We start from the raw sequence: 56,311 nt of genomic DNA on the forward strand, positions 1-56,311 counted from the left end.
GGTTTATGCCCATGCTGCCGAGAAGGGCAGTCGCGGCGCCGGCGGTCGCCGCCGCCTGAAGAAGATCGCGCCTCGTCGTCGAGAAATCTTTCGTCCCGGACATCGCTCGCTCCCATAAAATTTTCGTCGGCGCGTCATTGATTGCGCGACCGATGTCCGAAAGTCTCTCACAAGAGTTCCTGCCACTCAATCTGCAATCGATCGCGAGATCGCCGCAGCTCGTGTTGGTGCAGCGCAAAGCGTCAGGCCGGAATGGTGGCGAAGGCGTCGATCTCGACGAGCAGCTGGTCCCAGGCCTGTGCGATTTCCGGCGACCATTCGTCGCCGAGGAGGTCGCGCAGCGCATCCCTGATGACGACGAAGAACGCGATGAACAGCTCGCGCGGAGTGCCGTAGCCATCGTGCGAGGCGACCTCGCAGGCGATCAGCCTGAAATGGCCCCGACGCTCACCGGCGAAGTCGAGGATCGCCTCGATCGTCAGCGCAAGCATCGACCCCATCACCGGCTCGCTGCCCTGCGAGCGGAACATGGTCCGCGTTTCGGGATGCTGTTCGAACAGCCGTTGGTAAACGAGTGGCGTGAGATCCGCGCAACGCGAGGCTGCGAGTTCGAAGCTGTTTTCGATTGAATTAACGGGAGCGCTCATCGGCATCGAAGCCATGCGGGCAAAAAAGAGCGGGGCCCTGGCCCCGCTCGAAAATTGTGTCGACCCTATTATCCCCGATTCTAAGATTTGCTCTTGATTGACGGGGCGACGCTGCGTTTTGCGCGCCAGGGGCTCCTCCCGAGACTTGGACCACCAGACTTCGACCTCTCGGCCAGCCTGAGCAAGAGGGATGCTAGATCAACTTTTCTCACTTGTCATCATTTTCGGCAACGATTGTTCAAAATTAGAGCAGCTGACGAAATGATCGGGCTGTTTGCCATGTAAGCATATGACAAATATAAGAAATCTGTGGATAGGGAGGGTTGCCGGACTGCCTCAAATGCCGGACGTCCCAGCCCGTGGGGCGGCGGGACCACAGTTTTCGAGAACTTTGCGCCGGGCCAGGAAGCCCGTGGAACTGACCTCGACTCAGGTCTCGGCGAGGTGTTTAGTTTAGGCGAACGAATGGTTCGGCGGATGCGCGCACGGCTGCAAAAATTCCTACCCCTGGTCCTGCTCGCTTTGGCGATGCAGGTGCTGGCGCCGATTGCCGCCTGTCTGGCGGCCGGTCAGGCCGTGGCCGATCCGTTGTCTGTCGGCGTCATCTGCCACAGCGCGAGCGAGCAGGGCGGTCTGAACGACCAGACCGGCGCGCCGACCGCACATGGCGCTGCGTGTGCGCTGTGTTGCCTGGCGCAGGCGGGCGCATCGCTCGATTCGCCGCCGCACGTTGCGCTCGCCATTCCCTTCCGCCACGTCGCGCGCGTGGTGTGGCATGCGGCGGATGTATCCGCCGTCGCGATCCATAAGGGCACAAGCGCCCAGGCGCGCGCACCACCTCATTTTTCCTGACGACCCTCGTGATTGCCGCGGTCCGTCCGCTGGCGATCGATGCTGTCGAATGGCCGGAGAGAAAGCCGGCGTCAGGAATGCCCCATGTTACGTTGTCATGCCCGCCGTGGCGTGAGCGCCGTCGCGGTCCAGGCCGCGCTGCTCGCGTCGTCGAGCGGAGTCTTTGCCCAAAGTACGAACTCGGAGCTGCCGGCGGTGACAGTTGAGGCGCCGCAGACTGGCCGTGCCAAACCAGCCACCCGGCCCTCGCGGCCGCGATCCGCTTCGGCCGGCCGCGCGGCGAGGCCCGTTACGCCGAGTGCGGGCGTCAGCGCATCGACCCCAAACCGGGCCGTGACGGCCAGCGCGGCGCGAGACGGTCTCAATCAGGCGCCAACCGGCCAGACCGAGACGACCATCTATCGCAGCCAGTTCGACAACCGGCCGGCGGTTACCGTGGCCGACGTGCTGCGCGAGAGCCCCGGCATATCGGTGAAGCAGGGCAACGGACCCCGCGATATCGGCATCTCGATCCGCGGCTCCAACGCCCGCAACGGCTTCGGCATCCGCAATCTCGTTATCTTCGATGACGGCTTCCCGGTCACGCAACCGGACGGGCTGTCCCGCAGTGACCTGATCGATCCGCGGGCCTACAGTGCGATAGATGTGATCCGCGGCCCGTCGTCGGCGCTCTACGGCAACTATGCCACCGGCGGCGCGCTCAATTTCCGCACCCGCCCGGGCGGCTCGATCGATGGCGCCGAATATGGCGTCGATGGCGGGAGTTTCGGCTACCTCAACAATTATTTTACCTACGGCAAGAAGGTCGGCAATTTCGAGGGCTCGCTGTTTGCGAGTGACGCCCGCGGCGACGGCTTCATCGGCAATAGCTGGTACAATACCCAAACGGTCAATTTTCTCGGCACGCTGCAGGCCACGCCTGATGATCGCTTTACCGTCAAGTTCATCAACAACAATCTTGATACCCGCCTTCCGGTCCGCTCCTCGCTGAACCAGTTCTATCGAAACCCTTTCCAGCAGGGCTGCGCGACCGGGGCTACCGCCGCACCGGGATGCGCGACGGTTCTGCTCAATAATAACGGCTTCAACACAGTCGCGGGGACCGACAGGGAAACGGCGCTGCAAGCAGGGCTTGGTCGCAACGACCGCCGGACCATCGTCGGCGGGCGATGGGAGCACGATTTCGACAATACGACGACATGGCGAAATCAGTTCGTTTTCGACGACCGCAACATCAGTCAGCCCACGGGTGGCACCAGCGCCATCGGCGACTTTCCATCGTACAATTACATGAGCGACATCACCAAGCGCGGTGAAATCTTCGGGATGGATTCGACCACCTATTTCGGTGGCTTTTACAATACTCTGACGGCATCGAGCGACACGAGATTCGTGATGCCGGGTGGTAACGCGACGCTGGGCAGACTCCAGAGCAATACGTTCAGCGACACCTCGAATTACGGCGTGCGTGCGCGCGAGGAACTCAAGCTGACGCCGCAACTGACCGCTGTTGCCGGGATCGGATGGGAAACCACCATTCTGAAGGGACTAAATACGGCATACACCTACACGGGAGCCGCGGGCATAACGACGACGAATCTCACCGCGACTGACCGGCAATTTCAGAATACGGCTCCCGAACTGGCGCTGGTCTACAAATTGAACCCCGAGTGGCAGTTTCGCGGCCGCGTCGCTACGGGCTACGGAACGCCGCAGGTCACCAACCTGTTCATCGTTTCGGACGGCACAGCCGGCAATAACACCCAGCTCCAGACGCAAAAGAATCTCGGCTACGATCTTGGCTTCGATTGGACTCCAAACACCGCGCTCAAATTCAGTGCGACCGGCTTCTACGAGTTTTTCCGTAACGAACTGGTGAGCCAGGCGACACAGGTGGCCGGCGTCAGCTTCATGTTCAACGCGCCACGATCCGAGCATCGCGGTGTCGAGCTTGCCGCTGACTGGAAGTTCCTTCCAGGCTGGCGATTCACGGCGGCGTATACCTATCTCGATCAATTCTACACCGAATACACGGAAAACCTCAGAAGCCCCGGCGTCGGTGGAACGGTCTTCAGCTTCAATCGTGCGAGCAACAAGATTCCCGGAATCTCGCCGAACGAGTTAACCGCGCGACTTGGCTATGACGAGTTTTCGGGGTCGCTTGCCGGCCTCGGCGCGTTCGTCGAAGTGCAGTGGAAGGATTCCTTCTGGATGGACAACGCCAATCTCTTGAAGGCGCCCGGTTACGAACTGGTCAATCTCAACGTGCACTACAAGACGGACCTCCAGTCCGACCACTTCAAGTCACTGAACGTCTATTTTGAAGTCAGGAACGTGTTTGACCGGACCTATGTGGCTTCGGCGAACAATATTGCGAATACGGTGCAAGGCACGGGCATCCAGGACGGAGCGATCGCTTTGGCGAATACGACCAATTCGATCTACGCCGGCTCGCCGCGCGCGTTCTTCGCCGGAATGAAGCTGGCGTTCAAATGATCGAGCAACACTGCAGGAGGAGGAAAGCCATGCTACGAATGAGCCTGCTCGCGACGCTCGTCCTTTTGCTTTGCCAAGACGCAGCGCATGCGCAAATGAGCCATCATCAGCATGCCTCCGAAGCGGCGTGCGAGGAGCCGACATTGCGCTGCGCAACCAAGGTGACGCCCGCATTCGGACCGGATGGAACGCTGTGGCTCGTCTGGATGGCGGGCGGGCAAGTGTCGGTTGCGAGCTCGCCGGATGCGGGGCGGAGTTTCTCGACCCCCACTCAGGTCACGACGACGCGGCTGAATCTCGACTGGGGCCCGGATGCCCGGCCAAAGATCGTGGTCGATCGCAAGGGTGGCATCGCGCTCGCATTCTCGATCTTCAGGGATGAGGCCTTCAACGGTCAGGTGCTCTACACGCGCTCGGCCGATGGCGGAAAGAGCTTTGCTGATCTGAAGCCGATCACCGCCAGCAACGAGAGCCAGCGTTTCGAGGCGCTGGCGCTCGATCAGGATGGAACGGTGTTTGCGGCGTGGCTGGACAAGCGCAATCGCGTTTTTGCGAAGGAGGCGGGACAGAAGTACGAGGGAGCGGGGCTGTTCTTCACCTCGTCCAGCGACGGCGGCACCACCTACCCAGAAGCAAAGCTGGCGCGCGAAGGCACCTGCGAATGCTGCCGGTTGGGACTGACATTCGCGGCGCCCGGGCGGCCGGCCGTGATCTTCAGAAACATTTTTGACGGCGGCGTACGTGACCACGCGGTCATGACCTTCGCCGACGTCTCGACGCCGGGTGAGATCCGTCGGGTCAGCAATGACGACTGGCAGATCAACGCCTGTCCGCATCACGGACCGAGCCTCACCGTTGCGCCGAACGGGACCTATCACGTCGCGTGGTACACGAACGGCAAGGCGCGCAAGGGACTGTTCTACGCCCACTCGCGCGACGAAGGCCGCACCTTCTCCGCGCCCATGGCGCTGGGGCAGCCGGGCCGCAATCCGACGCGTCCTTACGTGCTCGCTTGCGCGGCGGGAACGGTGATGGTCTGGAAGGAGTTCGACGGCGAGAAGACCTCGGTCCAGATGATGATTTCCCGCGACGACGGCGAGAGCTGGTCGCCGCCGAAGACGATATCGAGCACGACCGACACATCCGATCATCCCTTGCTCGTTTCCAATGGCCAACAGGTCTATTTGTCATGGATGACGAAAGCGGATGGCTATCGGCTCACAGCAATCGAGGACCAGCCATGAGACGTCGATTTGCAGGCATTCTGGGTCTGGGTATACTGATCGCGTCAGCGGCTACGCCGGGAGCGGCGCCGGCTCTGAAACCGTTCGAGCGCGGCAGCTGGCAAGGCGTCCTCAGGGGGCATGCGGGCCGCCCGACGCTCGTGCATTTCTGGGGCGTGACCTGCGGGCCCTGCAAGGTCGAGCTGCCGTTGCTCGGGCAGTTTGCGAAGGACCATCCCGGGATCGACGTGGTCACGATCAGCGCCGATCTCGTGCCGAACCTGCCCGCGGCAACGCAGTCGATGCTTGACAAGGCGGGGCTGTCGTCGACCGAGAACTTCATCTTCAACGATGGTTTTGTCGAACGTTTGAGGTTCGAGATCGATCCCGCCTGGCAGGGCGACATTCCCCGGACCATGCTCATCTCCCGGGACGGGACAATCACGACGATCGAGGGCTCGGCCGAGATGGCCGATCTCGAAAAATGGTCGGGCCAACAGCTCGCCACACACTGACATTCAATCTGCAAACGGGAAATACCGATATGAAGACCATGTTAAAAGATGTGCTGCTCGCTGCGTTCGCTCTCATGCTCTGCGCAGCACCAGCGGCGGCCGAGGACGTCAAGGCCGGCGATCTCGTCATCTCGCAGGCCTGGAGCCGGGCGACGCCCGGTGGCGCCAAGGTGGCCGGCGGTTATCTCACCATCGAGAACAAGGGGACAACGGCGGACAGGCTGGTCAGCGTTTCCGCCGACATCGCGGGGAAGACCGAGGTCCATGAGATGGCGATGGACAACGGTGTGATGAAGATGCGTCCGCTCGATAAGGGGCTTGTGATCGACGCCGGCAAGACGGTGAAGCTCGCGCCCGGCGGCAATCATCTGATGCTCCAGGAGCTGAAGGGTCCGTTCAAGCAGGGTGACAAGGTCCCGGTGACGCTGGAGTTCGAGAAGGCCGGCAAGGTCGCCGTCTCCCTCGACGTCCAGGGCGTCGGCGCGCAGGCGCCCGGCGACGGCGGGCACATGATGAAGAAAATGCCGGATCATTCGGGAATGAAGATGTGATGAAACAGATCAAGTCTCCGATGACCTCGCGTCGATCCCTCACAGGCCTTGTGCTCGCGATGGCTGCGTTGCTGTCGGTTGCCGCGACACCGGTTGCGGCGGCGACGGACGACGACAGCTTCTTCACGCATCTGCACACCGAGAAGGCCATGGCCAATGTCGCGGTCTCGCCGGGCCGCGCCGGCCCGGTCGAGATCGCCATCCAGCTCGAAACCACGGACGAGACGCCGCTCGCGGCGAGAGCCGTGTCGGTGACGCTCGTGGACACGCAGTCCGGCCGGAAGCTCGCGCCGGTCGAGGCTTCGCGCGACGGCGAGGACAGCTGGCACGTGAAGGTCGCGCAATTGACGCCCGGACGCTGGATGCTGGGTCTCGGAATTTCGATCTCCGAGGCCGATCATGTCAGCGTGGAATCGCCGATCCTGATTAAATGACGTTGTCGAAGGGGCCAAACATGTCGAAGAAATCCTGCCTGTTCCTGATCGCCGCGCTGGCCGCGTCGCCGGCATCGGCGCATATCACGCTCGAGACCAAGCAGGCGACGGTTGGTTCCTACTACAAGGCCGTCTTCGCCGTGCCGCACGGCTGCGCGGGTTCGCCCACGGTGAAGATCAGGGTGCAGATTCCGGAAGGCGTGATTGCGGTGAAGCCGATGCCAAAGGCGGGCTGGAGCGTCGATGTCGTCGAAGGCAAGTACGCCAATGAATACGACTATCACGGCAACAAGCTTGGCTCCGGCGTCAGGGAGGTGGCCTGGTCCGGCGGCAAGCTGCCGGATCACAACTACGACGAGTTCGTCATCAGCAGCTTCCTGACCAACAGCCTGAAGCCGGACACGACGCTGTATTTCCCTGTCGTCCAGGAGTGCGAGACCGGCGTCAGCCGCTGGATCGAGATCCCGGCGGACGGGGCGGGGCATTCGCACGAGGGCAAGTCGCCGGCGCCGGGCGTGAAGCTCCTGTCAAAGCCCTGATGCGCCTGCTCGCCGCGCTCGCGACGCTCCTCTGCGTTGTCGGCTTCGCGACCGGCGCGTCTGCGCATGCGGCGCTGGTCGCGGTCGAGCCGGCGAGCGGCAGCATGCTTGCGAGCGCGCCGAAGGCGGTGGAGTTGCGCTTCAACGAGGCGGTGACGCCGGGCGCGATCCAATTGATCGATGGCGCGGGCAGGGCGCGGGACGATGCGCGCGTCAGCGCGTCGGGCGAAACGATCTCGGTCGCGATGCCGCCAGACCTGCCGCAGGGCACTGCGGTCGTCAGCTATCGCGTGATCTCGCAGGACGGCCATCCCGTCGCGGGATCGGTGATCTTCTCAATCGGCATGCCGACGGGGACGCAACCTCCCGCCAATGCGGATCGCGGGTTGAGCGCGCTGATCTGGCTGGCGCGGGTCGGTCTGTATCTTGGGTTGTTCGTCGGTGTCGGAGGCGTGTTCTTTGCGCGCTGGGTTGCGTGGTCGACGACGGGCATGACCGTTCCACGCGTAGCGCTCGCCATCGGCATTCCGAGCGCCACTGCGTCCGTTGGCGCGTTGGGCCTCGATCTCCTCGGGCTGCCGCCGGCGGCTCTCGCGACGGCTGCCCCGTGGAAGGTCGCGTTCGCGACCAGCGCCGGCCCCGCGCTGCTGGTTGCGATTGCCGCGATGCTGCTCGCGTTGATGGCGCTGCGCAGCGGATGGTATGCGCGCGCTCTCGCGATCATCGCGCTGGTCGGCGTCGGTCTGTCGCTTGCCATGACCGGGCACGCCGCGACGGCCCCGCCAGAGGCGTTGACCCGGCCGGCGATCTTTCTGCACGGCCTCGGCGTCACCATCTGGATCGGTGCTCTCGCGCCGCTGGTCGCGCTGGTGTCGAAGCCGACGACTGCGACGCTCCCCGTCGTGAACCGCTTTTCCCGCATCGCTGCGCTGGCGGTCGGCGTGCTGGCCTTGACCGGCCTCGCGCTCGCGATCGTTCAGCTCGAAAAGCCGGTCGCGCTGGTCGAGACCCGCTACGGACTCATTCTCTCGATCAAGCTTGCATTGGTCACGGGATTGCTGGCGCTCGCCGCGCTCAATCGGTTCAGGCTTACACCGGCCCTGGCCCGGGACGAGAGTGGGACGCCCGCGCTCAAGCGCTCGATCCTGCTGGAGGGCGCGATCGCACTCGCCATCCTTGCCGTCGTCGCCGGCTGGCGCTTCACCCCGCCACCGCGGACGATCATTCCCGAGACGCCTTTGGCGATCCACATCCACAGCGACAAGGCGATGTTCCAGGTTCTAGTCTCGCCGGGCAAGGCCGGGCTCGACGATTTCGTGCTCCAGCTCATGACCGGCGAGGCCACGCCGCTGATCGCGAAGGAGGTGACGCTGACCCTGAGCCTGCCGGAGCGCGGCATCGAGCCGATGGAGCGGGGCGCCTCGCTTGGGCCGGACGGCTACTGGCACGTGCGCAAGGTCGAGCTTCCGTTTGCGGGGCGGTGGCATGTGCGGATCGACGCGCTGGTGACCGATTTCGAGAAGGTCACGCTGGAGGACGAGCTCGATCTGGGGCTGCCTTAAAGCGCGCCGGTGCAGTTCATGCTGAACCTGAAGGCAACGGAAAAATGACAGGAATTTCGCCGCCTTAGCGGCTTTTCCTCATTCCCGGTCTTGTGTTTTCGCTCCCAATCCGCTTTCACTGCAGGCGATCACTGATTCCCAGAGTATTGCCATGCGGTTGTCGCGATTCTTTCTGCCCATCCTGAAGGAAAATCCGAAAGAGGCGGAGATCGTCTCGCATCGGCTGATGCTGCGCGCCGGCATGATCCGGCAGGAGGCGGCCGGCATCTATGCCTGGCTGCCACTCGGCTTCCGCGTGCTGAAGAAGATCGAGCAGATCGTGCGCGAGGAGCAGGACCGCTCCGGCGCGCTGGAACTCTTGATGCCGACGCTCCAGCTCGCGGACCTCTGGCGCGAGAGCGGCCGTTACGACGCCTACGGCCCCGAAATGCTGCGCATCGCCGATCGCCATAAGCGCGAGCTGCTGTACGGGCCGACCAACGAGGAAATGATCACCGAGATCTTCCGCGCCTACGTCAAGTCCTACAAGAACCTGCCGCTCAACCTCTATCATATCCAATGGAAATTCCGCGACGAGCAGCGTCCGCGCTTCGGCGTGATGCGCGGTCGCGAGTTCCTGATGAAGGACGCCTATTCCTTCGACCTCAACGAGGCCGCTGCGCGCGTCGCCTACAACAAGATGTTCGTCGCCTATTTGCGCACCTTCGCGCGGATGGGCCTGAAGGCGATCCCGATGCGCGCCGAGACCGGCCCGATCGGCGGCGATCTCAGCCATGAGTTCATCGTGCTTGCGGAGACCGGTGAATCCGGTGTGTTCATCAATCGCGATGTGCTGGACCTGCCGGTGCCGGGCGAGGACGTCGACTATGACAGCGACCTGACGCCGATCATCAAGCAATGGACCTCGGTCTATGCGGCGACGGAAGACGTGCACGACGCCGCGCGCTTCGAGCAGGAAGTGCCTACCGACAAGCGGGTGAACACCCGCGGCATCGAGGTCGGGCAGATCTTCTATTTCGGCACGAAATATTCCGACGCGATGAAGGCGCTGGTTGCAGGCCCCGACGGTGTCGACGTGCCGATCCATGGCGGCTCCTACGGCGTCGGCGTCTCGCGCCTGCTGGGCGCCATCATCGAGGCCTGCCATGACGATGCCGGCATCAAATGGCCGGAGGCTGTGGCCCCGTTCCGCGTGTCGATTCTCAACCTCAAGCAGGGCGATGCCGCGGTCGATGCGGCCTGCGAGAAGCTCTACGCCGAGCTCACCGCCAAGGGCGTCGACGTGCTCTACGACGACACCGACCAGCGGGCCGGCGCCAAATTCGCCGCCGCCGACCTGATCGGCATCCCCTGGCAGATCATGATCGGGCCGAAGGGCCTCGCCGAGGGCAAGGTCGAGATCAAGAAGCGCAGTGACGGCTCGCGCGAGACGATGTCGCCTGCGGACGCGGTCGCCCGGCTGGTCGGTTGAATATTGTTCATCGCGCGATATCGCGGCCGCCAATCCGGCCACAATTGACCCCGAATCATGGGATTATCGAGCGATGGATGAGACCATGACCGAGACCAAGCAAACCGCGCCTTTTGCGCCATTCGAGTGGATGCTGTCGGCGCGCTATCTGCGGGCGCGCCGCAAGGAAGGATTCATCTCGGTCATCGCCGGGTTCTCCTTCCTTGGCATCATGCTGGGCGTCGCGACGCTGATCATCGTCATGGCGGTCATGAACGGCTTCCGCAAAGAGCTGCTCGACAAGATTTTGGGCCTCAACGGCCACATCCTGGTGCAGCCGCTGGAATCGCCGCTGACCGACTGGAAGGACGTCGCCGACCGCCTCAGCCAGGTCCAGGGTATCCGGCTCGCAGCGCCCGTGGTCGATGGCCAGGCGCTGGCGTCCTCGCCGTGGAATGCCTCGGGCGTCCTGGTGCGCGGCATCCGCTCCGACGACCTCAACAACCTCACCTCGATCGCCAAGAACATCAAGCAGGGCTCGCTCGAGGGCTTTGACGACGGGCAGGGGGTCGCGATCGGCCGCCGCCTCGCCGACCAGCTGTCGTTGCATGCCGGCGACAGCGTGACGCTGGTGGCGCCGAAGGGCGCGGTCACCCCGATGGGCACGACGCCGCGCATAAAACCCTACAAGATCGTGGCGGTGTTCGAGATCGGCATGTCCGAATACGATCTCGGCTTCGTGTTCATGCCGCTGGCTGAAGCTCAGGCCTATTTCAACCGCAGCAACGACGTTACCTCGATCGAGGTGTTCACCACCAACCCCGACAAGATCGACGCCTTCCGCAAGGCGGTGACGGAGGCCGCGGGCCGGCCGGTGTTCCTGGTCGACTGGCGGCAGCGCAACTCGACCTTCTTCAACGCGCTCCAGGTCGAGCGCAACGTGATGTTCCTGATCCTGACCATGATCGTGCTGGTCGCCGCGCTCAACATCGTCTCCGGCCTGATCATGCTGGTGAAGGACAAGGGCAGCGACATCGCGATCTTGCGCACGATGGGCGCCTCGCAAGGCTCGATCATGCGCGTCTTCCTCATCACGGGCGCCTCGATCGGCGTGGTCGGTACCCTGGTCGGCTTCTTCGTCGGCCTCGTGATCTGTCTCAACATCGAGTCCATCAGGCAATTCCTGTCCTGGCTGACCAGCACCGAGCTGTTCTCGCCGGAGCTCTACTTCCTGTCGAAACTGCCCGCCGAGATCGACGTCGGCGAGACCACGGCGGTCGTCATCATGGCGCTGACGCTGTCGTTCCTTGCGACGCTGTACCCGTCGTGGCGCGCCGCGCGCCTCGATCCTGTCGAAGCGCTGCGGTACGAGTGAGGGGCTGATGGAGAGCCACCAGGGGGCGGAAGATGTACCGGTCATTTATCTCCACGAGATAAGGCGGCAGTACTTGCAGGGCGAGGTGCCGCTGACGATCCTCGACAACGCCAAGCTCGCGCTGTGGGCCGGGCAATCGGTCGCGCTGGTCGCGCCGTCGGGCTCCGGCAAATCGACGTTGCTGCACATCGCAGGGCTGCTTGAAGCGCCCGATTCCGGCGAGGTCTACGTCAACGGCGCGCCGACCTCGCAGCTGCCCGACATCGAGCGTACCCAGCTCCGCCGCACCGATATCGGCTTCGTCTACCAGTCGCACCGGCTGCTGCCGGAGTTCTCGGCGCTCGAGAACGTGATGATGCCGCAGATGATCCGCGGCCTGAAGAAGTCGGAGAGCGTCAAGCGCGCCAAGGAGATCCTTGGCTATCTCGGCCTCGGCGACCGCATCACCCATCGGCCCGCGGAATTGTCGGGTGGCGAGCAGCAGCGCGTCGCCATCGCGCGCGCGGTCGCCAACGCGCCGCGCGTGCTGTTCGCGGACGAGCCGACCGGCAACCTCGATCCGCACACGGCCGATCACGTCTTCCAGGCCCTGATGCAGCTGGTCAAGGCGACCAAGGTCTCCATGCTGATCGCGACCCACAACATGGAGCTCGCCGGCCGCATGGACCGGCGCGTGTCGCTGTCGAACGGCCAGGTCGTCGAGCTCGAATAACAAAAATTGCGAAAACAACCCCATGCACAGTAGCCGGCCCGGGCCGGCTACGATCGGGGTGATGCCTTCCAGCCATTTGACATGTCGGGCCGATCGGCTGCGACGGCGCATCGCCGCAGCGGAGGGCCCGTTACGGCCTGATCACGGTCAATTTGAACGGTCCCGCATTGGCCGCGGCGTGTTCCACCGCCTCGTTGGCGTGGTCGAGGTCGAAGGCCGTCGCCTCGTATTCGTCCAGCCGCAACAATCCCGCGCGCACCAGCGCGATCAGGCGGCTTGCCGCATCCGGCGGATACATCCAGACGCCGTGGATGCTGATGCAGTTGCGCATGATCCAGGGGTAGGGCAGATCGAGGCCCGCGCCGCCCGCCATGCCGACGCCGCCCATCAGCACGACGCGGCCGTAAGCGCGCACCGTCATGATCGCCGCGCGTACGACGGTCGTGCTGACCGAGGGCGGCATGATGTCGAACACGCAGTCGATCGGCCCCGGTGCGGCGCGCTTCATGCTTTCGCAGTCGTCGCTCTCGTTGCCGGTGAGCTTCACCGGCTTCACCCGATCGCCGAAGCGGCGGACGAGGTCGGCCAAAATCCCATCGTTGCGACCGGGCGCGACCACGCAGGCCGCCCCCATCGCGAGCGCGACCGAGACGGCCGCGCTGCCGAAATTCCCGGTGGCGCCGCTCACCAGCACGGTCTCGCCGGGTTGAAGGTTGGCGGCGAGGAAGCCGCCATAGGGCACCAGCGCCGTCCCCAGCGCACACCATTGCGAGGCTTCCGCGGACGTGATCGCGCCAAGCCGCTTCACATTCTCGGTCGGCACGCGCATCCGCTCGGCATAGGAGCCGTGGCGAAAATGCCGTTGCAGGCGCATACCGCCGGGGCCGGCGGCCGTGAGCCCTTGCAGGGCGATATCGGGCGCCACGATGTCATCGCGCGAACGCACCGTCGGGTCGCAGAACACCCAGTCGCCAACGGCGAGCTTGGTCGCGTCCGGGCCGATCGCGCGCACCCGGCCGATGCCGCCAGGACCCGGGATGATCGGCAGGTCGAGCGCGTAGTTTCGTATCCCGTTGAAAACCTCGTTCATGTAGGACAAGACGCGCGTGGCGACGACGTCGACGATGACCTCGCCGGTGCCGAGCACCGGTTCCGGCACATTCTCGATCACCAGCGGCGATCCAAGGGATTTGAGTACGGCGGCTTTCATGTTGTTCACCTCAAAAAGTCGGGTGAACGGCATCTACGCCCGGCTTGAACGGCCAGGAAGGCCTGGTATTATCCTAGTATTACGAAGGCCCTCCATCGGAGCGCAACATCATGGCCGACCCGCGCCGCATCGAATTCGGCGACTTCCTGCGGTCCCGCCGCGAAAAGCTGACGCCGAAGACGGTCGGTCTTCCCGCGGGCAGCCGCCGGCGCACCGCGGGCCTGCGCCGCGAGGAGGTCGCACAGCTCGCCGGCATCGGTGTCGACTGGTACATCCGTCTCGAGCAGGGCCGCACCGTCAGCCCCTCGGTCACCACCGTCGATGCGCTCGCCCGTGCGCTGCGGCTGAGCAAGACCGAGCATGCGCATCTCAAGGCGCTGGCGCGCGACGGCGACAAGCGGGCGTTCACGCGCGAGATCGTGCCACCGCCGATCCTGCGGCTGATCGAGAGCCTGCCGCATCCGGCCTATATCACAGGGCGGCGCTGGGACGTGCTGGCCTGGAACGAAGCCGCCGAGCAGGTTTTTGCGTTCGGCCGGTTGCCGGAGGAGGATCGCAACACGATGCTCCTGATGATGACCAACAAGCAGACGCGCAAGGCTTACGGCGCGGGCTGGGCGGAGGTCGCCAAGCGCATGGTCGCGATGTTTCGAGCGAGCCACGACGTCTGGGCCGGCGATCCCGCCTTCGCGGAATTGCTGACGCGGCTGCGGCAGGGCAGCGCGGAATTCGTCAAATGGTGGGAAGCCCACGAGATCCGCAGCACCGCCTCGGGCCTCAAGACGATGTCTCATCCAACACTGGGCGTGCTGCATTTCGAGCACACGAGTTTTCAGGCCAATGACGATCCCGCGCTGAAACTCGTGATCTACACGCCGGTGTAGGACGTAGAACGCAGTCATCAGATCGGGAAGGCCACCGGCCTATGTCCGGCGGCCTCCGCGCTTATTGTGGTTTGCGGGGCGGCGCCCCGACTAGAGATCGATGCTGACGGCGATGTTACGGCCCTGTAGTTCGGCAATCTTCATTCCATCAGCCTGCAGCTGCGCGAACTCCGGGTCCTTTGACACGGCCTCCTGCACCTTGCCGTAGACTTCCCAATTGGCGTAGCGCGTCGTAACCAGCAACTCTCCGGCCCAGTGACCGGTGTGGAAACGGGAGAGCCGAAGAAATTCGGCACCATGTTTTTCAAAGATCTTCTTCGCCTGCCTGATGATCTGGACCGTTTCCTCGACCTTGTCGGTCTTGAAGCGAGTAAATTGAACGATCGGCATGGGCTACCTCCATAGCTGTGTAAACTGTCCAAGAGGCATGTATCGAGCGACGTTTGAGGAGCGAACCTCCAGTTCAATCTCGATAAAGGTTCGTCTTCAGCGGCCTGATCCAGGTTCAGGCTTCGCAAGTGGAAGTAGCTCTGCCCCTTCTCGGCAGATGGGCTCGCATCGTCGCTGGCGGGCGAACCGAGATCACGACCTGCCGCTGCGGGCTTGATGAAGCGCGACTGCCGCTGCCGGACGGCCGTGGCCAATGGTCGCGATGTTTCGCGCGACCATCGCCAAGCGTCAGCTTCCGAGGGCCAAGCGGGAGCGCTGCGATCCGTCAGGGCAATGCCGCTCGTGACCCAACGGCGGACGTCCTTTGATCTAGATCAACCAGAACGCGGCGCGTCGCTTCTTGGCTGTCTCACCCACCGTCGGTGCTTGCCTGGGTTGGACGGTGGGGAAAAGCCCCGCAGCGGGGCACTATTCATCCGCAGGGACCATTGGTCGCCGGTGCGGGATATTCGGGAGTACCTTCATGAAAAGGCAACTGTCGTCGCTTGCTGCGATCCTGTCGGGTCTGATCTTCATGGTGTCAACAGCGGTCCCAAGCGCGGCTCAATCGATTTCCGCGGAGGAGGCGCAAGTCATCGCTGCGGAGGCGTATGTCTACTTCTATCCGCTCGTGACGATGGACCTGACGCGCAAGCAGCTCATCAATTCCGATCCCAAAACCGCAGGCATAGGCGGTCCTCCCAACACCTTTGACAATATCCAGGCCTACCCGACTGCGGACATGAGGGCGGTGGTGCGGCCGAATTTCGATACGCTGTATTCGAGCGCCTGGCTGGACCTGACCCGCGAGCCCTTGGTCGTCTCGGCTCCTGATACCGGCGGCCGCTACTACCTGCTGCCGATGCTTGACATGTGGACCGATGTGTTTGCGTCGCCGGGATGGCGTACGACAGGCACCAAGGCGGCGAATTTCCTGGTCGTGCCGCCGGGCTGGACCGGAAGCGTGCCGGCGGATTTCGCGCGCATCGACGCGCCGACGCCTTATGTCTGGATCATCGGCCGCACCAAGACCGATGGTCCCGCCGACTATGCTGCGGTTCACGAGGTGCAGAAGGGTTACAAGATCACGCCGCTGTCTGGATGGGGCAAGCCCCCGGTTGCCGTGACACAGACCATCGATCCCAACGTTGACGTCAAGACTCCGCCGAAGCAGCAAGTCGACACGATGGCAGGCGATAAGTTCTTCGCCTATGCGGCCGAGCTGACCAAGATCCACCCGCCACACATCACCGATCAGCCGATCATCGCGCGCATGGCCCGGATAGGGCTAGAACCAGGCAAGAGCTTCGATATTTCGAAGGTCGATGCGACGGTGCGGAAAGCCGTCGAAGAGGCGCCGGCGCAGGCGCAAAAGCTGATGGCATGGAAAGTCCCGACGTTGGCGCGCGTCGCAAATCACTGGTCCATGAACACGGACACGATGGGCGTTTACGGGAACTACTATTTGAAGCGGGCTATCGTCGCGCAGGTCGGACTCGGTGCGAATCTGCCGGAAGACGCGATCTACCCGGGCAGTATTGGCGATGAAAACGGCAAGCCGCTCGACGGCGCCAACAAATACATCATCCGCTTCGCCAAGGACGCGTTGCCGCCGGTCGAGGCATTCTGGTCAATCACCCTGTATGACAATGATGGCTTCCAGGTTGCCAATCCAGTCAACCGCTTTGCGGTGAGCAGCTGGATGCCGTTCAAGCGCGATGCCGACGGATCTCTCACGCTATATTTCCAGAACGACAATCCCGGCGGCGATCGCGAAGCCAACTGGCTGCCCGCGCCCAAAGGCCCGTTCAACCTCACCATGCGCCTTTATGCGCCAAAGTCTGACGCATTGACCGGCGCGTGGAATCCACCGGGCATCAAGCGGGTCGATAGTGAAACCGTTGGCCGGCAGCAATGATGGATGCCAAGGAAGCCCGCCGAGCCAGGCAAGGGCGGCGCATTTAACGCGCCCAAGGATGGCTCGGCGAATACACTGGCGTCTACGTGCTTCCGATTGTGACCGGCATGAGGATCGTCACTTTGCCCTGTGAAAAGGCGAAGTGACGATGCAGGTGAGGGCGCGGCCGGCGGGCGCGCGACGGCGCGAGGAATGCGATCGCAGCGAAGCGCGTTGTGCACGCTGGTGGGCGGAGTTGCAGATTGAACCGTCGGACTCGTGGTGCTATTTTTCAGCGACGTCATTCCGTTTTCGGTTTGATGCGACGGGCGATCGGGCTTACGGACTGCCGCCCGTTCATTTTGAAATTGGAATAGTTGAGCCAATTGTGCCCCGCCTCCGGCCCTTTTGAGTGCGGTCGGACGATGTTTTTCATTGGCCTCCGTTCTTCCCATTGACTCGGAGGCGGGTTTTTTCAGTCGAACTTTGCAACAAGTCGATCTTCGACATGTGCATTCTGACGCGCCACGCGGATCTTGCCGCACCACATCACCATCCGATCGCGGGACGGGGCAGGCATTGCCTGATTGTTGCATTGCTCTGTGCCGCTTCCCTGTTTCAGGTCACGCCCAAGGCGTGGGGACAATGCTCGGCGCGCGACGTCTTACAGAATCAACTGAAGCTCGGCAAAGCTCGTGCAGTTGATCTGCCGCAAAAACTCATCGAGGCCGCCCGCGATGTTCCGACATGGAAGACCATTGCGGTCGGTACCTTTGGCAACTCCGTTGCGTTGCGCAATGCATTGGATGTCGTGGGTTGCAATATCGGCGGGCTGGCCGCGGAGGTTCTGGCTCGACCGGCCTTTACCGTCAGTTCCAGCAAGATGGACGTGGCGCTTGTGGCGGTGTCGGCGGTCGAACTCGGCTTTAAAACCGGTAGCGTGCCTCTGGCCGTCATTTACGCGCGGGCCCGACAACTCGGCTTTGAATTTGCGGCAGCGGAGGTCGGTCCGCAATTGCGCCTTCAATATCTCGATCAGCCCATGGGTGAATTCCTCATCGTGGGAATGCAGCCGATCAAGACGTGGAGCGGAGAGCCCGTGGTTCTCAACGTGGCAAATGGCGGAGCCGGGTTGATCCTGATCGGCCAGGACGGCCGAGATGACGCTGAAATACCGGCGACCTCCCGTTTTCTTTTCGTGCGGCCGCCTGACCTCAGCGGTGGAATCGCGGCGGCTCTGCTGCCGCCATGAAGACGAACAACCAGGTTTCGAGCAGCGCTGACAGCGGAGAAAATTCCTTGCGTCAGATCAAGCGGGACTTCCTGTCCAAGGAGAACAACGAGGCTGTCGGCTCAAGTACAGCGGCGCCGGGAATTCACCAGGGGATGGAGGCAGGCCTCGTCTCAAGTCTCGTCTGGAGCGGCTTCAACAGTAGGGAGTGACATCATGCGCGGATTCGGAGCTGTATGTATCTCACTGTTACTATCGGCAGTTCCTGCGACTGCGTCAGATCAAAATCTCAAGGAGGAAGTTGGAAAGATAGGTTCAGCATACGAGCGGTACTTCAGCAACAAGGATCCCGCCGGGATTACTTCGCTTTATACCAAGAACTATATGCGCGTGACTGAAGAGGGCGTCGTGGACAATACCAGATACTATGAGAACGCTTTCAAGGCGGGAGTGAGTCGCCTCGAGGTCAAGACGACCGAGGTTCAGTCATTGTCAGAAGGCATGGCTCTGGTCACCGGCGAATCTCGCGTTACCGGCAACAGCGAGACAGGCGCTCCCATAGACTTCACCGTTGTTTGGACCGCTCTCGATGTTCGAGAGGACGGGCAATGGAAAATTCGCATGCTCACCTCGGTCCCCAAACCGCCGCCCCAGCCGCAGCAGGCCGCAAAGTAACTCAAGAGGAGCGGGCGATGGCGCTCTGCTCGCAACGCAGTCAGCTCAGCCGCCTGTCTACGTGTTATGTGCCGTTCAAGCCTTGTACTTTGCGTTGTTGCTGCGGCATGCAGCCTCGGGAATCTGCGCATATCACCAGCATCGTCTTCTGAACGGTTTGTCCCGGCGCTCATGTCCGCTTTCCACGCCCTAGCGACGTGGTTCCGTCGTCTTCTGAACGGCCGGCCGGTGTCCTGGTGACGTACGAGGCACGCTGCTCGCCCGCATGTTCGGTGACCGGCGTTGTGAGTTCTTTGGGTGTGAATGGGTTCACAACGACGTCGCCGGGCGAGTGCTATGCTCCAGCCATTCAACTGCCGACTGATTTTTTGAAGAGTTTCTTTTTCGAACAGCCTCTGAGGAGAGGGTCATGTTCAAGCAATTCCTCTTGGTCGCGGCGATAGCCTCCCTGACGTCAGCCACATCCACCAAAGCCTATTGCGAACATGTTTTGGAGCGTGGCGTGTCCGCCGAGTCGCGTTCGGTTTCGTTGCATTCCGATGCAGCTCAACTTGCGGAAGCCCTGTTGGATGACATTGTGACCTGGCTCTCATCGAATTTCGACCTGCCTGCCATCAGACAGCGCCCCGTCGTTGAATTTGCGTCGAAGAAGGAGCTTGCGAGGTTGCGTGCAAGAGACCGTCCTTTTTCGCAAGGCTTCATGGAAAGCGATGGGCAACTCGCTCAGCGCGAAGTTGTCGCACTTTACGACAACGAGACGCGAACGATCCTGCTTCCTGATGATTGGGGCGGCAGTTCGCCGGCCGACCAATCGGTCCTGGTACACGAAATGGTCCATCACCTTCAGAATGTTGGAAAGCTCAAGTTTGATTGCCCACAGGCGCGAGAGAAGTTGGCCTACCTGGCTCAGGATAAATGGCTAGAGCGGTTCGGACTTACCCTGGAGAACGAGTTCGACGTCGACATGTTCACGGTGCTGGTTTCTTCAGCATGCATGTATTGATTGTGACCGATCGATCCCAGTCGCTGTCGAACGATTGCCTTTCCAACGGAAGGCAAAGCCAAGATCATCCCGTACGTACCAACAAGATCTTCAGCGGATTTGATTGATGGCCAGACTCTTGGCGGTCCTCGCAATTGCATTGGCGATCCTGGCGATGGCTCGGGGGCAGCAGGATCAGTTTGTACCGCTGCCGACAGGACGAATGCCAGCGGTGCTTGTTCCCTGAGGTCTCCTGAGGTGACGGGTTCATCCATTCGGCCGGTGGCGTACAGGTCCGCTCACGGCCCAAAGCGTATTTTCGAGGTGGCGCAGGCGAAGTCAGCAACGGCCCCAGAGTGAAGTTACGTTATGCCACGGGCCTTCGAATTGCGCTCCTGCGGGCGGCGCATCGTGCTGTCTCGAAATACAGCGTACGTCACGTCAGACGATCGATGATTTCGAAGAGCCTGTCGCAGGACGCTTCGATCCGTTTTTGCGGCGACGTGGCGATACCCAGCAACAGACCGGGGCGCGCCGAAGCCGTGGACGCATACCACAGCGACAGCGGGGTAGGCGCCAGCCCGAACGATGCTGCTTCCCTGGCGATGGCGAGATCGGGCGCTCCGTCCGGCAGCCGCAGGACCGCTGCCAATCCGGCAAGCGCAACGTTCGCGGTGTGCGCCCGAAGCTGTTTCAGCAATGCATCGCCTTGCGCGGTGTAGACCCGCTTCGTGCGCCGGAGATGCCGCAGATAATGGCCCTCGCGCATGAAATCGGCGGTGGCGAGCTGCGCTGCGGGCCCGGGCGCCGGTGCGAGGCAGGCCGCGGCCTCGGCAAATCGCGACGCCAGAGCCGCCGGTGCAACGACAAAGCCGAGCCGCAGGGCAGGGGTCACGGTCTTGCTGAAAGAGCCGATGTGGATGACGCGGCCCGCACGATCGAGCGAGGCGAGTGCCGGCGTGGCGCGGCCCTTGAGCTGAAGCTCGCTGAGATAGTCATCCTCGATCACCCACGCCTTGCGCCGGGTGGCCCAGTCGAGCAGGCGCGAGCGCCTCGCCAGCGACAATGTGGACCCGAGTGGCGCTTGCTGTCCGGGCGTCACGACGACAAGCGCGGCGTCAGAAGCATGCTTCAGGCCGTAGTCGACATCGATGCCGTCAGCGTCGACCGGGATCGGCGCGATCGATAGTCTTGCCAGCGCGAGACCGTGCCGCGTGAAGGGAAAGCCCCGGGGTTCTCCACCCAGACCTTCGTCTTTGGCTCGGGGCCGAGGACACGGAGCGCCAATCCGAGGCCGCCGCTGAAACCACTGGTGATGATGATCTGCGACGGCGTGCACTCGATCCCGCGCGCCAGCGCGAGGTAGGCTGCGATCTCGCGTCGCAACTCGAGCTCGCCGCGCGGATCCGGATAGATCGCCGGCGCGCTCATTTCGACGCGAACCGCCTGCGCGCGCATCCTTGCGAGCAGCGTGGCAGGAAAAGTCTCTTGCGCGGGCACGCCCATCTGGAAGATCGCCGGCCCCGCCGTGAGCTCCTGGTACATCTCCATGAACGAGCCGGGCGACGGGGCTTTGTCCTTCCGAACGGGAAAGGACGGCCGATCCGCGACATGCGTTCCAGTCGCGCGTGACGCGACGATCAGTTGGGCGGAGGACAGCTTTTCATACGCCGCGCGCACGGTGCCCCGCGCGACGCCAAGCTGGGCTGCCAGATCCTGCCAGGAGGGCAGGCGCGCTCCGGGTGCGAGCACGCCGTTCGCGATGGCGGCCCTGATGCCCCCATGGATCTGCTCGGCCAGCGGCGTCTTCGCGGAGCGATCCAGGTCCAGCCGCAGCAGTTTGGTCATGACCCTTGGTACACGATTTTCGTGCGTTCTTGGTTCTTTTCTGTGAACCAAGGCAGGGGCATTTATGGCGAAGACAAGGGCCGGGCATCGATCATCAAGGAGCAGGACAATGACCAGGCGTCTCGACTACGACCGTATCGCGCCGGCGGGTGTGAAAGCGCTGGGCGGCGTGTACGGCTACATCATGCAGAGCCATCTTCCGGCGGGGTTGATCAACCTCGTCTATCTGCGCGTATCCCAGATCAACAACTGCGCCTATTGCCTCGACCTGCACATGCGCGATCTGCTCAAGAGCGGGGTGAAGCTCGAAAAGCTCGCTCTGCTGCAGGCGTGGGAGGAGGCCGGCCATCTGTTCGACGCGCGCGAGCGCGCTGCCCTCGCATGGGCCGAAACGGTGACCCGCGTCGCGGATACCGGCGTGCCGGATCAGGCCTATGAAGCCGCACGCGCGGTGTTCGAGGAGCGCGAGCTCGTCGATCTCACCATCGCGATCGGCCTGATGAACACGTACAATCGCATGGCGATCAGCTTCCGTAAAACGCCGCAGGCCGCCGTCGAGAAGGCAGCCTGACGGGCCACCAACGGCATCGGCCGTAACAGATGCAAAGCAGGAGCTTGAAAATGACGAGCGTGATTTCCGGCATCAAGATTCCCGACAGCAAGCTGGCGCGCGAAGCCACTGAGCTGGTGCGCAGTTACGAAGACGAGATGCTGTTCAACCATTCGGTCCGCGTCTACGTGTTCGGCGCGATGAACGGGCTGCGTCAGAAGCTGAAGTTCGATCCTGAACTGCTCTATGTCGCGGCGCTGTTTCACGACCTCGGCCTTGTCGATCATTACCACACGGCGACGAAGCGATTTGAGGTCGATGGGGCCGACGCAGCGCGCGACTTCCTCCGCGCGCGCGGCATTGCCGAGCCGCAGGCCGATCTGGTGTGGGAAGCGATCGCACTGCATACCACGCCCGGCATTCCGCAATATATGAGGCCGGAAATCGCCCTGACGAACGCAGGCGTCCTGGTGGATGTCGTAGGCGTTGGCTATGACGACTACACGCCGGAGCAGCGCGACCAGGTGATCACGGCGTTCCCGCGCGGCGATTTCAAGAACGAGTTCCTGAAGGTGCAGACCTGTTCAGCGCTCAAGAAGCCCCAGACAACGTTCGGGACGGTGAATTTCGACTACATCGAGGATCACGATCCCAGCTTCCGCAAGCCCAACGCGTGTACGCGCATCCGCGATACGCCCTGGTCAAGCTGAGCTGCGGCTCAAGCCACCGGGTCCCTGGCGGCATCCGAACGGCTTCGGCCATCCGGCGCCAGCGGTGGCGCCGGCCTCGCGGGAGCGTGCTTCAGCAGGGCAGCGTCGCTCGAGGTGTCCTCGACCGGCGCGGCTCCGGCCTCGCGCGCGGCGATGATCCAGATCAGGAAGCCAAGAAGCGCGAGCGCGGCGCCGACGGGACCGGTGGAGGTCCAGCCCAGCCCCTCGCGAATGGCAAGGCCGCCCAGGAATGGGCCGAGCGCATTGGCGGTGTTGAACGCCGAATGGTTGAGCGCAGCAGCGAGCGCCTGCGCGTCTCCCGCCACGTCCATCAGCCGCGTCTGCAGGACGGCGCCGAGCGAGACGCTGGCGCCGATCGCGAAGACGTCGGCCGCGAGCAGCCAGGGATTGCCGGCGGCGAGCGGAAAGACCAGCAGCGCGACCGCAGCAAACAGCAGGATGACGCCTGCCGTCGGCATCAAGGCGCGGTCGGCAAAGCGCGGCACGAACAGATTGCCGAGCGTCGCGCCGATGCCGAACACGGCCAGAAAGAACGGAATGACCGCGGGGCTGACCTTGGTGACCTCGATCAGGGTCGTCGCCAGATAGGTGTAGACGGCGAACATGCCGCCGAAGCCGATGGCGCCGATCGCAAGCGTGATCCAGACGCGGCCGCTCCTGAGCGCCGCGAGCTCTCGCCGCGGATCCGATTGGCCCCCCTGGTCGCGCGGCGCGAACAGGGCGCACAGCAGGACCGTGATCAACGCCAGCAACGACACGAGGCCGAAGCTCGCGCGCCAGCCGACCGCCTGGCCGATCAGATTGGCCAAGGGCACGCCGATGATCGTGGCAGAGGTCAGGCCGAGCATCACCTGGCCGATTGCCTGCGAGCGGCGGTGTTGCGGAACGAGCGAGGCCGCGACCAGCGCGGCGATGCCGAAATAGGCACCATGCGGCAATCCCGACAGAAATCGAGCCGCGATCATCCAGCCGAAGCCCGGCGCCAGCGCGGTGAGCGCGTTGCCGAGCGCGAACACGGCCATCAGGGCCAGCAGCTGGGTGCGCCGGGCGAACCGCGCGCCAAGCACGGCGATCAGCGGCGCGCCCAGCACCACGCCGAGCGCGTAGGCACTGATCGCGTGTCCCGCAGAGGGCTCGTCGATCCCGAGGTCGGCAGCGAAGAACGGCAGCAAGCTCATCGATGCGAATTCGGTGGTTCCGATCGCAAAGCCGCCCATCGCGAGCGAGAACAGGACGATGGCGAGGTGAGGGGGCGCTGAGGCCGAGTTCGCTCTTGGCGAGGTCGCGTGAGGCGAGGTCGTCATGTGTCCTGCATTGGTGGCGTCAACGGGAACCAGCCCAGCGAACGTCGCCACCCCTGCAAGATTTGTTGTCGTACTTAAACCCGCACCAGCCCGCGTCAACACCGGAGGCGCGATGCAAGGCGTGCCGCATATCAGCGTCCCGATTTAAGTGTGGCGCCATCCGGACGCGTCGTGCGCCAGCCTGTGGCCTCATCGGCGCGCTGCGGCCTTCCCGCGGCTTTCGCTATCCTCTCGACAGACGGGGTCGACACGCCCGATGGCAAAGCAGTTGCATATCTGCAGCAAAGTGTATTGGTGGTTGAAGCGGTCGGCGCGACCTTTTGCCGTCGTGCCCGGCGCGAGGGCTTTCACTTTGGGGCCCGATGCAAGTGCGAGTCCGCGAATGCTGTCGAAATTCAAAAGGAATTTATAAGGAATTCAAAAGGAATTCGAAAGGCAGAGTGCTCGGATTGGGGCGCCTTATTCCAGCGCGAGCCGCTCATCGCCAAGATGAGGTAACCCGGAGAACCCCTTTACTTTCCGCCGCCACTGGTTGTGGCGCTGCCGCTCCAAGCCATTCGGGTGATTTTGGTAGCGCCACAACCGAATTGCGTTTAGCCTGTTGCAGATTGGTTCAACGACGAGACTCTGCTCGGCGAGATGCTTTATCCGCCGCTGAGGGGATCAATGAAGTCGGAGCCTACGAGCGTCACCCCGTCGTCGCCGAACACCGCCAACGAGAGTGGTGCGAGGTTGGTTGGTGCTGCCGAACAGGACTTTGATTCCCCGGCAGGTGCGATCCTCAAATTCGAAAGACCTTTCCGCGCCGTCCTCGTGGCGGACGTCGTCAGCTACACCAGACTTATGGAAGCTGCCGAGGTCGAGACGCATAGTCGCTATCGGGCTCTTCGCGTGAGCGTCATCGATCCCGCCTTGATCGGTCGACGAGGCGAGATTGTGAAGAACACCGGCGACGGCTTCGTCGCGGTATTCGAGAGCCCGCTCGATGCCCTTCGCTGTGCCTCCGAGTTGCAGCGTGAAGTCACCGGGCTTGAAATCCTGCAACCTCCCGAGCGCCGCATAGCTTTTCGCATCGGCGTCCATTGGGAGCCTGTCATCTTTGATCTGAACGATGTCTACGGCCATGGCGTCAATATCGCAGCACGCTTGCAATCTGTCGCTCCCGCGGGCGGCGTTGTGGTGTCATCGGCCCTTTTGCTGGTCGTCGCCGATCTCAGCGAATTCAAGTTCGACGACCTGGGTGAGCTTCATCTCAAGAACCTGTCGCGGCCGGTTCATGCCTTTCTCCTGCTCTCGCCGGGAGTGGACCGCCGCACGGTGATCGGCGCTTCCACCAAATCCTCGAGACGAACCAAACTGCCCTCGATCGCCGTTCTTCCGTTTGCGAACAGCTCTTCGGAGGTCGACGACAGCTATTTTGCCGAAGGCTTCGTCGAAGACATCATTGTCAGCCTGAGTAATATCCAGGAGCTCCTGGTGGTGTCTCGCGGGTCGACGATGCCGTTTCGTCAGCGCGAGATCGATCCCGTCGAAGTCGGCGAGAAGCTTGGCGTTCGCTATTACGTCAGCGGTCACGTTCGCCGATCCGGAAAGCGAGTCCGGTTTTCGGTCGAGCTGGTCGATGTTGCGACCGGCTCCGTGGTGTGGGCGGAGAAATACGACACGGACCTCGCGGACGTTTTCGAAGTCCAGGACGACATCGCCATTGGTGTCGTTGAGAAGATCGCCGCCTATGTGCGTCGCGCAGAGATCAAGCGGGCGCTGCGAAAGCCGCCCAAGAGCCTCAATGCGTATGACTATCTCCTGCGGGCGCTTGAGCTTCTCTACAAATTCGATTTCGCGAGCTTCTCGCGCGCCAAAGGGCTGCTCGAGAAGGCTAGCGAGGAAGACCCCGAATACGCGGCGCCGTACGCGTACGCTGCGAAATGGCACAATTTCAAGATCGCGGAGGGGTGGTCATCGGATTTCGATGCGGATTCGGCCGACGTGATCCGGCTGTCCAATTGTGCCATCGAAAGAGACCCGCACAATGCTCTCGCGCTCGCGATACAGGGGCACGGCAAGAGCATGTTCTTCCGTGACTACGACAGCGGATTGGACCTGTGTGAGAGGGCTCTTGCCATATCCCCCAGCAATTCGTGGGCATGGGTGTTCGGGAGCGGGACCCCCGGATTCATCGGCGATGCTTCAACCGGAATCGCCCGTGCGGAGCGCGCCATCCGGCTTTCACCACTTGGCCAACAGGCCTTTTTCAATTTCTGCCTGCTCGGCCAAAATCATTATCTGAACGGAACGTTTGACGATGCCATTCGCTGGTCGAAGAAGTCTTTGACCCTCAGCCCGCGTTTTGGAAACGCCGCGCGCGTCCTCGCCGCAAGCCTCGTCGCTGTCGGTCGCCTGGAGGAAGCGCAGCAGGTGTCGCAGCACCATAAGAACATCCTGCCCGGCTTCAAGGTATCGGACTATGCGCGCCGTTGTCCGTTCAAGGAGCCCCAGGGGTCTTTGTATGTCGAGCGATTAGGAGCAGCTGGGTTGCCGGATTGATGGGGCCAGGAGCCCGGTTCAAATTATTAGCCCCTCGATGGAGAGCACAATGCCTGGTGTTGCAGGAGGAGGCGGTGGTGGTGGCGGCGGCGGCGGCGGCGGTGGCGGTGGCGGTGGCGGTGGCGGCGGCGGCGGCGGCGGAGGCGGTGGCGGAAATGGCGCAGTGAGCGGCGGCTACGTTGGTGGTGGAATTCCCCGCGTCCTTTCCCGATCTTCGAGAGTTTCGTCGGAGTCTTGCCCGGTAGCTTGAATTACGGGGCGACATTCCCGTTGTCTGCCTGGCGGCCTGACTTTTTGCTCAAATCGCATTGCTCGAATTTGCCAGAACCGATTGGCAAACCATCACTGTCGCCGGCCCGCCAACGGATCACGATGTCATTTTCGGGGAGATCGAAGAACTGCTCGGGCCGGCGATGGATCGTCGCAAGAGGTTGGCAGACGAGATCGTCGATCAGGACGTGAGGCTTGTCGGCTATTTTGCGCAGGTCCTCATGCTTTCGCCGTCGGCGCATCCAAATACGATCAAGATTCTGGAGATGGCCGATCATGTTGGGTTGATGGTCGCCGTCTACTACAAGCTCAGGTTCAATCGCGGGCGGCCGCAACAGGTGTGTCCGGCGCTTTTCCCAATGGTCGCGTCGCCCTGGCACGCCTCCTATCCGAGCGGACATTCGCTGGAGAGTCATCTGATGGCACTGGCGCTGGGAGAGATTATCCCCGGTGCCAAGAGTGCACTGAGGGCGCTGGCCGCGCGGATCGGGAAGAATCGCGAGATCGCTGGCGTCCACTACCCGAGTGACACGGCTGCCGGGAAGGCCATTGCTGAAGCCGTGTTTCCGTACCTCCAGCAATGCAGCACCTTCCATGCGGTGACCGACGCGGCAAGACAAGAGCATTGAATACCGCACAATGCCGCAGCCGAGATCGCATCCTTGGATTTTGCAGGGATGCGCTCCGCCTGGCCACACGGAATTGAAGTTGGACCAATCGATCTCAACCACGGGGTATTGCAATGGGTGTGGAAGAAATTTCCGTCATCGAAAGGACGCGGATTGCGTTGGCGCCAGATTTCACGATGCAACATCAGTGTCACATCAATTGGTGCTGGGCAGCCGTCGCGTCCAGCATCTCGCGCTATTACGACGAGACCAGTACTTTCACGCAGTGCCACATCGCCGACCTCGAATTGAACCGGCATGATTGCTGTAATTTCCCTTGCGGCACGCCGGGCCTGGAATTCGATGTGACGCATACTCTCGGATCACCGCTCAACCGAGTCCGCTGCCTCGCCGTGTTGGCCCTCGACCAACGAGCGACACGAACGGAGGTGCAGCAGGAGATCAGTGCAGGGCGACCCATTTGTGTTCGCACGGTTTGGTCGGGAGACGAAGATGAGGAGGGACCGGCGCACTTCGTCGCGATCGTCGGATATCTGGAGGATACCGACAGCCTGGCCATTGAGGATCCCTTTTACGGCCCCACACCAGAGATCCAGTTTGATCGATTTTGCTCAAACTATCAGGACGCCAAAGGTGTCTGGACGGACACTTACTTCTCGAAGCCCCCGGTCTAGAACCTCGCCACCGCGAAAGGAGAGAAAAGATGGCAATTCATCCCAGCGAACCTCCGGCGGCTGCGGTCGTAGCTGTGAAGCAAGCGGTGGCCAGCCGGGTGGGCAACCCGAAATTCCCGCGATCAAGGCTTTTCACTGCCAACCGCGACGCGGTCTTCATTTCCCTGCCGCATCGCATTGCCTATCTGGCTTTTGGCAAGATCCGTCGCGCGGACAACCTCAGAGCGGCTGCGAAGCTAGGCAACTGGAGATTTCTTGTGATTGAAGCGAAGCGGCGCACTGCCGCGGATGATGGTGGAGAGGAGGAACAGGAGCCGATCGCTGCTGCGACAATGGTGAAGTCGGCAGCGACGACCTATGAGACGACGTATGAACTGGGTGACCTGAACGAAGGGCCGTTTGTCGCGGCGACGTCGGAGGCGATCCGTCGTGCCGAGAAGCTTCCTGAAGTTCGAGAAGGAGCCTTCAAGGCTTTCCTGCTCACCGTGCCGGCGGTCTATGTGGCAGCGCTCTGGCTGCAAGATCGCCATGGCTATGCGGACCTGCTGCTGACGTTACCGCCCTCGAACCAGGCCTTGGAGCCGTATCGGCCGATGGCGTCGGCCGCGTTCCTGGATGTCGTGCAAGACCTCGCTCGGAAAGTAACTTCCGATCACGCGACGAGGGGGTGAGTGGGCCATGTCAGAGCGATAGAAAAGCTCGCAGGAGCGTCAAAGATGGCAAGTCCCGCCATGGGAGCACGCCTAGTCGGCCTGCTTCGGCCGCCGGGGAGCCTTTGAACTCTTCTGCGGAAAGTATGGATTCACGATACAGCTCGCGGAGCGGCCGACGGCGAGAAATCTGCACTGTTCGAGCGAAGTGTAGCGGCAGTCGAAATAGCCGACCGGGCCGTAGATCTGCATGCAGACGGGATAGCTGGGATCGTAGGTCTGCGCGTGCGCCGGCACGCCCGAGAAGAGCAGGCCGGTGGCGACGAGCGCGAAGCGGGCGCGGCGCATCTCAGCGCGGCGGGTAGTAGCCGGGTGAATAGCCCGGTGTCTGGGCGCCCGGACGATTCTGATAGGCGTAGGGATCATCGCTCTGGCCTGTGAAATACGGATTCGCGAGGCAGGTCAGCGCGCGGCCCGACGAGCTTGCCTGACACTGTGCGTAACTGTCGAACGTGCAGTTGCTCAGCCCCGGCCATTCTTCGCCGGTCAGGCAGAACGCGTGATGCGTGCCGAATGCGCGTGCGGGCGCGCTTGCGCTCAGCGTGAGCGCGAATGTGGCGATTGCGAGCGAAAGTGTGGCGACAATGGGGAGGACAATCTGTCTGCGCATCTCGATCTCCAATCACACAATCGTGCGTGCATCAGGTGTCCAAGCACAGATGCAATATCCGTCGTGTAGTCGACATTGGAACTCATGAAAACCCTTGTTTCAAAGGGTTTCCCGCGCGCGCTGCTAAACATTCATTAACGCAGCACAGCCCTTTGGCTCCGACTGTTGCGTCGGAGTTACAGCAATTCCGTCGAGCGCTGATATGACGACGCCACGGCCCGGGGGCCTAATGACGAAACTGGAACGGGAATCAAATGAACAAGAATCTGTTGCTTGCTGCTGTGAGCCTTGTCGCGCTGAGCGCGACTGCGCCGGCGCTGGCTGCTGACCTCGCTGCGCGGCCTTACACCAAGGCGCCTGCGATGATCGCGACCGTCTATGACTGGAGCGGCTTCTACATCGGCATCAACGGCGGCGGCGGTTCGTCGCACGCGACCTGGGATTTCGTCGGCGTTGGTCGTGAAGGCTCGCACGATGCGACCGGCGGCACGGTCGGTGGTCAGATCGGCTATCGCTGGCAGTCCGGCCAGTGGGTGTTCGGCGTGGAAGGCCAGGGCAACTGGGCCGATTTCTCGGGCGACAACGCCAGCGCGCTGTTTGCTACCCGCAACCGCACCAAGATCGATGCGTTCGGTCTGATCACCGGTCAGGTTGGCTACGCCTGGAACAACGTCCTGGTCTACGTCAAGGGCGGTGCGGCTGTGGTCAGCAACAAGTACGAGATCTCCAACACGGCGGGCGCGCTGCTCTCCTCGTCCAGCGACAGCCGTTGGGGTGGCACGGTCGGTGCCGGCCTCGAGTACGGCTTCGCGCCGAACTGGTCGGTTGGCGTCGAGTACAACCACATCTTCCTGTCCGACAAGGACGTGACCTTCGCTGGCTTCGCCGGCTCGGAGCGCATCCGCCAGGACGTCGACATGGGTCTCGTCCGCCTGAACTACAAGTTCGGCGGCCCGCTGATCGGCCGTTACTAAGAAAACGCCTGAGACTGATCGCTCTGCCTGGAGCGGTTGTCGAAGCCCCGGCCGTTGGCCGGGGCTTTTTTATTGTTTGAATTCAGCGAGTTAACCATCCCATTTCGAGGTGGCCGAGACGGCTTGACTCTCAAGAACGAAATGAGAACAATGTTCTTCATACGTTCTGGTGATGGAGCAAGCCATGTTCAGGATTTTCGTGGAAGAAGCCGCCGCACTCGCCTCGATCTCGCTGTTCGTCGGGATGATCGCAATCTGGGCGCAGGTGATTCCGCAGCTCTAGGCCGCGGCTGCCAGACGCCCTTGGTCATGTCCTTGGGGAAAAGCGGGACGACGCGGCCGTTTCGTGGCTCCGGCGTGGACTCTGAAGCGGTGACGCCCCACCATTGTGAGGCGAGTCGGCTGGGTGGGCGGAAGATGTCCTCATGATCCCCCTGGAGCCGGCGACCGCTCCATCTCATCTGCAAGAGGCCGTCACGCGACCATGCCGAGCGCCGGATTTGTCCACCTTCACGTTCACTCGGCCTATTCGCTGCTCAAGGGCTCGATCAAGATCGCCAAGCTCGCCGAGCTTGCGAAGAAAGACCACCAGCCCGCACTGGCGCTGACCGACACCGACAACATGTTCGGCGCGCTGGAGTTCTCCGACAAGATGGCGGGCTCCGGCATCCAGCCGATCGTTGGCTGCGAGCTCGCGATCGATTTCGGCGATCAGGATCCCAATGCGCGCAACGCGCTGTTGCCGTCGCGTGTGGTGCTGCTGGCGGCCCAGGAGCGCGGCTATCGCAGCCTGATGCGGCTGAACTCGCGCGCGTTCCTCGAATCGCCTGACAGCCACGCGCCGTTCATCAAGTTCGACTGGCTCGACGGTGAGACCGAAGGCTTGATCGCACTCACGGGCGGCCCCGACGGTCCGATCTCGCTTGCGCTGGCCAGCGGGCAGGCTGAAATTGCGGCGACGCGCTGCGAGCGTCTCGCCGGCCTGTTCGGCGACCGCCTCTATGTCGAATTGCAGCGCCACAACATCGACAAGGAGCGCCGCGTCGAAAGCGGGCTGATCGACATCGCCTACGCAAAAGGCCTGCCGCTGGTTGCGACCAACGAGCCGTATTTCGCTTCGAACGACGATTACGAGGCGCATGATGCGCTGCTCTGCATCGCCGGCGGGCGACTGATCGCCGAGACCGATCGCGTTCAGCTCACGCCCGATCACCGCTTCAAGACCCGCGCCGAGATGGCGGTGCTGTTCGCCGACATTCCGGAGGCGCTGGCCTCGACGGTGGAGATCGCCGAGCGCTGCTCGTTCCGCCCGATGACGCGCAAGCCGATCCTGCCGTTCTTCACCGTCGGCGCCGCCGCAAGCTCCGACGCGGCGTCGGTCGAGGCGGCCGAGCTGAAGCGCCAGGCGGAGGAGGGGCTCGCCAACCGCCTGCGCGTGCACGGCCTGTCGCAGGGCACCACGGAAGAGGATTACAACAAGCGCCTGGCGTTCGAGCTCGACGTCATCATGCGCATGAAGTACGCGGGCTACTTCCTGATCGTGTCGGACTTCATCAAATGGGCGAAGTCGCAGGGGATTCCGGTCGGGCCGGGCCGCGGTTCGGGCGCCGGCTCACTGGTCGCCTGGGCGCTGACCATCACCGACCTCGACCCGATCAAGTTCGGCCTGCTGTTCGAGCGCTTCCTCAATCCGGAACGCGTCTCGATGCCGGACTTCGACATCGATTTCTGCCAGGACCGCCGCGGCGAGGTGATCAGGTACGTCCAGGAGCGCTACGGTCGCGACCAGGTCGCGCAGATCATCACCTTCGGTACGCTGCAGGCGCGCGGCGTGCTGCGCGACGTCGGCCGGGTGCTGCAAATGCCCTATGGCCAGGTCGACAAGCTGACCAAGCTCGTGCCGCAGAATCCGGCCGCGCCGGTGACGTTGGCCGCCGCGATCGAGAGCGAGCCGAAGCTTCAGGCGTTCCGCGATGAAGACCCGGTGGTGGCGCGCGCCTTCGACATCGCGCAGCGCCTCGAAGGCCTGACCCGCCACGCCTCGACACACGCGGCCGGCATCGTGATCGGCGATCGCCCCCTGAGCGAACTCGTGCCGATGTACCGCGATCCCAAGTCGGACATGCCGGTGACCCAGTTCAACATGAAATGGGTCGAGCCGGCCGGGCTCGTGAAGTTCGACTTCCTCGGCCTGAAGACGCTGACCGTGCTCGACGTCGCGGTGAAGCTCCTGAAGCCGCGCAACATCGACATCGATCTCGCGACGTTGCCGATCGACGATGCCGAAAGCTACCAGATGCTGGCGCGGGGCGAGGTGGTCGGCGTGTTCCAGGTTGAAAGCCAGGGCATGCGGCGCGCGCTGGTCGACATGCGCCCCGACCGTTTCGAGGACATCATCGCGCTGGTCGCACTCTATCGCCCGGGCCCGATGGCGAACATCCCGACCTATTGCTCGCGCAAGCACGGCGACGAGGAGCCGGAATATCTGCACCCGGTGCTGGAGCCGATCCTGAAGGAGACCTTCGGCGTCATCATCTACCAGGAACAGGTGATGCAGATCGCGCAGGTGATGTCGGGCTATTCGCTCGGTGACGCCGACCTGCTGCGCCGCGCCATGGGCAAGAAGATCCGCGCCGAGATGGACAAGCAGCGCGACATCTTCGTCGCCGGCGCGGTGAAGAACGGCGTGCCGCAGGGGCAGGCCGAGACCATCTTCGAGCTGCTCGCAAAGTTCGCCGACTACGGCTTCAACAAGAGCCACGCGGCGGCCTACGCGCTGGTGTCCTACCACACCGCCTATATGAAGGCGCATTACCCGGTGGAGTTCATCGCAGCGTCGATGACGCTCGATCTCAACAACACCGACAAGCTCTCCGAATTCCGTTCCGAGGCGCAGCGCCTCGGCATCAAGGTCGAGCCGCCGAACATCAACCGCTCAGGCCCGACCTTCGATGTCGGCGAGAAGACGATCTATTACGCGCTCGCCGCGCTCAAGGGCGTCGGCATCCAGGCGATCGAGCAGATCATCGAGGAGCGGACCAAGCGCGGGCTGTTCACCTCGCTTGCCGACTTCGCCGCGCGGGTCAATCCGCGCGCGATCAACAAGCGCATCATCGAGAGTCTCGCTGCCGCCGGCGCCTTCGACACGCTGGAGCCGAACCGCGCCCGCGTGTTCGCCGGCGCGGATTCGATCCTCGCCGCCTGCCAGCGCGCGCATCAGGCCGAGACCATCGGCCAGAACGACATGTTCGGCATGTCGGCGGACGCGCCGACCATCATGCTGCCGCAGATCGAGCCCTGGCTGCCGGCCGAGCGGTTGCGCCGCGAATATGACGCGATCGGATTCTTCCTGTCGGGCCATCCGCTCGACGATTACGCGATGGTGCTGAAGCGCCTGCGGGTGCAGAGCTGGGCCGAATTCTCGCGTGCGGTGAAGACCGGCGCCACCGCAGGCAAGGTCGCGGCCACCGTGGTGTCGCGCATGGAGCGGCGAACCAAGACCGGCAACAAGATGGGCATCATGGGGCTCTCTGATCCCACGGGCCATTTCGAGGCGGTGCTGTTCTCCGAAGGCCTCGCGCAATATCGCGATGTGCTCGAGCCGGGCGCCGCCGTGCTGCTCCAGTTGGGCGCGGAATTGCAGGGCGAGGACGTCCGCGCCCGCGTGCTGCATGCCGAGCCGCTCGATGACGCCGCCGCCAAGACGCAGAAGGGCCTGCGCATCTTCGTGCGCGACACCAAGCCGCTGGAGTCGATCGCCAAGCGACTGGCCGGACCCGACATGGCGGCCTCGAACGGCGCCGTGCCAAAAGTCGGCAGTCCCGGCATCGCGCCGCGCTCGAACGGCGACGGCGAGGTCTCACTGGTAATGATGCTCGACCTCGAGACCGAGGTCGAGATGAAGCTGCCCGGCCGCTTCAAGGTCTCTCCGCAGATCGCCGGCGCGATCAAGGCGGTCGCGGGCGTCGTGGACGTGCAGCAGCTCTGAAGCGCGATGAGATCTGGAAGAATCGTCATCGTGCCGTGGATCGTTGTTGGAGCCTGATCCAGGCGCAAATGCGTGCCGCGTTTGTCGCAAGGGAAAACGGCTGCGCTTTTTTCGGGTCAGGCTTTAGCGGCCCGATTGCAAACATATGCAGACGAGCGCAAGTTCGTGCAGTCATCGCGCGCGAGGCAAGCGCCCCTTCGGCTTTGCAGCATGGTTCGCGGTGCAGCAATCATCAGTTGCATCATTTATCATTGGTGATTTCTTCACATCGGCGGACCTATCCTCGCGGCGCTTCCATTCGTCCACTGTACCCGGGGAAATGTCACATGTGCGACCAATGCTCTGAATCTCTGCATCATCAATCTCTGCATCAAGACATCGCGCCGTCACGGCGGTCCGCGATGCTGTTTGGCGCCGCCGCGTTTGGCATGGCTTTCGCGGGCGGAGCCATCGCCAACGGCGCCCTGGCAAAGGAAGCCAAACAGCCGCCGAAGCCCGAGAACGTGCTGTCGCCCGATGCGTCGTTGAAACGACTGATGGAGGGCAACGCGCGCTACGTCTCGGGTGTGGCGCGGCGGCATGATTTCAAGCATGAGCGCGAAGCGCTGGCCGGCGGGCAGAACCCGTTCGCGGCCGTGCTGAGCTGCGCGGACTCGCGCATTGCGCCGGAATATGCCTTCGACTCGGGCCGCGGCGATCTCTTTGTCTGCCGCGTCGCCGGAAACTTTGCCGGGACCGAAACCATCGCCAGCATGGAATATGCGGTCGCCGTGCTCAACGCGCCGCTGATCCTCGTGCTCGGCCATGATGCCTGCGGCGCGGTCGATGCGACGCTGAAGGCGATCAAGGACAACACGTCGCCGCCGGGACACATTCCCTCGCTGGTCGATGCGATCGCGCCCGCCGCAAAGGCCGCGATGCAGCAGGGCGGGGACGTGCTCAACAAGGCGATCCGGCAGAACGTGATCGACAACGTTGCCAAGCTGAAGTCGGCCGCACCGATCCTCAACGCGGCCGTGGAGCAGGGCAAGCTGAAGGTCGTCGGCGGCATCTACCGGCTCACCACGGGAACGGTCGATCTGATCGCTCAGGGCTGAGCGAGGCTCGCGCCGCAGCAAGGCCGCGAGGCTTACGCGGGCCTGACGCATGGGCTTGATGGGGCGGGGGCGCCATGCCGCCGCCTCAATCCGCGCTTTTCGTTCAAGAGCCATTCAGCCGGCCGCGCGTCTCATGGACGGTGGCAGCTCAACAACGATAGCGGGCAAGCAAGCCATGCGTGGGACCTACAAGGCCTTCATCTGTTTTCTCTTGCTGATCCTCGCCTTCGCTGCGGCAGCGCCCGATCCGGCGCGCGCGCAGCAGCAGGAAAAGCGCATCGCGCTCGTGGTCGGCAACGGTGCCTACGCCAAGTCGCCGCTGGCGACGACCGCGAACGATGCCGGCCTGATCGCGCAGACGCTGCAAGCGGCGGGCTTCGACGTGGTCGGCGCGCGCGATCTCGACGGTGACACGCTGCGCAAGAGTCTTCGCGATTTCATCCAAAAGGCGCAGGCCTCGGGTCCCGGCACCGTCGCGATGATCTATCTTGCCGGCTACGGCGTGCAGCTTGCCGGCGAGAACTATTTCATCCCGGTCGATTCCAACATCACCCGCGACACCGACATTCCGACCGAAGGCCTGCGCATCAGCGACTACGCCCGCCAGCTCGCGTCCATTCCGCTCAAGGCCAACATCGTCGTGCTCGACGCGGCGCGCGCGCAGCCCTTCATCGAGGGTGGCCAGCCGATCGCGAGCGGACTGGCGCTGGTCGAGCCGGATCCGAACATGCTGATCGCCTTCAACGCCGCGCCCGGCACGGTCGCGCCGGAAGAGCCCGGCCCGTACGGCATTTATGCGCAATCGCTGGCGGAGATGATCCGTACCGGCGGCCTGCCGCTGGCCGAGGTGTTCGACCGCGTCCGCCTGCGCGTCAACGAGGCCAGCAAGGGCGCGCAGGTGCCCTGGAACGAGGCGAAGATATCGGCGCCCTTCTCGTTCTTCGAGCGCGGGCCCGATGCGCCGCCGCCGGAGGCCGCGCCCGACCAGGTCGCCGCGATCCGCAACAAGCCGATCCGCGATCTCGGCGTGCAGGACGCCTATGCGGCCGCGCTCGAGCGCGATACGTTGCCGGCCTACGAAGAATTTCTCGCGGCCTATCCCGGTGACCCGCTGTCGAAGCGCGTGATGGCGATCGTCGCGGCGCGCCGCGAGGCGATCACCTGGCGGCGGACCTATCGGAACGATACGCCGGAGGCCTATTGGTCCTATCTGCGCCGCTATCCGCGCGGGCCGCATGCGGCCGATGCGCGCCGGCGTCTGGCGATTCTCACCGCGCCGCCCGAGCCACCGCCGACCTTCGCGATGATCGACTATGACGTGCCGCCCCCGCCGCCGGAGGAGGTGGTCTATGTCGACCGTCCCGTGCTGTACTTCAGCGATCCTGATTTCGGCTTCGCGCCGCCACCGCCGCCGCCGGTCTATTATCTGCCGCCGCCGCCGCCGGATTTCGTCGTGCTCGAGCCGCCGCTGCCCGTGGTCGGCCTGTTCGTGCTGCCGCAGCCGCTGTTCGTGCCGATCCCGGTGTTCGTCCGGCCGCCGGTCTATGTCGCGCCGCCAGCGAACAATATCATCTTCAACAACATCCATAACACCACGGTCATCAACACCGTGATCAACCGGCCGCCCGCCCCGCCCGCGGGAGCGGGAGGAGGGACTGGGCCCGGCAATCTGAGGCCGGCGATTGCCGACCGCGCCAACCCGGTAACGCCAATGTTGCCGCAAGCCGCTACGCAGCGCGCCGCGCTGATCCAGCAGGGCAAGGCGCCGATGCCGCTGAGCGCGACGGTCCAGCCGACGGCGAGGCCGGGTTCACCTCCCGGGACGCCGGTCAATGTCGCGCCGACCGGCACGCCCCCTGCCGCACCGCCGACCAGGCTGCCACAGACCAACACGCTGCCGGTTCCCGGCGCCCAAGGCGGGCCGCCGGCGCCGCCGGCCGGGGCAGGGACGTCGCCGGGCGGCAGGCCCTTGGCGCCGACGGCAAATGCACCCGGCGCGCCCCCGCCGACGCATCCGGGGGTGCCGACCACGGCTGCGCCCGGCACAACGCTGCCGCCCCATCCTGGCGCGCCAACGGCCGGCACTCCGACGACCGTTGCGCCCACCGCGAACCCGGCCGCGCCCGGCCAACCGCCGAAGCCGCCGGTTGCTCAGACCCCGCCCGGTGGCACGCCCGGGGGCGGCAAGTCTGCAACCCGCGAGCCGGCCGGCGCGTCGCCTCCGGGCACGCCGCCCGGCACGCCCTCGGGCGCCGCGGGCAAGCCGGTCACGCCGTCGCCCTCGGCCGCGCGCGAGCCGGTCAAACCGCAGAACTCGCCCGCGACTCCTCCAGCGCAGGCCGCCCGGCCGTCGCCGTCAGCTCCAGCATCGCGGCCGCAGGCCGTGGCGAGGCCGACGCCGCCACCGCCCGCCGCTCGCTCGGCACCGCCGCCGCATGTCGCATCGCCTCCGCCGGCCCGCGCGGCTCCGCCTGTGGCCGTCGCGCGGCCGGCGCCTCCGCCAGTGGCCCGGCCTGCACCTCCACCCATGGCGCGGCCTGCGCCGCCACCGCCGGTCGCCCGGCCGGCACCGCCGCCGCCGCGGATGGCCGTCGCGCCACCGCCCCCGCCGCGTCCGGCGGCACCTCCGCCGCACCCAGCGGCGCCGGCGGCGAAAAAGTGCCCGCCGAACCAGCCCAAATGCTAGGTCTTTGCTAGGTCTTTACTGACTGGCGTGGTCTTTACGGATGAGGGCCTTCGGGAGGCGAAAACCGCCCCCGAAAAGGCCCTTATTTCCTTGCTTCTGGCCGAAATGGCGCTATATAGCGCCCCATCTCACACGGAAACATGGCTCACAAGGCCGTCCGGTGGCAACCGGGGCGAGAACGCTCCGTTTTGCTCACACGTTTCCGGAGGAACCAACCGGAGAATTGAAACTATGGCGCTACCCGATTTCACCATGCGTCAGCTCCTCGAAGCTGGCGTGCACTTTGGTCACCAGTCTCACCGCTGGAATCCGAAAATGGCTCCGTTCATTTTCGGCGCTCGCAACAACATCCACATCGTCGACCTCGCGCAGACCGTGCCGATGCTGCACACCGCCTTGCAGGCGGTCAGCGACACCGTCGCCAAGGGCGGCCGCATCCTGTTCGTCGGCACCAAGCGCCAGGCGCAGGACGGCGTCGCGGACGCTGCCAAGCGCTGCGCGCAGTATTTCGTCAATTCGCGCTGGCTCGGCGGCACGCTGACCAACTGGAAGACGATCTCGGCCTCGATCAAGCGCCTGCGTCATCTCGATGACGTGCTGTCCGGCGGCGACGCCAGCTCCTACACCAAGAAGGAGCGCCTGACGCTTCAGCGCGAGCGCGACAAGCTCGATCGCTCGCTCGGCGGCATCAAGGACATGGGCGGTCTGCCCGACCTGATCTTCGTGATCGACACCAACAAGGAAGACATCGCGATCCAGGAAGCCCAGCGGCTCAACATCCCGGTCGCCGCGATCGTCGACACCAATTCGGATCCCAAGGGCATCACCTATGTGGTCCCGGGCAATGACGACGCCGGCCGCGCGATCGCACTGTATTGCGACCTGATCGCACGTGCCGCGATCGACGGCATCTCGCGCGCCCAGGGTGATTCGGGCATCGACATCGGCGCCTCGGTTCGCCCGGTTGCCGAAGATCTGCCAGCCGCTTCCTCGAGCGGCTTCCAGGGCCTTGCCGGTCCGCGCGGCACCGCCGACGACCTCAAGAAGCTCCCGGGCGTGTCGGGCGCGATCGAGAAGAAGTTCAACGACCTCGGCATCTTCCACTTCTGGCAGCTTGCCGAGCTCGATCACGACACCGCGCACAAGATCGGCGAAGAAGTCGGTCTGCCGAGCCGTGCGGATGCCTGGGTGGCCAAGGCCAAGGCGCTGACCGCTGAAGCGGAATAGTCAAAAAGAGCGATGGGTTGGCCGGATATAAGTCCGGCCACCATTTCAGTTGACGCGAATTCCTGAGATGGACCGCGGCGGGGCTGTTTGATGCCACGCCGCGGCAAACCGGCAGGCAAGAAGGATTTTCAATGATGGCAACGATCACAGCTGCGATGGTCAAGGATCTGCGCGAGTCCACCGGCGCAGGCATGATGGACTGCAAGGCCGCGCTCACCGAAAACGACGGCAACATGGAAGCCGCGCAGGACTGGCTGCGCAAGAAGGGCCTGTCGAAGGCCGCCAAGAAGTCCGGCCGCGTCGCCGCGGAAGGCCTGATCGGCGCGCTCACCAAGGGCACCAAGGGCGTCGTGGTCGAGGTCAACTCCGAGACCGACTTCGTCGCGCGCAACGGCCAGTTCCAGGGCCTCGTCAAGATGGTCGCACAGGTCGCATTCGACGTCGGCGCCGATGTCGAGAAGATCAAGGCCGCCAAGGTCGGCGACGTCACGATCGAAGCCGCGATCAACGATGCGATCGCCACCATCGGCGAGAACATGACGCTGCGCCGCGCAGCTTCGCTCGAAGTGACGCAGGGCGTCGTGTCGAGCTACGTCCACGGCGCCGTCGTCGAAGGCGCCGGCAAGATGGGCGTGATCGTCGCGCTCGAATCGCCCGGCAAGGCCGACGAGCTCGCGGCCCTCGGTCGCCAGATCGCGATGCATGTCGCGGCCACCAACCCGCTCGCGCTCGAGCCGTCCGGCCTCGATCCGGCGGTCGTGAAGCGCGAGAAGGACGTGCTCGCCGACAAATATCGTCAGCAGGGCAAGCCCGAGAACGTGATCGAGAAGATCGTCGAGTCCGGTCTCAAGACCTACTACAAGGAAGTCTGCCTGCTCGAGCAGGCCTTCATCCACGACACCGGCAAGTCGGTGGCGCAGGCGGTGAAGGAAGCCGAAGGCAAGGTCGGCGGCGCGGTGAAGATCGCGGGCTTTGTGCGCTATGCTCTCGGTGAGGGAATCGAGAAGCAGGAAAGCGACTTCGCGGCCGAGGTCGCAGCGGCCAGCGGCAAGAAGTAAGCGCCGGTACGTTCCTTCCGGCTTGCCGCCGGAAGCGGCGCCCGGACGGGGAAAGTGCTCATGACTGATCCGGTCTATCGTCGCGTCGTGATCAAGCTGTCCGGCGAGTATCTCGCGGGACAGCAGGGTTTTGGCATCGATCAGCCGACCCTCGACCGGGTTGCGGACGATCTGATCGCCGCCCGCCAGCTCGGCACCGAGGTTGCGGTGGTGATCGGCGGCGGCAACATCGTGCGCGGCGTCGAAGTGTCCTCGCAAGGGGTGTCGCGCACCACCGGCGACACCATGGGCATGCTCGCCACCATGATGAACTGCCTCGCGCTGGAGGCGACGATCGAGCGCAAGGGCACGCCGGCCCGTACGCTGTCGGCCTTCGTCATGCCAGAGATTTCCGAGCTGTTCACCCGCACCGCGGCGCACAAATACCTTGCCGAGGGCCGGATCGTGCTGCTCGGGGGTGGAACCGGCAATCCGTTCTTCACCACCGACACGACCGCGGTGCTGCGGGCCGCCGAGATCGGAGCCGAGGCTGTGCTGAAGGCAACCAATGTCGACGGCGTCTACTCGGCCGACCCGAAAAAGGATCCGACCGCCACGCGATTCGACCGGCTGACGCATTCGCAGGCGATCGAGGGCGGCTACAAGGTGATGGATGCGACCGCCTTCGCGCTTGCCCGCGAGACGTTGCTGCCTATCATCGTATTCTCGATCGCGGAGCCGGGTTCGATCGGCGCTGTGCTGCGTGGCGGCGGCCACGGAACCGTCGTCGCCGGCTGACGGCTCGTCGGTCGCGCCTGAGGGGCGCGGAGTGGGTCGCCGGGATTTTGAAGGAGAAACGTGATGGCCACGGGTAATTTCGACCTCAACGAAGTGAAGCGTCGCATGCAGGGCGCCGTCCAGGCCCTCAAGCACGAGCTTGGCGGCCTGCGCACGGGGCGCGCGTCGGCCTCGATGCTCGACCCGGTGCAGGTCGAGGCCTACGGCAGCCACATGCCGCTCAACCAGCTTGCCACCGTCAGCGTGCCGGAGCCGCGGCTGATCTCGGTGCAGGTCTGGGACAAGTCGATGGTCAAGCCGGTCGAGAAGGCGATCGTCGATTCCAATCTCGGCCTGTCGCCCGCGACCGAAGGCCAGGTGCTGCGCCTGCGCATCCCAGAGCTCAACGAGGAGCGTCGCAAGGAGCTCGTCAAGGTCGCGCACAAATACGCGGAAGCGGCCAAGGTCGCCGCGCGTCACGTCCGCCGCGACGGCCTCGACGTCCTCAAGAAGCTCGAGAAGAATCACGAGATGTCGGAAGACGATCAGAAGCGTCACGCCGACGAGGTGCAGAAGGCGACCGACGGCACCATCTCCGAGATCGACCAGTTGCTGGCTGCCAAGGAAAAAGAAATCCTCACCGTCTAAGGCGCGATCATCGCGCTTTGGGTTATTGTTCGCGCATGATCTTTTCGGAAAACCGCTTCGCGCTTGTCCGGATCATGCTTTAGGGCCGCCTTCATGTCCAACGCCGCCGCGCCAGCAACCGAAGGACCCGACCGGTCCGACGCGCCTGCGCATGTCGCCATCATCATGGATGGCAACGGGCGTTGGGCCGCCGCGCGCGGCCTGCCGCGGGCCGAAGGGCATCGCCGCGGTGTCGAGGCGCTGCGCCGGGTCGTGCGTGCCTCGCACGAGCTCGGCATCCGCTATCTCACCATCTTCTCCTTCTCTTCGGAGAACTGGTCGCGCCCGGCGAGCGAGATCGGCGATCTGTTTGGTCTCCTGCGCCGCTTCATCCGCAACGATCTTGCGAGCCTGCACCGCGACGGCGTCAAGGTCCGCATAATCGGCGAGCGTGACGGTCTCGATAGCGACATCTGCGCACTCCTCAACGAGGCCGAGGAGCTGACGCGCGACAACACGCGCCTGACGCTGGTCGTCGCCTTCAATTACGGTTCGCGGCAGGAAATCGCGAAAGCCGCGCAGAAGCTCGCGCGGGAAGTCGCAGACGGCAAGCGCGCCCCTGAAACGATCGACGCCGAGACGATCGGGGCTCATCTCGATGCGCCCGACATTCCCGATCCCGATCTCATCATCCGCACCAGCGGCGAGCAGCGGCTGTCCAACTTCCTGATGTGGCAAGCCGCCTACAGCGAGCTGGTCTTCGTGCCGATCCACTGGCCCGATTTCGACAAGGCGGCGCTGGAAGGCGCGATCGCCGAATTCGCCAGACGCGAGCGCCGTTTCGGCGGTCTGGTCGCGAAAAACGCCTCGTGAGCGAACCCGACGCCGCATCGGCGGGCGCGAAGCCTGCCCCGAGCAATCTGGTGATGCGAGTCCTCGCGGCGCTGGTGCTGGCGCCGCTCGCCATCGCGCTGGCTTATGCCGGCGGCTGGCTGTGGGCGCTTCTCGTCACGCTGGTGTCGATCGGACTGTTTGCGGAATGGCTGATGGTGGTGGGCGCGGGGTCTGCCGCACTGACCGGGGCAGGGACGATCGTCATTGCCATGATGGGGGCCTGCGTCGCCTTCGGCGCGCTCAAGACCGCAATCATCACCGGCCTCATCGGCGGCGCGATCGTGACGCTGATCGCGCGGGGCAAGTTCATCTGGGTGGCCACCGGCTTCGCCTACGCATCGGCGGCGCTGCTGGCCTCGATCCTGGTGCGGCAGGATCTCGTCAACGGCTTCGCCGCGCTGATGTTCGTGCTGCTCGTGGTGTGGGCGACCGATATCGGCGGCTATTTCGCCGGACGCAGCATTGGCGGGCCGAAACTATGGCCGCGCGTGAGCCCGAAGAAGACCTGGTCCGGGGCGCTCGGTGGCTTTGCGGCGAGCCTTTTGGTTGCGGCCGGCTTTGCGGCGTGCGGGATCGGAAAGGCGGTTCCACTGCTGCTCGTCAGCGCCATCCTGTCGGTGGTATCGCAGGCGGGCGATCTGTTCGAATCCGCGGTGAAGCGGCGGTTCGGCGTCAAGGATTCCAGTCACTTAATTCCCGGCCATGGCGGGCTAATGGACCGTCTGGACGGTTTTGTTGCCGCCATCCTGATGGCATGGATTATCGGCTTTCTCCGCCATGGTGTGCATAGCGCCGGAAGCGGTCTTATGGTTTGGTGAGGATATGAGCGCGGTCCCATTGCGTAACAACAAGGCTGCGGCGTCGAGCGTCCGCAGTGTCACGGTTCTCGGCGCCACCGGCTCGATCGGCGACAGCACGATGGATCTGCTGCGCGCCTCTCCCGAGCGCTATCGCGTCGAAGCCTTGACGGCGAACGGCAATGTCGAAGCGCTGGCCAAGCTCGCCAAGGAGTTTTCCGCCCGCTACGTCGCGATCGCCGACACGTCCAAGTTCGCCGAGCTCAAGGCTGCGCTCGCGGGAACGAGCACGGAATGCGGCGCGGGCGAAAGCGCGGTAATCGAAGCCGGCGCGCGTCCGGCCGATTGGGTGATGGCCGCCGTGAGCGGCGCCGCCGGACTGAAGCCGGCTTTGGCCGCGGTCGATCGCGGCGCGCATGTCGCGCTCGCCAACAAGGAATGCCTCGTCTGCGCCGGCGATTTCTTCATGCAGCGAGCTGCGAAGGCGGGCGCCTGCATTTTGCCTGCGGATTCCGAGCACAATGCGCTGTTCCAGGCGCTCGCCTCAGGCAATCGCGACGAGCTCGTCCGCGTCATCATCACGGCATCAGGCGGCCCGTTCCGGACCTGGAAGCCGGCCGACATCGAGCAGGCGACGCTCGAGCAGGCTCTCAAGCATCCGAACTGGAGCATGGGCCAGAAGATCACGATTGATTCCGCCTCGATGATGAACAAGGGGCTCGAGGTGATCGAGGCCTCCTATCTGTTCGCGCTCTCGCCCGACGAGATCGATGTCCTCGTACATCCGCAGTCGATCATCCACGGCATGGTCGAGTTCTCCGACCGCTCGGTGATGGCGCAGCTCGGCGCGCCCGACATGCGCACGCCGATCGCCCACTGCCTCGGCTGGCCCGATCGCATCAAGGGACCGGCGGCCAAGCTCGATCTGGCCAAGATCGGCCAGCTGACCTTCGAGGCGCCGGATTTCGAGCGCTTCCCCGGGCTTCGGCTGGCCTTCGATTCGCTCCGGACCGGGAAGGGGGCGACCACCGTCTATAACGCCGCCAACGAGATTGCGGTCGCCGCCTTCATCGCCGGCAAGATCCGATTCGGCGCGATCGCGCGGCTGGTCGAGGCGACGCTGGACGACTGGATCCGCGGCGGGAACCGGGCTCCCCTGACGTCCGCCGACGATGCAATCTCTGTTGACCATGTTGCGCGAAATAGAGCTGCCGCCCTATTGCCTCAAATTGCCTTAAAGGCATCCTAGATGGCACGGGGCCAGGGCCTTGCGGCGCTGGATGAGGGAATTCGATGATCGACTTTTTCGTCCATAGTTTCAATACGTTGAGCCATGGGCTCCTCGGCTACGCGGTTCCCTTCCTGTTCGTCCTGACGATCGTCGTGTTCTTCCATGAGCTCGGTCATTTCCTGGTCGCGCGCTGGGCGGGCGTTCGGGTGCTGACCTTCTCGCTCGGTTTCGGACCGGAGCTGGTCGGTTTCAACGACCGCCATGGCACCCGCTGGAAGATCTCGGCGATCCCGCTCGGCGGCTACGTCAAGTTCTTCGGCGACGAGAGCGAAGCCTCGACCCCCTCGGCCGAGACGCTCGCAGCCATGTCGGCCGAGGAGCGCGCCGGCAGCTTCCATCACAAGAAGGTCGGCCCGCGTGCCGCCATCGTCGCGGCCGGACCGATCGCCAATTTCATCCTGGGCGCGCTGATCTTCGCCGCCATGGCGCTCTATTACGGCAAGCCGAGCACGATCGCCCGCGTCGACGGCGTCGTCGCCGACGGCGCTGCGGCCGCGGCCGGCTTCAAGATCGGCGACGTCGTGGTGCAGATCGACGGGAAGCCGATCGAGAGCTTTGCCGACATGCAGCGAATCGTTGCGATGAATGCCGGTTCGGCGCTTGCCTTCCAGGTCAAGCGGGACGGCGCCATCGTCTCCCTGACCGCGACGCCGGCGCTGCTCGAGCGCAAGGATCCCTTTGGCAACAGCCACCGCCTCGGCGTGCTCGGCGTCGAGCACAAGTCCCAGGCCGGCGAGGCCTCGACCACGCCGGTCGGCGTCGGCGAAGCGCTCAAGATCGGGGTCGAGCAGGTCTGGTTCATCATCACCAGCACATTCAAGTTCCTAGGCTCGCTGTTCGTCGGACAAGGCAATCCCAACGAGGTCAGCGGCGTGCTCGGCATCGCCAAGATGTCGGGGCAGGCGGCCAGCGCCGGGTTCCAGTTCGTGATCAACCTGTGCGCGGTGCTGTCGGTGTCGATCGGGCTGTTGAACCTGTTCCCGATCCCGCTGCTCGATGGCGGTCACCTGATGTTCTACGCGGCGGAACTGGTCCGGGGCCGGCCCTTGTCCGAGCGGACTCAGGAGATGGGGTTCCGAATCGGGCTCGGTTTGGTGCTGATGTTGATGGTGTTTGCCACCTATAACGACATCTTGCGGATGGCAGCTTCCTGATACGGGCTTTTTTGTGGCGTTGCTCATGAGCAACGTCTTGGAATGAAATTGAAATTGCGGTGTCAGCGGCCGTTTGCGGCATCGGGGAAATTAGCTACAAGCGGCTTTGAACTTGGGGAATCTCCCGGACCGGCGTTGGGGTTGGGTCTGGTACTGATAAGGGCGCGTTGCGCAATGAAGTTTGGACTGCGACTCCGGGGGGGCTTGCTCGCAACCCTGATCTTGTTCGGCGCGCCGGTGCTTGCCCCGGTTGGGGCTGGTTTTGTCTCTTCGTCTGCGCTTGCTCAGACCGTCCAGTCGATTTCCGTCGAAGGAAATCGCCGAGTCGAGGTGGAGACGATCCGATCCTATTTCAAGCCGGGCCCGGGTGGCCGCCTGGATCAGGGCGCCATCGACGACGGCCTGAAGGCGCTGATCGAGACCGGCCTGTTCCAGGACGTGCGAATCAACCGCGGCTCCGGTGGCCAGATCATCGTATCCGTTGTGGAAAACCCGGTGATCGGCCGCATCGCGTTCGAGGGTAACAAGAAGATCAAGGACGAGCAGCTCACCGCTGAGGTCCAGTCGAAGGCGCGCGGCACCTTCTCCCGCGCCATGGTGCAGTCCGACACGCTGCGAATCGCTGAAATCTACCGCCGCTCGGGCCGCTATGATGTCCGCGTCACGCCCGAGATCATCGAGCAGCCGAACAATCGCGTCGACCTGGTCTTCACGGTCGAGGAGGGCGCCAAGACTGGCGTCAAGTCGATCGAGTTCGTCGGCAACAACGCGTTCTCGTCCTACCGCCTGCGCGACGTCATCAAGACGCACGAATCGAACCTGCTGAGCTTCCTCGCCAGCAACGACATCTACGATCCCGATCGCGTTGAGGCCGACCGCGACCTGATTCGCCGTTTCTATCTCAAGAACGGTTTCGCCGACGTCCAGGTGGTCGCAGCGCTCACCGAATATGATCCGGAGAAGAAGGGCTTCAACGTCACCTTCAAGATCGAGGAAGGCTCGCAGTACCGCGTCGGCACCGTCGACTTCCGCTCCTCCATTCCGAACTTCGATCCGACCACGATGCGCAACTATTCGCGCGTCAATGTCGGCGCGCTCTACAACGTCGAATCGGTCGAGAAGTCGGTCGAGGAAATGCAGATCGAGGCGTCGCGTCGCGGCTATGCTTTCGCCGTGGTCCGTCCCGGCGGCGACCGCAATTTCGAGGCGCACACCGTCGCCGTCGTCTTCAACATCGACGAAGGCCCGCGCACCTATATCGAGCGCATCAACGTCCGCGGCAACACCCGCACGCGCGACTACGTGATCCGCCGCGAGTTCGACATCTCCGAGGGCGATGCCTACAACCGCGCGCTGGTTGACCGTGCCGAGCGCCGCCTGAAGAACCTCGACTACTTCAAGAGCGTGAAGATCACGACGGAGCCGGGCTCCTCCAGCGACCGCGTGGTCCTGATCGTCGATCTCGAAGAGAAATCGACCGGCGACTTCTCGGTCTCGGGCGGTTACTCGACGACCGACGGCGCGCTCGCCGAAGTCTCGATCTCCGAGCGCAATCTGCTCGGCCGCGGCCTGTTCGCCAAGGCGTCGGTGACCTATGGCCAGTACGCACGCGGCTATTCGCTGTCGTTCGTCGAGCCGTACCTGCTCGACTACCGCATTGCGCTGGGCCTCGACCTCTATCAGCGCCAGCAGCTGGCCAATAACTACATCTCCTACGGCACCAAGACGCTCGGCTTCTCGCCGCGCCTCGGCTTCTCCTTGCGTGAAGATCTGGCGCTCCAGCTGCGCTACTCGATCTACCAGCAGGAAATCACGCTGCCGTCCTACCTGGCGAACTGTAACAACAACCAGTTCCTCGCGGATGGTGTGACGCCCAATCCTGCTTTCAATCCGAGCCCGGCTTTCTCGGCAGCGACTGGTATTCCTCTGGCTGCCTCGACCAACGGCCTCGGCTGCTACTCCGACGGCGAAGCCTCGCTGCCGGTCCGCAAGGAGCTTGCCAACGGCAAGACCCTGACCTCGGCGCTGGGCTACACGCTGACCTACAACACGCTGGACAACAACAAGAACCCCACCGACGGTCTGCTCGTCGACTTCCGTCAGGACTTCGCCGGCGTCGGCGGCGACGTCTCCTACCTGAAGTCCGTCGTCGATGCGAAGTACTACACTCCGCTGGTGTCCGACATCGTCGGCCTCGTCCACCTTCAGGGCGGCATGCTGAACAAGATCGGCAACAACGAGATCCGCATGCTGGATCAGTTCCAGATGGGCCCGAATCTCGTCCGCGGCTTTGCCCCGAACGGCATCGGCCCGCGCGATTTGAATCCCTTTGGCACGCAGGATGCGCTTGGCGGCACCAAGTATTGGGGCGCTTCGTTCGAATTGCAGATGCCGTTCTGGTTCCTGCCAAAGGAAGTGGGTCTGAAGGGCGCGGTTTATGCCGATGCGGGTGGCCTGTTCGACTATCAGGGCCCGACGACGTGGGCGTTTACCAACGAGGTGACCACGACCAGGAACTCGAACTGCACGGCGTCGACCATCAACCCGCCCACGGCTGGAACCTGTACTGGCCTGGTGTATGACAACGGCAACGTCGTCCGTTCGTCGGTTGGTGTCGGCCTGATCTGGCAGTCGCCATTCGGACCGCTGCGCTTCGACTACGCCGTGCCGCTCACCAAGGGCAAGTACGACCGTACCCAGGAGTTCCGGTTCGGCGGCGGCACCTCGTTCTAATTCGATCAGCAGGGCATGAGCCGCCCCCTTGTTGGGGGCGGTTTCCAGAAAGATCGTGCTCAATCCGTGAGATAAGGCATGATGCGGTCTGACCGCTTCATGCCGAAGCCGGACCGCGATGGGGTGGAATGGCGCAGCCGACCTTCTTCAAAAAGCCGCCGGCCTCAGCGCTGGCTGACATTGCAGCGCTGACCAAGGCGCAGCTCGTCGACCCTGCCAGGGGCGGTCACGTCATTACCGGTCTTGCTTCGCTCGACGAAGCCGGCCCGATGCATCTGGCGTTCTTCGACAACCTCAAATATGCCGACGAGCTCAAGGCGACCAAGGCCGGGGCTTGCCTGGTGAGTCCGCGCTTCGAGGCCCAGGTGCCCGCGCATGTGGCCGTGCTGCGGGTGGCCCAGCCTTTCCGCGCCTTTGTCGGGCTCGCCCGGGAATGGCACAGCGATGCGATGCGCCCGCAGTCCTGGGTCGGCAATGACGGCATCGCGCCGTCGGCCATCATCGATCCCTCGGCCCGGCTGGAGGATGACGTCATCGTCGATCCCCTGACCGTCATCGGCCCCGACGTCGAGATCGGCAGCGGCACCGTGATCGGGGCCGGCGTGATCATCGGTCCCGGCGTCAAGATCGGCCGGGACTGCAATGTCGGCGCCCGTACGGCCATCCAGTGCGCGCTGATCGGCAACAACGTGCTGATCCATCCCGGCTGCTCGATCGGCCAGGACGGCTATGGCTTCATCTTCTTCGGCCCCGAGGGCCATCTCAAGGTGCCCCAGACCGGCCGCGTGTTGATCCAGAACAATGTGGAAGTCGGCGCCGGCACCACCATCGATCGCGGCTCCTTGCGCGACACGGTGATCGGGGAGGGCACCAAAATCGACAACCAGGTCCAGATCGGCCACAATGTGACCATCGGTCGGAACTGCCTGCTGGCGGCCCAGATCGGGCTCGCGGGCAGCCTGACGATCGGCGACAACGTGGCGCTGGGAGCAAAGGTTGGCATCAACAACCACCTTAAGATCGGCGATGGGGCCCAGGTCACCGCGATGAGCGGCGTCAAGGACGACATCCCGCCGAACGGACGCTGGGGCGGCTTTTTCGCCAAGCCGACCAAGCAGTGGTTCAAGGAAATTATCGCGGTGGAGCGCCTGGTACGCGACAGCAGGGCCGATCCGAAGAACGAGGGACGGGAATGACGGAGGAATCACCTGTTAAATTCGAGCTGGTGGATATCAACGCGATCCTCCGGACGCTGCCGCACCGTTTCCCGATGCTGCTGATCGACCGGGTGATCAATATCCGCGCCGATTACAGCGGCATTGGCATCAAGAACGTCACCTTCAACGAGCCGGCCTTCCAGGGGCATTTCCCGGAACGCCCGGTCTATCCCGGCGTGATGATGATCGAAGCAATGGCGCAGACCGCGGGCGTGATCGGCATCACCTCGGTCGAGGGCACCGAGAAGCCGCGCGCGGTGTATTTCCTCACCATCGACAAATGCAAGTTCCGCAAGCCGGTGCTGCCCGGCGATACCATCGAATATCACATGCGTTCGATCGGACGCCGCAAGACGATGTGGTGGTTTCACGGCGACGCCAAGGTCAACGGCCAGATCGTTGCAGAAGCCGACGTTGGCGCCATGCTGACGGACTGAGCGGGATCAGCTCTTCTGCAAGCGTTCGCGCGCCGGGCAGGCGTAACGGCCGGCTGTGACATCTCGCTTAATATTTTGGTTGAAGAATTGGCCCATGGACGGTGCGTCCAGGAGGCGCTCGGCAGTGTCGGCCGTCACGCCGCAATAGCGGTCATAGGCGCCGTTCACCGCGACGATGAGGTCCTGCCGCGCGCGGTCGTAGCAGACCCGCTGAAGCGCCGTGCTGCGGGTGATGTCGCGGCACTCGAACGTCCCGAGATCGACGAAGCGGCGTTCGCCGGTCTCGACCGTCTCGGAGACGATCGGGGCGGCCGCGAGCTGTGCGAGCAGAACTGCCAGGGCCCTGACCACGATGACTTCAAGCTCCACATGAAGGCGTTGAACGGCTAAAGCATGATCCGCAAATCCGAAAGGATCATGCTCGAACAATAGCCTGAAGCGCGATGACGATTCATCCCAATCTCATCGTGCTTTAGGACGGACGGCTCATCCGGCGCCTGAAACAGGCCGAGATGATACGTCACTGGACAGATCGGGCATAGTCGCGCTAACCACCGGAAAACCGAGCGACTTCAACACATAATCAGACCTTCTTGATGAGTCAGATTGCTTGATGAGTAAGATTGATCCCACCGCACGGGTCGCGGACGGCGCCGTGATCGGCGAGGGTACCGAGATCGGACCCTTCTGCATCATCGGTCCGAATGCCGTGATCGGTGCAAACTGCAAGCTGATCGGACAAGTCACGGTCATCGGCCACACCTCGATCGGCGACGGCTGCGTGATCTCGCCCTTCGCGGTGCTGGGCGGCGCGCCGCAGGACCTCAGCTACAAGGGCGAGCCGACCACGCTCGACATCGGTTCCGGCAACACCATCCGCGAGGGTGCGACGATGAATGTCGGCACCGTCAAGGGCGGGGGAAAGACGCGCGTCGGCAACGACGGCTACTTCATGAACAACAGCCATGTCGGCCATGACTGCGTGGTCGGCAACAACGCGATCTTCGCGACCTCGGCGACGCTCGGCGGCCACTGCGAGATCGGCAATTTCGTCTATATCGGCGGCCTGTCGGCGGTGCATCAGCTCACGCGCATCGGCTCCTATGTGATGGTCGGCGGCCTCTCGGGCGTGCGCGACGACATCATTCCGTTCGGCCTCGCCAACGGCCAGTATGCGGCGCTGGAAGGCCTCAATCTCATCGGCATGAAGCGGCGGCAGTTCACCAAGCAGCGGCGCGCGACCGTGCAATCGTTCTACCAAAAACTCTTCCACGGCCCCGGCACGTTCGCCGAGCGGCTCGCGGCGGTCCAGCCGCTCGCGAGCGAAGACCCCGCGATTGCCGAGATCCTCGACTTCATCGGCAAGCGCAAGCATCGCCCGATCTGTCTTCCCGCCATCGAGAAGTGATTTCGGGATGGCCGCGGGCATGACATCGGCGGCTTCTGAGATTTCGTCGCCGGTCGGCGTCGTCGCCGGCGGCGGGGCCATGCCGTTTGCGGTCGCCGACTCGCTTGCCGCGCGCGGCATCACGCCGGTGCTGTTCCCGCTGCGGGGCGCCTGCGATCCGACGCGGGTGGAGCAATTCCGCCATCGCTGGATCTCGGTCGGCCAGCTCGGCCGCGCCATGCGGCTGTTCCGCGAGGAGGGCTGCCGCGATCTGATCTTTATCGGCACGTTGGTGCGGCCCGCGCTGTCCGAAATAAGGTTCGACGTCACGACACTGCGCCTGCTCGGCAACGTCATCCGCGCCTTCCGCGGCGGCGACGATCATCTGTTGTCCGGCGTCGGGCGCATTCTCGAGCAAGGCGGCTTTCGTATGGTCGGCATCAAGGATGTCGCGCCGGATCTGCTGATGCCCGAGGGCTGCATCAGCCGCGCCTGGCCGAACGACAACAGCAAGGCCGACATCGAGCGCGGCCGCGCGGTGCTGACCGCGCTCGGCCCGTTCGACATCGGCCAGGCCGCGGTCGTGATCGACGGCCATGTGGTGGCGATCGAGGATATCGAGGGCACCGACGCGCTGCTCGCGCGCGTGGCCCGCCTGCGCGAGGAAGGTCGCATCCGCGCTGCGGCAGGCCGCGGGGTGCTGGTGAAGGTACCGAAGAGCGAGCAGGATTTGCGCTTCGACCTGCCGACGATCGGCCCGCGTACCCTGGAGGGCGTCGCTCGCGCCGGACTGGCCGGCATCGCCGTCGTCGCCGGCAACACCATCGCCGCCGAGCCGCAGGCGATGATCTCGCTCGCCGACGCCAAATATCTCTTCGTCATCGGCCTGACGGCATGATGCAGAGCCGCGATCCCAAGCGAAGGATCTTCCTGATCGCGACGGAGGAATCCGGCGACCGGCTCGGCAGCGCCTTGATGAAGGTGTTGCGCCAGCGGCTCGGCGACGGCGTGCAGTTCGTGGGCGTCGGCGGCCGGACCATGGCGCGCGAGGGGCTCGAGACGCTGTTTCCGATCGAGGAGCTGTCGATCGTCGGCTTCGCCGCAGTTGCGCAGCAATTGCCGAAGATATTGCGGCTGATCCGCCAGACCGTGGACGCCGTGCTGGAGGCCGCGCCCGACGCGCTCGTCATCATCGACAGCCCCGATTTCACCCATCGCGTTGCCCGCCGGGTGCGCGCGAAGAATCCCGCGATCCCGGTCGTCGACTACGTCTCGCCGCAGCTCTGGGCCTGGCGGCCGGGACGGGCGCGGACCATGCTCGGCTATGTCGATCATGTGCTTGGCCTGTTGCCGTTCGAGCCGGAGGAATACCGCAAGCTCGGCGGGCCGCCATGCAGCTATGTCGGCCATCCCCTGATCGAGCAATTGCCGTCGCTGCGCCCGAACGTGGAGGAGCAGCGGCGCCGCGACGGCGAGCCGCCGGTTCTGCTGGTGCTGCCCGGCAGCCGCCGCAGCGAGATCAGGCACCATCTCGATGTGTTTGGCGCGACGCTCGGACGGCTCCAGGCCGAAGGCCGCGCCTTCGAACTGAAGCTGCCGACCATGCCGCATCTCGAAGCCACCATCCGCGAAGGCATCGCGGGCTGGCCGGTCAAGCCGCAAATCGTGGTCGGCGAGACCGAGAGGCGCGCCGCGTTCCGAACCGCGCGCGCGGCGCTGGCCAAATCCGGCACCGTGACGCTGGAGCTCGCGCTGTCCGGCATTCCGATGGTCACAGCCTATCGCGTCGGGGCGATCGAAGCCTTCATCCTGCGCCGCGCGATCCGCGTCTCCTCGGTGATCCTCGCCAATCTCGTGATCGGCGAGGATGTCATTCCGGAGTTCTTGCAGGAGGACTGCGTCCCGGAGAAGCTGGCTCCGGCACTGTCGGAGCTGCTCACCGATACGCCGCTGCGCAAACGACAGGTCGAAGCGTTCGCCCGGCTCGACACCATCATGTCCACCGGCAACAAGTCGCCGAGCGTGCTCGCCGCCGACATCGTGCTCGCGACGATGCGCAAGGGGCGGCGGCAACAGACGGCTTCGTAGGGCAGGCAAAAAGCGTGCCCACCATTTCCTTCTCGGTTGCGGAAAGATGATGGGCGCGCTTTCGCTTTGCCCACTCTACAGTCCTAGGCGAGACCGCCGTCGACCCGAAAACACTGGCTGGTGATACGCTGGCTCTCGTCCGATGCGAGAAACAGCGCCATGCTGGCGATGTCCTCCGGCGTCACCGCATCGGGAACCGCCTGGCGGGTGCGCAGCTCGGAGATCTTCTGCTCGTCCGGAAACCAGAGCCGGCGCTGGCGCTCGGTGATCACCATGCCGGGCGCGATCGCGTTGACGCGAATGCGGTCGGGGCCGACTGACCTGGCCAGCGAGTTGGTGAAGCCGACGATCGCCGCCTTCGCCGCGGCATAGACCGGCAGCGCCGGCGCACCGCGGATCCACGCCACCGACGACATGTTGATGATCGAGCCGCCGCCGCGCGCCTGCATCTGCGGCACCACCGCCTGGGTCGCAAAGAAGACGTGCTTGAGATTGACAGCGATCGTCCAGTCGAATTCGGCCGGCGTCACCTCGGCCAGCGCCTGTCGCTGGTCGTTGGCGGCATTGTTGACGAGGACTGCGGCATCGCCCAGCGATCCGTGCACCCGCGCCATCGCAGCGCGCAAGGCCTCGATGTCGAGGAGGTCGCAGGGCACAAACAGGGGAGCGGAGCCGAATGTGGCCGCGACGTCCCGTACCAGCGCTTCGCCTGCGCTCGCATCGATGTCGAGGAAGGCGACACGGGCGCCCTGGGTCGCGAAGGCGCGTACGAAGGCGGCACCGATGCCGCTGGCGCCACCGGTGATCAACACCACGCGGCCGGCAAGGCTGGGATAGATGGTCCGGGTCATGCGATCAGCCGCTCCGTCTCGGGGTCGAACAGGCAAATGCGCCGCGTGTCGAGCGCGAAGGTGGCGGTCGCGCCGGGCGCGGGTCGGATATCCGGGGTGATGCGCGCCAGCGCGGTCTCGCCGCCGAGACGCAGCAGCACGATTGTCTCGGCGCCGGTCGGCTCAATCATCTCGACCGGCGCGTCGACGAGGACGGGCGCCTCGCCGGAAAAGACGCGGCTGGCCTCGGCGATGCATTCCGGCCTGATCCCGACGACCACGTCGCGGCCGACATAAGATGCCGCGCCGTCGTGTCCATGCAGGCGCAGACGAACCTCGTCCGGTCGCCCCGCGCCGACCACGGCCACAGGTCCGTCGCTATCGGCCTCGAGCCGCCCCGGCATGGTGTTCATCGGCGGCGAACCCATGAAGCGGGCGACGAACAGATTGGCCGGATAACGGTAGACGGTGTCCGGATCGGCGAACTGCTGCACCACGCCCCGATGCATCACGGCGATGCGCGTTGCCATCGTCATCGCCTCGATCTGGTCGTGGGTGACATAGATGATGGTGGCGCCGATGCGCTGGTGCAGCCGCTTGATCTCCATCCGCATCTCGACGCGCAGCTTCGCATCGAGATTGGAGAGCGGCTCGTCGAACAGGAAGAGCAGGGGATCGCGCACCAGCGCCCGTCCCATGGCCACGCGCTGGCGCTGGCCGCCCGACAGCTGCGACGGCTTGCGGCCGAGCAGGGGCTCGATCTGGAGGAGGCGAGCCACATTCGCCAGCGCCTTCTCCTGCTCCGTCTTCGGAACGTGACGGCATTCCATGCCGAAGGTGATGTTCTGGCGCACCGTCATCGACGGATAGAGCGCGTAGGACTGGAACACCATGGCGATGTCGCGATCCTTGGGCGGGACGTCGTTGACGACGCGTCCGCCGATCTCGATCGTTCCGTCACTCGGACGATCGAGCCCGGCGACGATGTTGAGCAGGGTGGACTTGCCACAGCCGGATGGCCCGACCAGCACGGTGAACTCGCCGCTCTCGATCTCGAGGTTGATGCCCTTCAGCACCTCCAGGTTGGCGTAGCGCTTGGACAGGGTGCGAATGCTCAGTGCTGCCATGACGACCCCATCATTTCACTGCGCCGGCGGTGAGGCCGCGCACGAAGTACCGTCCGCCGAGGAGATAGATCAACAAAGTGGGCAGAGCTGCGATGATCACCGCGGCGCTCTGCACGCCATGCTGCGGAATGTCCGCAATTGCGGCAGAGAGCGCGATGAGCGCGGCCGTGACGGGCTGCTGCTGGCCCGTGGTGAATGTCACGCCATAGAGGAACTCGTTCCAGATATGCGTGAACTGCCAGATCACGGTGACGATCAGGATAGGAGCCGAGAGCGGCAGGATGATGCGCCAGAAAATACGAAAGAACCCGGCGCCATCGATGCGTGCGGCCCTGATCAACTCGTGCGGAATGGCGACATAGTAGTTTCGGCAGAACAGCGTCGTGAAGGAGAGCCCCTGGATCGTGTG

The 56,311-nt window shown here is 63.9% G+C and carries 51 protein-coding genes and 1 pseudogene (2 of these 52 running past the window's edge); 40 read left to right on the forward strand and 12 right to left on the reverse strand.

What is annotated here, in order from left to right:
• Both BJ6T_RS23155 and BJ6T_RS23160 read right to left on the reverse strand, forming a co-directional pair.
• Window positions 1-103 carry the beginning of a sugar ABC transporter substrate-binding protein gene (locus tag BJ6T_RS23155; RefSeq protein ID WP_014494898.1) on the reverse strand. 920 nt of this gene lie to the left of the window's left edge, so the window shows 103 of its 1,023 coding nt (coding positions 1-103); it begins with the start codon at window positions 101-103; the stop codon falls past the left edge of the window.
• Window positions 104-242: 139 nt separating this feature from the next.
• Window positions 243-647 (reverse strand): globin, encoded by a 405-nt coding sequence (locus BJ6T_RS23160; protein ID WP_028169454.1) that lies wholly within the window; start codon window positions 645-647, stop codon window positions 243-245.
• Between the two features lie 477 nt (window positions 648-1,124).
• On the opposite strand from BJ6T_RS23160, the gene BJ6T_RS23165 reads away from it, so the two are divergent.
• The 11 genes from BJ6T_RS23165 (at window position 1,125) to BJ6T_RS23215 (ending at window position 12,356) form a co-directional block, all read left to right on the forward strand.
• Complete coding sequence (locus BJ6T_RS23165) at window positions 1,125-1,499, forward strand: DUF2946 domain-containing protein (protein WP_014494900.1); 375 nt, start codon at window positions 1,125-1,127, stop codon at window positions 1,497-1,499.
• An 84-nt stretch (window positions 1,500-1,583) separates the two neighbouring features.
• Window positions 1,584-3,995 (forward strand): TonB-dependent receptor family protein, encoded by a 2,412-nt coding sequence (locus BJ6T_RS23170; RefSeq protein ID WP_028169455.1) that lies wholly within the window; start codon window positions 1,584-1,586, stop codon window positions 3,993-3,995.
• A 29-nt stretch (window positions 3,996-4,024) separates the two neighbouring features.
• Window positions 4,025-5,239 (forward strand): sialidase family protein, encoded by a 1,215-nt coding sequence (locus BJ6T_RS23175; protein ID WP_014494902.1) that lies wholly within the window; start codon window positions 4,025-4,027, stop codon window positions 5,237-5,239.
• On the forward strand, window positions 5,236-5,733 hold the full coding sequence (locus BJ6T_RS23180) for a TlpA family protein disulfide reductase (RefSeq protein ID WP_014494903.1): 498 nt from the start codon (window positions 5,236-5,238) through the stop codon (window positions 5,731-5,733). The genes BJ6T_RS23175 and BJ6T_RS23180 overlap by 4 nt, the downstream gene beginning before the upstream one ends.
• A 29-nt stretch (window positions 5,734-5,762) precedes the next feature.
• The gene (locus BJ6T_RS23185; protein ID WP_014494904.1) at window positions 5,763-6,284 is read left to right on the forward strand and encodes a copper chaperone PCu(A)C; all 522 of its coding nucleotides are present in this window, start codon (window positions 5,763-5,765) and stop codon (window positions 6,282-6,284) included.
• Window positions 6,284-6,718, forward strand: coding sequence for a hypothetical protein (locus BJ6T_RS23190; RefSeq protein ID WP_014494905.1), 435 nt, complete (start codon window positions 6,284-6,286; stop codon window positions 6,716-6,718). Before BJ6T_RS23185 ends, BJ6T_RS23190 begins: the two co-directional genes overlap by 1 nt.
• Before the next feature lie 20 nt (window positions 6,719-6,738).
• Window positions 6,739-7,257, forward strand: coding sequence for a YcnI family copper-binding membrane protein (locus tag BJ6T_RS23195; protein ID WP_014494906.1), 519 nt, complete (start codon window positions 6,739-6,741; stop codon window positions 7,255-7,257).
• On the forward strand, window positions 7,257-8,819 hold the full coding sequence (locus BJ6T_RS23200; RefSeq protein WP_014494907.1) for a copper resistance CopC/CopD family protein: 1,563 nt from the start codon (window positions 7,257-7,259) through the stop codon (window positions 8,817-8,819). The genes BJ6T_RS23195 and BJ6T_RS23200 overlap by 1 nt, the downstream gene beginning before the upstream one ends.
• 151 nt (window positions 8,820-8,970) lie before the next feature.
• A complete protein-coding gene (proS, locus tag BJ6T_RS23205; RefSeq protein ID WP_014494908.1) occupies window positions 8,971-10,290 on the forward strand; it encodes a proline--tRNA ligase in 1,320 nt (439 codons plus the stop codon).
• 73 nt (window positions 10,291-10,363) lie between these two features.
• Window positions 10,364-11,644: a lipoprotein-releasing ABC transporter permease subunit gene (locus BJ6T_RS23210; RefSeq protein WP_014494909.1), complete on the forward strand. Its 1,281-nt coding sequence runs from the start codon at window positions 10,364-10,366 to the stop codon at window positions 11,642-11,644.
• 7 nt (window positions 11,645-11,651) lie between these two features.
• Window positions 11,652-12,356, forward strand: a complete 705-nt coding sequence (locus BJ6T_RS23215) for an ABC transporter ATP-binding protein (RefSeq protein ID WP_014494910.1) — start codon at window positions 11,652-11,654, stop codon at window positions 12,354-12,356.
• A gap of 130 nt (window positions 12,357-12,486) precedes the next feature.
• On the opposite strand, the gene BJ6T_RS23220 is transcribed toward BJ6T_RS23215, so the two are convergent.
• Window positions 12,487-13,566, reverse strand: coding sequence for an alcohol dehydrogenase catalytic domain-containing protein (locus tag BJ6T_RS23220; RefSeq protein ID WP_014494911.1), 1,080 nt, complete (start codon window positions 13,564-13,566; stop codon window positions 12,487-12,489).
• Window positions 13,567-13,676: 110 nt separating this feature from the next.
• Between BJ6T_RS23220 and BJ6T_RS23225 the strand changes: the two genes are divergently transcribed.
• Window positions 13,677-14,450, forward strand: coding sequence for a helix-turn-helix transcriptional regulator (locus BJ6T_RS23225; RefSeq protein ID WP_014494912.1), 774 nt, complete (start codon window positions 13,677-13,679; stop codon window positions 14,448-14,450).
• A gap of 90 nt (window positions 14,451-14,540) precedes the next feature.
• On the opposite strand, the gene BJ6T_RS23230 is transcribed toward BJ6T_RS23225, so the two are convergent.
• A complete protein-coding gene (locus BJ6T_RS23230; RefSeq protein ID WP_014494913.1) occupies window positions 14,541-14,840 on the reverse strand; it encodes a hypothetical protein in 300 nt (99 codons plus the stop codon).
• Between the two features lie 523 nt (window positions 14,841-15,363).
• Between BJ6T_RS23230 and BJ6T_RS23235 the strand changes: the two genes are divergently transcribed.
• The 4 genes from BJ6T_RS23235 (at window position 15,364) to BJ6T_RS23255 (ending at window position 19,685) form a co-directional block, all read left to right on the forward strand.
• Window positions 15,364-16,797, forward strand: coding sequence for a DUF1254 domain-containing protein (locus tag BJ6T_RS23235; RefSeq protein WP_014494914.1), 1,434 nt, complete (start codon window positions 15,364-15,366; stop codon window positions 16,795-16,797).
• 487 nt (window positions 16,798-17,284) lie between these two features.
• Window positions 17,285-18,028 (forward strand): hypothetical protein, encoded by a 744-nt coding sequence (locus BJ6T_RS23240; protein ID WP_014494915.1) that lies wholly within the window; start codon window positions 17,285-17,287, stop codon window positions 18,026-18,028.
• Between the two features lie 195 nt (window positions 18,029-18,223).
• Entirely contained in the window at window positions 18,224-18,682 is a 459-nt protein-coding gene (locus BJ6T_RS23250) for a YybH family protein (protein WP_014494916.1), read from the forward strand.
• 409 nt (window positions 18,683-19,091) lie between these two features.
• Window positions 19,092-19,685 (forward strand): DUF6647 family protein, encoded by a 594-nt coding sequence (locus BJ6T_RS23255; protein ID WP_014494917.1) that lies wholly within the window; start codon window positions 19,092-19,094, stop codon window positions 19,683-19,685.
• A 415-nt stretch (window positions 19,686-20,100) separates the two neighbouring features.
• Here BJ6T_RS23255 and pdxR read toward each other — a convergent pair.
• Window positions 20,101-21,574, reverse strand: a pseudogene (pdxR, locus tag BJ6T_RS23260) (MocR-like pyridoxine biosynthesis transcription factor PdxR).
• Between the two features lie 47 nt (window positions 21,575-21,621).
• On the opposite strand from pdxR, the gene BJ6T_RS23265 reads away from it, so the two are divergent.
• Window positions 21,622-22,083, forward strand: coding sequence for a carboxymuconolactone decarboxylase family protein (locus tag BJ6T_RS23265; RefSeq protein WP_014494920.1), 462 nt, complete (start codon window positions 21,622-21,624; stop codon window positions 22,081-22,083).
• Window positions 22,084-22,133: 50 nt separating this feature from the next.
• On the forward strand, window positions 22,134-22,772 hold the full coding sequence (locus BJ6T_RS23270) for an HD domain-containing protein (RefSeq protein WP_014494921.1): 639 nt from the start codon (window positions 22,134-22,136) through the stop codon (window positions 22,770-22,772).
• 8 nt (window positions 22,773-22,780) lie between these two features.
• On the opposite strand, the gene BJ6T_RS23275 is transcribed toward BJ6T_RS23270, so the two are convergent.
• Window positions 22,781-24,097, reverse strand: a complete 1,317-nt coding sequence (locus BJ6T_RS23275; RefSeq protein WP_039228057.1) for an MFS transporter — start codon at window positions 24,095-24,097, stop codon at window positions 22,781-22,783.
• Window positions 24,098-24,763: 666 nt separating this feature from the next.
• Between BJ6T_RS23275 and BJ6T_RS23285 the strand changes: the two genes are divergently transcribed.
• The 4 genes from BJ6T_RS23285 to BJ6T_RS23300 all read left to right on the forward strand — a co-directional run bounded on the left by BJ6T_RS23285 (window position 24,764) and on the right by BJ6T_RS23300 (window position 28,885).
• Window positions 24,764-26,641 carry an adenylate/guanylate cyclase domain-containing protein gene (locus BJ6T_RS23285; RefSeq protein WP_052264137.1) on the forward strand — a complete coding sequence of 626 codons (1,878 nt, stop codon included), beginning with the start codon at window positions 24,764-24,766 and terminating at the stop codon, window positions 26,639-26,641.
• 308 nt (window positions 26,642-26,949) lie between these two features.
• Window positions 26,950-27,540 (forward strand): phosphatase PAP2 family protein, encoded by a 591-nt coding sequence (locus tag BJ6T_RS42655; protein WP_014494925.1) that lies wholly within the window; start codon window positions 26,950-26,952, stop codon window positions 27,538-27,540.
• 113 nt (window positions 27,541-27,653) lie between these two features.
• Complete coding sequence (locus tag BJ6T_RS23295; RefSeq protein ID WP_014494926.1) at window positions 27,654-28,214, forward strand: papain-like cysteine protease family protein; 561 nt, start codon at window positions 27,654-27,656, stop codon at window positions 28,212-28,214.
• 29 nt (window positions 28,215-28,243) lie between these two features.
• Entirely contained in the window at window positions 28,244-28,885 is a 642-nt protein-coding gene (locus BJ6T_RS23300) for a hypothetical protein (protein ID WP_014494927.1), read from the forward strand.
• Between the two features lie 72 nt (window positions 28,886-28,957).
• Here the strand turns inward: BJ6T_RS23300 and BJ6T_RS23305 are convergent, their stop codons facing one another.
• A complete protein-coding gene (locus BJ6T_RS23305) occupies window positions 28,958-29,212 on the reverse strand; it encodes a DUF3551 domain-containing protein (protein ID WP_014494928.1) in 255 nt (84 codons plus the stop codon).
• Window position 29,213: 1 nt separating this feature from the next.
• Window positions 29,214-29,534: a DUF3551 domain-containing protein gene (locus BJ6T_RS23310; protein ID WP_014494929.1), complete on the reverse strand. Its 321-nt coding sequence runs from the start codon at window positions 29,532-29,534 to the stop codon at window positions 29,214-29,216.
• 254 nt (window positions 29,535-29,788) lie between these two features.
• Between BJ6T_RS23310 and BJ6T_RS23315 the strand changes: the two genes are divergently transcribed.
• The 15 genes from BJ6T_RS23315 to fabZ all read left to right on the forward strand — a co-directional run bounded on the left by BJ6T_RS23315 (window position 29,789) and on the right by fabZ (window position 50,470).
• A complete protein-coding gene (locus tag BJ6T_RS23315; protein WP_014494930.1) occupies window positions 29,789-30,508 on the forward strand; it encodes an outer membrane protein in 720 nt (239 codons plus the stop codon).
• Between the two features lie 484 nt (window positions 30,509-30,992).
• Window positions 30,993-34,496, forward strand: a complete 3,504-nt coding sequence (gene dnaE / locus BJ6T_RS23320) for a DNA polymerase III subunit alpha (protein ID WP_014494931.1) — start codon at window positions 30,993-30,995, stop codon at window positions 34,494-34,496.
• A 326-nt stretch (window positions 34,497-34,822) separates the two neighbouring features.
• Window positions 34,823-35,593 (forward strand): carbonic anhydrase, encoded by a 771-nt coding sequence (locus BJ6T_RS23325; protein WP_028169461.1) that lies wholly within the window; start codon window positions 34,823-34,825, stop codon window positions 35,591-35,593.
• Between the two features lie 175 nt (window positions 35,594-35,768).
• Window positions 35,769-38,279 (forward strand): caspase family protein, encoded by a 2,511-nt coding sequence (locus BJ6T_RS23330; RefSeq protein ID WP_014494933.1) that lies wholly within the window; start codon window positions 35,769-35,771, stop codon window positions 38,277-38,279.
• Between the two features lie 231 nt (window positions 38,280-38,510).
• On the forward strand, window positions 38,511-39,506 hold the full coding sequence (locus BJ6T_RS23335; protein ID WP_014494934.1) for a 30S ribosomal protein S2: 996 nt from the start codon (window positions 38,511-38,513) through the stop codon (window positions 39,504-39,506).
• Between the two features lie 134 nt (window positions 39,507-39,640).
• The gene (gene tsf / locus BJ6T_RS23340) at window positions 39,641-40,564 is read left to right on the forward strand and encodes a translation elongation factor Ts (protein WP_028169462.1); all 924 of its coding nucleotides are present in this window, start codon (window positions 39,641-39,643) and stop codon (window positions 40,562-40,564) included.
• 60 nt (window positions 40,565-40,624) lie between these two features.
• On the forward strand, window positions 40,625-41,341 hold the full coding sequence (gene pyrH / locus BJ6T_RS23345) for a UMP kinase (protein ID WP_028151698.1): 717 nt from the start codon (window positions 40,625-40,627) through the stop codon (window positions 41,339-41,341).
• Window positions 41,342-41,404: 63 nt separating this feature from the next.
• Window positions 41,405-41,968, forward strand: coding sequence for a ribosome recycling factor (gene frr / locus BJ6T_RS23350; protein ID WP_014494937.1), 564 nt, complete (start codon window positions 41,405-41,407; stop codon window positions 41,966-41,968).
• Window positions 41,969-42,061: 93 nt separating this feature from the next.
• Window positions 42,062-42,820, forward strand: a complete 759-nt coding sequence (locus BJ6T_RS23355) for an isoprenyl transferase (protein ID WP_014494938.1) — start codon at window positions 42,062-42,064, stop codon at window positions 42,818-42,820.
• Complete coding sequence (locus BJ6T_RS23360) at window positions 42,817-43,659, forward strand: phosphatidate cytidylyltransferase (RefSeq protein ID WP_014494939.1); 843 nt, start codon at window positions 42,817-42,819, stop codon at window positions 43,657-43,659. The genes BJ6T_RS23355 and BJ6T_RS23360 overlap by 4 nt, the downstream gene beginning before the upstream one ends.
• 4 nt (window positions 43,660-43,663) lie before the next feature.
• The gene (gene dxr / locus BJ6T_RS23365) at window positions 43,664-44,887 is read left to right on the forward strand and encodes a 1-deoxy-D-xylulose-5-phosphate reductoisomerase (protein ID WP_014494940.1); all 1,224 of its coding nucleotides are present in this window, start codon (window positions 43,664-43,666) and stop codon (window positions 44,885-44,887) included.
• A gap of 44 nt (window positions 44,888-44,931) precedes the next feature.
• Window positions 44,932-46,083 (forward strand): RIP metalloprotease RseP, encoded by a 1,152-nt coding sequence (gene rseP / locus BJ6T_RS23370; protein WP_014494941.1) that lies wholly within the window; start codon window positions 44,932-44,934, stop codon window positions 46,081-46,083.
• A 174-nt stretch (window positions 46,084-46,257) separates the two neighbouring features.
• Window positions 46,258-48,816 carry an outer membrane protein assembly factor BamA gene (gene bamA / locus BJ6T_RS23375; protein ID WP_028169463.1) on the forward strand — a complete coding sequence of 853 codons (2,559 nt, stop codon included), beginning with the start codon at window positions 46,258-46,260 and terminating at the stop codon, window positions 48,814-48,816.
• Window positions 48,817-48,944: 128 nt separating this feature from the next.
• Entirely contained in the window at window positions 48,945-50,012 is a 1,068-nt protein-coding gene (lpxD, locus tag BJ6T_RS23380) for a UDP-3-O-(3-hydroxymyristoyl)glucosamine N-acyltransferase (protein ID WP_014494943.1), read from the forward strand.
• A complete protein-coding gene (fabZ, locus tag BJ6T_RS23385) occupies window positions 50,009-50,470 on the forward strand; it encodes a 3-hydroxyacyl-ACP dehydratase FabZ (RefSeq protein WP_014494944.1) in 462 nt (153 codons plus the stop codon). Before lpxD ends, fabZ begins: the two co-directional genes overlap by 4 nt.
• A 6-nt stretch (window positions 50,471-50,476) precedes the next feature.
• Here fabZ and BJ6T_RS23390 read toward each other — a convergent pair whose 3' ends face one another.
• A complete protein-coding gene (locus BJ6T_RS23390; RefSeq protein ID WP_028169464.1) occupies window positions 50,477-50,821 on the reverse strand; it encodes a KTSC domain-containing protein in 345 nt (114 codons plus the stop codon).
• Window positions 50,822-51,083: 262 nt separating this feature from the next.
• On the opposite strand from BJ6T_RS23390, the gene lpxA reads away from it, so the two are divergent.
• Genes lpxA through lpxB form a run of 3 tightly spaced genes read left to right on the forward strand, consistent with a single transcriptional unit; the run spans window position 51,084 to window position 53,945 of the window.
• Entirely contained in the window at window positions 51,084-51,878 is a 795-nt protein-coding gene (gene lpxA, locus BJ6T_RS23395) for an acyl-ACP--UDP-N-acetylglucosamine O-acyltransferase (protein WP_014494946.1), read from the forward strand.
• A 19-nt stretch (window positions 51,879-51,897) separates the two neighbouring features.
• Window positions 51,898-52,755 carry an LpxI family protein gene (locus BJ6T_RS23400; RefSeq protein WP_039229355.1) on the forward strand — a complete coding sequence of 286 codons (858 nt, stop codon included), beginning with the start codon at window positions 51,898-51,900 and terminating at the stop codon, window positions 52,753-52,755.
• Window positions 52,752-53,945, forward strand: coding sequence for a lipid-A-disaccharide synthase (lpxB, locus tag BJ6T_RS23405; protein WP_014494948.1), 1,194 nt, complete (start codon window positions 52,752-52,754; stop codon window positions 53,943-53,945). The genes BJ6T_RS23400 and lpxB overlap by 4 nt, the downstream gene beginning before the upstream one ends.
• Before the next feature lie 83 nt (window positions 53,946-54,028).
• Here the strand turns inward: lpxB and BJ6T_RS23410 are convergent, their stop codons facing one another.
• The 3 genes in view from BJ6T_RS23410 to BJ6T_RS23420 are tightly spaced (at most 10 nt apart) and all read right to left on the reverse strand, a layout consistent with a single transcriptional unit that may run on beyond the window.
• Window positions 54,029-54,796 carry an SDR family NAD(P)-dependent oxidoreductase gene (locus BJ6T_RS23410; RefSeq protein ID WP_014494949.1) on the reverse strand — a complete coding sequence of 256 codons (768 nt, stop codon included), beginning with the start codon at window positions 54,794-54,796 and terminating at the stop codon, window positions 54,029-54,031.
• Window positions 54,793-55,902: an ABC transporter ATP-binding protein gene (locus BJ6T_RS23415; RefSeq protein ID WP_014494950.1), complete on the reverse strand. Its 1,110-nt coding sequence runs from the start codon at window positions 55,900-55,902 to the stop codon at window positions 54,793-54,795. The genes BJ6T_RS23410 and BJ6T_RS23415 overlap by 4 nt, the downstream gene beginning before the upstream one ends.
• A gap of 10 nt (window positions 55,903-55,912) precedes the next feature.
• A protein-coding gene (locus BJ6T_RS23420; RefSeq protein WP_014494951.1) for a carbohydrate ABC transporter permease crosses the window boundary here: on the reverse strand, window positions 55,913-56,311 show its end. 459 nt of this gene lie beyond the right edge of the window; 399 of the gene's 858 nt are visible here — the last part of the coding sequence; the start codon falls outside the window, past its right edge; the stop codon is at window positions 55,913-55,915.

This window comes from Bradyrhizobium japonicum USDA 6, assembly GCF_000284375.1.
Lineage (GTDB): Bacteria > Pseudomonadota > Alphaproteobacteria > Rhizobiales > Xanthobacteraceae > Bradyrhizobium > Bradyrhizobium japonicum.

Excerpts from the sequence above, each read along its gene's own strand:
- BJ6T_RS23170 (WP_028169455.1), top strand. The coding sequence starts at position 1,584 with ATGTTACGTTGTCATGCCCGCCGTGGCGTGAGCGCCGTCGCGGTCCAG.
- BJ6T_RS23185 (WP_014494904.1), top strand. The coding sequence starts at position 5,763 with ATGAAGACCATGTTAAAAGATGTGCTGCTCGCTGCGTTCGCTCTCATG.
- rseP (WP_014494941.1), top strand. The coding sequence starts at position 44,932 with ATGATCGACTTTTTCGTCCATAGTTTCAATACGTTGAGCCATGGGCTC.
- BJ6T_RS23230 (WP_014494913.1), bottom strand. The coding sequence starts at position 14,840 with ATGCCGATCGTTCAATTTACTCGCTTCAAGACCGACAAGGTCGAGGAA.
- BJ6T_RS23415 (WP_014494950.1), bottom strand. The coding sequence starts at position 55,902 with ATGGCAGCACTGAGCATTCGCACCCTGTCCAAGCGCTACGCCAACCTG.
- BJ6T_RS23275 (WP_039228057.1), bottom strand. The coding sequence starts at position 24,097 with ATGACGACCTCGCCTCACGCGACCTCGCCAAGAGCGAACTCGGCCTCA.
- bamA (WP_028169463.1), top strand. The coding sequence starts at position 46,258 with ATGAAGTTTGGACTGCGACTCCGGGGGGGCTTGCTCGCAACCCTGATC.
- proS (WP_014494908.1), top strand. The coding sequence starts at position 8,971 with ATGCGGTTGTCGCGATTCTTTCTGCCCATCCTGAAGGAAAATCCGAAA.
- BJ6T_RS23225 (WP_014494912.1), top strand. The coding sequence starts at position 13,677 with ATGGCCGACCCGCGCCGCATCGAATTCGGCGACTTCCTGCGGTCCCGC.
- BJ6T_RS23235 (WP_014494914.1), top strand. The coding sequence starts at position 15,364 with ATGAAAAGGCAACTGTCGTCGCTTGCTGCGATCCTGTCGGGTCTGATC.
- BJ6T_RS23315 (WP_014494930.1), top strand. The coding sequence starts at position 29,789 with ATGAACAAGAATCTGTTGCTTGCTGCTGTGAGCCTTGTCGCGCTGAGC.
- BJ6T_RS23300 (WP_014494927.1), top strand. The coding sequence starts at position 28,244 with ATGGCAATTCATCCCAGCGAACCTCCGGCGGCTGCGGTCGTAGCTGTG.
- BJ6T_RS23325 (WP_028169461.1), top strand. The coding sequence starts at position 34,823 with ATGTGCGACCAATGCTCTGAATCTCTGCATCATCAATCTCTGCATCAA.
- dxr (WP_014494940.1), top strand. The coding sequence starts at position 43,664 with ATGAGCGCGGTCCCATTGCGTAACAACAAGGCTGCGGCGTCGAGCGTC.
- BJ6T_RS23400 (WP_039229355.1), top strand. The coding sequence starts at position 51,898 with ATGACATCGGCGGCTTCTGAGATTTCGTCGCCGGTCGGCGTCGTCGCC.
- lpxB (WP_014494948.1), top strand. The coding sequence starts at position 52,752 with ATGATGCAGAGCCGCGATCCCAAGCGAAGGATCTTCCTGATCGCGACG.
- BJ6T_RS23215 (WP_014494910.1), top strand. The coding sequence starts at position 11,652 with ATGGAGAGCCACCAGGGGGCGGAAGATGTACCGGTCATTTATCTCCAC.
- BJ6T_RS23310 (WP_014494929.1), bottom strand. The coding sequence starts at position 29,534 with ATGCGCAGACAGATTGTCCTCCCCATTGTCGCCACACTTTCGCTCGCA.
- BJ6T_RS23265 (WP_014494920.1), top strand. The coding sequence starts at position 21,622 with ATGACCAGGCGTCTCGACTACGACCGTATCGCGCCGGCGGGTGTGAAA.
- BJ6T_RS23165 (WP_014494900.1), top strand. The coding sequence starts at position 1,125 with ATGCGCGCACGGCTGCAAAAATTCCTACCCCTGGTCCTGCTCGCTTTG.
- BJ6T_RS23285 (WP_052264137.1), top strand. The coding sequence starts at position 24,764 with ATGAAGTCGGAGCCTACGAGCGTCACCCCGTCGTCGCCGAACACCGCC.
- tsf (WP_028169462.1), top strand. The coding sequence starts at position 39,641 with ATGGCAACGATCACAGCTGCGATGGTCAAGGATCTGCGCGAGTCCACC.
- BJ6T_RS23195 (WP_014494906.1), top strand. The coding sequence starts at position 6,739 with ATGTCGAAGAAATCCTGCCTGTTCCTGATCGCCGCGCTGGCCGCGTCG.
- dnaE (WP_014494931.1), top strand. The coding sequence starts at position 30,993 with ATGCCGAGCGCCGGATTTGTCCACCTTCACGTTCACTCGGCCTATTCG.
- BJ6T_RS23410 (WP_014494949.1), bottom strand. The coding sequence starts at position 54,796 with ATGACCCGGACCATCTATCCCAGCCTTGCCGGCCGCGTGGTGTTGATC.
- BJ6T_RS23190 (WP_014494905.1), top strand. The coding sequence starts at position 6,284 with ATGAAACAGATCAAGTCTCCGATGACCTCGCGTCGATCCCTCACAGGC.
- BJ6T_RS23180 (WP_014494903.1), top strand. The coding sequence starts at position 5,236 with ATGAGACGTCGATTTGCAGGCATTCTGGGTCTGGGTATACTGATCGCG.
- frr (WP_014494937.1), top strand. The coding sequence starts at position 41,405 with ATGGCCACGGGTAATTTCGACCTCAACGAAGTGAAGCGTCGCATGCAG.
- BJ6T_RS23210 (WP_014494909.1), top strand. The coding sequence starts at position 10,364 with ATGGATGAGACCATGACCGAGACCAAGCAAACCGCGCCTTTTGCGCCA.
- BJ6T_RS23200 (WP_014494907.1), top strand. The coding sequence starts at position 7,257 with ATGCGCCTGCTCGCCGCGCTCGCGACGCTCCTCTGCGTTGTCGGCTTC.
- BJ6T_RS23255 (WP_014494917.1), top strand. The coding sequence starts at position 19,092 with ATGTTCAAGCAATTCCTCTTGGTCGCGGCGATAGCCTCCCTGACGTCA.
- BJ6T_RS23305 (WP_014494928.1), bottom strand. The coding sequence starts at position 29,212 with ATGCGCCGCGCCCGCTTCGCGCTCGTCGCCACCGGCCTGCTCTTCTCG.
- pyrH (WP_028151698.1), top strand. The coding sequence starts at position 40,625 with ATGACTGATCCGGTCTATCGTCGCGTCGTGATCAAGCTGTCCGGCGAG.
- BJ6T_RS23175 (WP_014494902.1), top strand. The coding sequence starts at position 4,025 with ATGCTACGAATGAGCCTGCTCGCGACGCTCGTCCTTTTGCTTTGCCAA.
- lpxD (WP_014494943.1), top strand. The coding sequence starts at position 48,945 with ATGGCGCAGCCGACCTTCTTCAAAAAGCCGCCGGCCTCAGCGCTGGCT.
- fabZ (WP_014494944.1), top strand. The coding sequence starts at position 50,009 with ATGACGGAGGAATCACCTGTTAAATTCGAGCTGGTGGATATCAACGCG.
- BJ6T_RS23250 (WP_014494916.1), top strand. The coding sequence starts at position 18,224 with ATGCGCGGATTCGGAGCTGTATGTATCTCACTGTTACTATCGGCAGTT.
- lpxA (WP_014494946.1), top strand. The coding sequence starts at position 51,084 with ATGAGTAAGATTGATCCCACCGCACGGGTCGCGGACGGCGCCGTGATC.
- BJ6T_RS23270 (WP_014494921.1), top strand. The coding sequence starts at position 22,134 with ATGACGAGCGTGATTTCCGGCATCAAGATTCCCGACAGCAAGCTGGCG.
- BJ6T_RS23160 (WP_028169454.1), bottom strand. The coding sequence starts at position 647 with ATGAGCGCTCCCGTTAATTCAATCGAAAACAGCTTCGAACTCGCAGCC.
- BJ6T_RS23240 (WP_014494915.1), top strand. The coding sequence starts at position 17,285 with ATGTGCATTCTGACGCGCCACGCGGATCTTGCCGCACCACATCACCAT.
- BJ6T_RS23295 (WP_014494926.1), top strand. The coding sequence starts at position 27,654 with ATGGGTGTGGAAGAAATTTCCGTCATCGAAAGGACGCGGATTGCGTTG.
- BJ6T_RS23330 (WP_014494933.1), top strand. The coding sequence starts at position 35,769 with ATGCGTGGGACCTACAAGGCCTTCATCTGTTTTCTCTTGCTGATCCTC.
- BJ6T_RS23355 (WP_014494938.1), top strand. The coding sequence starts at position 42,062 with ATGTCCAACGCCGCCGCGCCAGCAACCGAAGGACCCGACCGGTCCGAC.
- BJ6T_RS23220 (WP_014494911.1), bottom strand. The coding sequence starts at position 13,566 with ATGAAAGCCGCCGTACTCAAATCCCTTGGATCGCCGCTGGTGATCGAG.
- BJ6T_RS23335 (WP_014494934.1), top strand. The coding sequence starts at position 38,511 with ATGGCGCTACCCGATTTCACCATGCGTCAGCTCCTCGAAGCTGGCGTG.